The organism is Microbulbifer agarilyticus S89, assembly GCF_000220505.1.
GTDB classification, from domain to species: Bacteria; Pseudomonadota; Gammaproteobacteria; order Pseudomonadales; family Cellvibrionaceae; genus Microbulbifer; species Microbulbifer agarilyticus_B.
The window spans coordinates 173014-227850 of sequence record NZ_AFPJ01000036.1 but is presented as its reverse complement, the minus strand read 5'-3'; the positions used below and the strand labels follow the sequence as shown (position 1 = coordinate 227850).

The window sequence follows — 54837 nt, the reverse complement described above, 5'->3', positions numbered from 1 at the left end:
TGTGCGGGTAAGTCAGTCGCTACTGCTCATTGCCGCTCAGGATCTCAACATCTGCCTTGCTCAGCAAATACTTCTGCACCGCTGCCAACTCTGCACCGCCCTGCATAGAAGACAACTGCTGCATCAACGCATCACGCTGTTCCTTGCTTTGACGGGTGAGATCACCGGAGCGTACAGCGCGCAATTGCACCACAACCACGTCACCACTCGGCAGTGCGAACTGCTTCAAGGTGCGTGCACCGGGGCGCGGCTCCGCCATTGCAAATACCTTGTCCACCACTTCACCACGGGCACCAAAGCCACCACGGCGGGTCTTGTCACTGGTTTCAAGGGTCAGGCTTTCCGCTTCGGCCACGGCCGCCAGACCACCGGTCTCACCCGCCCGGGATTCAATTTCCCGGGCTTTGTTCGCCAGCTGCTCACTCGCCTTGTCGCGCTTCAGACGCTGGACAACCTCAGCTTTTACTTCCTCAAGGGGTTTCACACCTTCAGGCTTGTGCTCGACAACACGCAATACCACCGCTTGGTTTTCGGTGAGATTCAATACGTCTGACGTGTTACCGTCTTCAAGCACTTCCGGGGAAAACGCTGCGTTAACTACCTGGCGCTCACCGACAATACCCGGGCCACCCTGACGGGAGAACAAAGGAGATGTCTGTACACTTACGCCCAACTCTTCTGCCGGTGCCGCCAGCGTCTCAGCGTTGTACGCCAGGTCACCCAGACGGCTCACTGCATCCACAAACTCGCGCTCGGCTTCCGCGTTACGGATGCGTGTTTCAATAGCGGTCTTGCGCTCAGCAAACGTCGGTGGCTCGGCATCGGCAACTTCAATCAGCTTGATGAAATGGGTACCTGCATCGGTTTTCACCGCACCGGACACTTCACCAACCTGCAATTGCGCGAGGGCTTCCTCAAACGCGGGCGGGAATACATCACCAGAAGTGAAACCGACATCACCGCCGTCCTCACTGGACAAGATGTCATCGGAGTACTCTTTTGCCAGCGCCGCAAATTCAGCACCGCCGTCCAGTTTTGACTGAACTTCCGCCACCTTTGCCTGTGCAGCCTCGTCATCTCCCTCGACCAGAATATGCGCCGCATGGCGACGAATACTGGCCTGGAAATTCTTCACTTCCTGATCGTATTGCGCACGCACGTCCTGTTCAGAAATATCGATATTCGCCGCGAACAAGTCCGGCGTCAGCTCGATATACTCAACAGATACCTGCTCGGGGCGCTGGAATGCAGACTGATTTGCATCGTAGTAGGCCTGCACCTCACCGTCCGCAACGGCAACGCCTTCGAGCAGCGGCGCCGCAGGCAGGGTCACGTAATCAAAGTCACGCTCTTCCATCGACACGGCAACGATATTTTCGGCATCGGCCCGGGTGCTGAACGCAGTTTGCGACACACTGTCGATGAACTGCTGCATCACCATTTCCTGCTCCAGCAGCTGGCGGAAAACCGTGGGGCTGTATCCCATACGGCGCAGACCGTCGCGATACACTTGTAAGTCAAACTGACCGTTTACCTGGAAACCAGGCATCTGCGTGATCTCTCTATCTACCGCAGAGACACTCATCGCCATACCGCGATCGAGCGCGGCCTGGCGCATAACCGCACTGTTGACGAGCTGTTGCAGCACCGGGCCACGCAGCTGTTCGTCGGTCAGCAAGTCAGTCGGCACATTGTCGCCATACTGGTTTTCGATCATCGCGCGGCGATTCTGGATCGCACGCTGCAGGTCAAGCTGAGAAATCTTTTCGCCGTTGACCTCTGCCACCTTACTGGCAGAGCCACCGCTGGCACCGGTGAAAAAATCGATCCCACCAATCACCATGATAAATCCGAAAAACGCCGCAACGATAATGGCAGCGGTTCCCTTCAGGTTGTCACGCATGGACTGAAGCATATCCAGCTCCGAATTTAACTCTTGTCTGTATACCACCGGATCAATAGTTATTCTTATTTCAGCACACAGCAATGTTGCAAGTGCTGATCAGGGAGACATCCCGTTGATCCTGATTACGATTTCAATCTTGCAGAAACAAAAAAGGCGCATCCATCTGATACGCCCCTTTGAAGCATTTTTTACAAAGCTTCTTAGTTCACCGCGTCTTTCAAAGCCTTGCCAGCTTTGAAGTTCGGGATTTTAGCGGCAGCGATTTCGATCGGATCGCCGGTACGCGGGTTGCGACCAGTACGCGCAGCACGCTCTTTCACAGCGAAGGTACCAAAGCCAACCAGAGCAACCTGATCGCCTTTTTTCAGAGCGTCGGTAATGCTGTCTACCATGGCGTCCAGAGCGCGGCCAGCAGCTGCCTTAGGAATGTCAGCAGACGCGGCAATGGCTTCAATCAGTTCGGACTTATTCACGCTATATCCCTCTATTCTTTTCTAGGTCTAAATGGTCTATGAAACTAGATTCTGAATCTGGAAGTAGTTCCCAGAGTTCAATTCCAGGTGTGTTCGTCAGGTCTGTTGCATCCCTGAATAACAAGGTGCAAGCAAGTATTTTTTCGCAGTGGATTTACCAATCGACTGCGGTTCCCCCGTAGCACAACAAGCCACGTTTTATACCAACTGCCTGTTGGTGGGTCAAGGAACCATGCGGCTTTGCGGGCAGTTTGCCATTTTTCAGCCACACTTGTTCAGTCAACGGCCGGCAAGCTTAAATTTTAACCACCAGCAATGGCCAGCGGCGTACTCTAAGCGACTTGATACCATCGTTTCAACGGTTTTCTGTGCAAACTTAACCACCTGAATACGAAAAGACCTGCCGCCTCCACATCGACGACAGGTCTCAGAGTCAATTTCAGGTCAGGCTAATAAACGGTAGGGCACCACCGGCAATCAGTGCGTCTGAACAGAGCGCTGGGAGCGCTCATCCGCTTTTTTCTGTAACGCGGAATACTCTTCATCGCTCAGTGCGTTGGGCGAAGACTCCAGCGCATACTCAAACACCTGATCAATCCACTTCACCGGCTTAATCACCAGGTCCTGTTGAATATTGTCAGGTATATCCTTGAGGTCACGCTCGTTGTCCGCCGGGATTAACACGGTTTTGATACCCCCACGGTGCGCAGCCAGAAGTTTCTCTTTCAGGCCGCCGATGCGCAGCACTTCGCCACGCAGGGTAATTTCACCGGTCATTGCCACATCGGCACGAACAGGGATATTGGTGAGCACCGATGCCAGCGCCGTGCACATCGCGATACCCGCAGACGGTCCATCTTTGGGCGTGGCGCCCTCAGGAACGTGGATATGAATGTCACGTGTTTCATGGAAGTCCGGGGCAATACCGAGTGATTGGGCACGCGCGCGCACGACGGTCAGCGCTGCCTGGATCGACTCCTGCATCACATCGCCGAGGGAACCGGTCTTGATCACACGCCCTTTACCAGGAACCGCAGAAGACTCAATGGTGAGCAGCTCACCGCCCACTTCGGTCCAGGCAAGTCCAGTCACCTGACCGATCTTGTTTTCCTCTTCCGCGCGCCCGTAATCAAACTTGCGTACACCCAACAGGTCTTCCAGCTGATCCTGCTTAATTACCACCTTGTTGGTGGTGGATTTACGCACATGCTCGGTAACCACTTTGCGGCAAATTTTTGCCATCTCGCGATCTAAACCACGCACACCCGCCTCGCGCGTGTAGTAGCGAACCACGTCGCGCACCACCTCATCGGTAATTTCCAATTCCTCAGGTCTCAAACCCGCGTTTTTACGCTGCTTGGGAATCAGGTAGCGCTGGGCAATATTCAACTTCTCATCTTCGGTGTATCCGGGAATCCGAATCACTTCCATACGATCCAATAAAGGACCAGGAATATTCATCGAGTTCGAGGTGCACACGAACATCACATCGGAGAGGTCGTAGTCCACCTCCAGGTAATGATCATTGAAAGACTTGTTCTGCTCCGGGTCCAACACCTCGAGCAAGGCAGAAGCCGGATCGCCGCGGTGATCCATACCCATCTTGTCGATTTCATCCAGCAGGAACAGTGGGTTCTTCACCCCAACCTTGGAAATTTTCTGCACCAACTTACCGGGCAGCGAGCCAATATAGGTGCGACGATGCCCGCGGATCTCCGCTTCATCACGCACACCACCCAGGGCCATGCGCACATACTTGCGGTTTGTTGCGCGTGCGATGGATTCACCGAGTGAGGTCTTACCCACCCCGGGCGGCCCGACCAAACACAGAATCGGCCCCTTCACCTTTTTCACGCGCTTCTGCACGGCAAGGTACTCCAGGATACGCTCTTTCACTTCTTCAAGGCCGTAGTGATCCTTGTTCAGGATTTCTTCCGCCTTGATCAGATCATGACGTACCCGGCTGGCCTTTTTCCACGGCACGCTCAACATCCAGTCGATATAGCTGCGCAACACGGACGCTTCCGCAGACATGGGCGACATCATTTTCAGTTTGCCCAGTTCCGCACGGGTTTTCTTCTCTGCTTCAGCGGACATGCCGGATTCGGCAATTTTCTTCTCGAGCTCTTCAATTTCGTTGGGCTCTTCGGTGATCTCGCCCAACTCCTTTTGAATCGCCTTCATCTGTTCGTTCAGATAGTACTCGCGCTGGCTCTTTTCCATCTGCTTTTTCACGCGACCGCGAATGCGCTTCTCTACCTGAATCAGGTCGATCTCTGAATCCATCAATCCCAGCAAATGCTCGAGACGCTGTTTGACGCTGATGGTTTCCAGCAACTCCTGTTTCTGCGCCAGGTCCAGCGACATGTGTGCAGCGATCGTATCGGCCAGGCGGCCCGGCTCATCAATGCCGGACAGCGAGGTCATCACCTCGTTGGGCACCTTTTTACTGACGCTGACGTATTGCTCGAACTGCGACATGGCAGAGCGCACCAGCGCCTCTGCTTCCGCCTCGGAAAGCTCTTCCGACTCTATTGGGGATACAGTGGCACGGTAGTGCCCCTCGCCTTCCTGAATTTCTTCTACCTTCACTCGATGGCCACCCTCCACCAGCACCTTGACGGTACCATCGGGTAGCTTGAGTAATTGCAGTACGCTTGCCACGGTGCCGACGCGATACACATCATCCGCGCCAGGATCGTCTTCCGACGCCTGTCGCTGCGCCACGAGCAGCACCTGCTTGTCGCTGCGCATTGCGTCTTCCAGCGCATCAATGGATTTCTCGCGACCAACAAACAGCGGGATCACCATATGCGGGTAAACCACGACATCGCGCAGTGGCAGCAGGGGGTATTCGTTCAAGGTCTCGGATGGCTGGTCCATATAACTCCTCTCGGCCTTCAAGCGGCCTGCGCCGCCAGATTGGCAGCTTCACCGTACATGCTGCGTCGCCTCCAGTGCGGACGCGCGATACGACTAGCGCCAGTTCAACAGCTAAGGTGGGGGCGTCGCCCAGAATAACAAGCCCACCCCGTCGTACGCAGCAAAATTAGTTTAATTTCGCCGTCCTGATGATGGTTGCACAAAACCCAAGTTCTCCATGACGCCTCAGACATAGAACAAATACTATCCAAACGGCGAAAAACTAGCCGCGAAAAGCATCTCTAAACCCAGCGGGCAACCACGTGAATCAGGCGCCAAATGCCAGGCACAAAAAAAGCCCCAAACTGGGGCTTTTTTGTGGCGCAAGGCCGTGTGCTCAGGGTGGCGCAATCACTCTTCCGGTGCGGCCTTCTGGGCTTCCACCTGCTCATATACCAGCAGCGGGGCCGACTCGCCTTTGATCACCGCTTCGTCAATTACGACTTTCGCGACATTATCCATGGACGGGATGTCATACATGGTTTCCAGCAACACCGACTCCATGATCGAGCGCAAACCACGCGCACCGGTCTTCCGCTCCATGGCTTTGGTCGCTACGGCGTCGAGCGCATCCGGACGGAAGTCCAGCTCAACACCTTCCATGTCGAACAGCTTACCGTATTGCTTGGTCAGCGCATTGCGCGGCTCGGTCAGAATTTGCACAAGTGCAGCCCGGTTGAGCTCCTCGAGTGTCGCGGTCACCGGCAGGCGACCAACAAACTCCGGGATCAACCCGTAGCGCACCAAGTCTTCCGGCTCCAGATCCAACAACACCTCACCAAAGTTGCTGTTGCTGTCTTTGGATTTGACCTCTGCAGAGAAGCCGATACCGCCTTTCTCTGAGCGATCGCGGATGACCTTGTCCAAACCGGCGAAGGCACCACCACAGATAAACAGGATATTGGAGGTGTCTACCTGCAGGAACTCCTGTTGCGGATGCTTGCGGCCGCCCTGAGGCGGTACCGAGGCAACCGTACCTTCAATCAGCTTCAGCAAAGCTTGCTGTACGCCCTCACCGGAAACGTCCCGGGTGATGGAGGGGTTGTCTGATTTACGGGAAATCTTGTCAATTTCATCGATGTAGACAATGCCCTGCTGTGCCTTTTCTACATCGTAATCACATTTCTGCAGCAGCTTCTGAATGATGTTCTCGACATCTTCGCCCACGTAACCGGCTTCGGTCAGGGTGGTGGCGTCCGCGATGGTAAACGGCACATTCAGCAGGCGGGCAAGGGTTTCCGCCAACAGGGTCTTACCACTACCGGTAGGGCCGACCAGCAGGATGTTGGACTTACCCAGTTCAACATCATCCTTGCCTTTCACGCCCTTGCCAGTGCGCAGACGCTTGTAATGGTTGTATACCGCGACTGCCAGTACCTTCTTGGCACGCGCCTGACCAATCACGTACTGGTCAAGAATCTCGGTGATTTCCTGAGGAGTAGGCAGTCGGGAATCGTCGCCTTCGACGGACTCCTGCACTTCCTCGCGAATGATATCGGTGCAGAGCTCAACGCACTCGTCACAGATGTATACAGAAGGACCAGCAATCAGCTTGCGTACTTCTTGCTGGCTCTTGCCACAGAAGGAACAGTAAAGGAGTTTGCCGTTATCTTCTCCGCTGTTCTTATCAGTCATCTAAGTACTCCGTGCTCTGACAGCCAGCCAAAATGCGGTGGCAAAAGGGGTTCGTAATCAAGATGCGGTCTTTTGGCAGGTTTTTCAAGCTTTTTTGTTCTCTCCCGGGATCGGGGCTGCGCAACACACCGCAGTAACTGCGCGAAGCGCACAGCCGCTGCGGAACATCACTCCCCTACCCGGGATGTTTTTGGGGAATAAGTGCGCGCCAGTTGGCGTATCGGTATTACTTGGCTAAGCCCTGGCGGTGCGCCAACACTTCGTCCACCAATCCGTACTCCTTGGCTTCGTCCGCACTGAGGAAACGATCGCGATCCGTGTCACGCTCAATTTCCGCCACGGTGCGGCCGGTATGATGCGCCATAAGTTCGTTCAGGCGCGCGCGAATTTTGAGAATTTCCTGGGCATGGATATGAATATCAGAAGCCTGCCCCTGCGCGCCGCCACTTGGCTGGTGGATCATCACACGCGAATTTGGTGTGGCGTATCGCTTCCCTTCTGCGCCCGCGGTCAGCAGGAATGCACCCATACTGCACGCCTGACCGATACACATGGTGCTCACATCGGGCTTGATGAATTGCATGGTGTCGTAAATCGACATGCCCGCGGTTACCGACCCACCTGGCGAATTAATATACAGGTGAATGTCTTTATCGGGATTTTCGGCTTCCAGGAACAGCAGCTGGGCCACAACCAGGTTGGCCATATGGTCTTCTACCGGTCCCACCAGAAAGATCACGCGCTCTTTCAGCAGACGGGAGTAAATATCAAACGAACGCTCACCTCTGGCGGTCTGCTCTACCACCATCGGCACCAGGCCACCGGTGGCAAAAATGTCTTGAGAACTACTAGGACGGTCAATATATGCCATGGATACGATGCTTCCTTTTTCGGCGTATTAGGCGGGTCAGAACGCATGTGCTCAAAAAAAGCACACTTCTGAAAAATTTGTTCAACCTGAGCTTAACTGCTCGGCGGCGATAATGCCAGATTGACTCTCAGCATCTCTCATAAACAAAAACGGCCACCCGAAGGTGGCCGCTTTCAACGAGATACGCGTGTAAATCAAGCTTGCTTTTGCGGCTTGATCACGTCGTCGTAGCTGCTTTCAACTTCGCTGACTTTCGCCTTGTCCAGGACGAAATCAACAACCTGATCTTCCAGCACGACAGACTCAACACCAGCCAGCAGCTCGCGGTTATTGAAGTAGTACTCAACCACTTCTTCCGGCTGCTGGTAGGTGGACGCCAGCTCTTCTACTTTTGCCTTCACGCGATCCGCGTCAACAGACAGTTTGTTTTCCTTGACGATTTCGCCAACCACTAGACCCAGCACAACACGGCGCTTGGCCTGATCTTCAAACATGGTGTCCGGCAGCATTTTTGCAGCGTCTTCCGGCTTGATCTGACCACCGAACTGCTGAACCATCTGGCCGCGTAGGGTCTGAACTTCGCCAGCAACCAGCGCTGCGGGGATCTCTACCTCATGCTTCTCGAACAGCTGGTCCATGACCTGAGTCTTGACCTTGTTCAGCGCAGCGTTCTTCAGCTCACGCTCCATGTTACCGCGCACTTCTTCGCGGAACTTCTCTTCACCGCCTTCGGCAACACCGTAGCCAGCAAAGAATTCATCATTCAGTTCAGGCAGCTCAGGCTTTTCAGAAGCAGTCACCTTGATGGTGAACACTGCATCGGCACCTTTCAGGTTTTCTGCCTGGTAGTCTTCCGGGAAGGTCACTTCCACTTCTTTTTCTTCGCCCGGCTTCATGCCCAGGATGCCGTCTTCGAAGCCCGGGATCATGCTACCGGAACCCAGAACCAGCTGCTGACCTTCAGCCTTGCCACCTTCGAACTCTTCGCCATCTTTACGACCAACGAAGTCGATGGTAACGCGGTCACCTTTTTGCGCCTTGCGCTTGGTTTCTTTCCAACCGGACTGCTGCTTGCGCAGTACGTCGATCATGTTGTCGACGTCGCTATCAGTCACTTCAGCGGTCGGGCGCTCAACAGCGATTTCAGCCAGGTCGGTCAGAGCAACTTCCGGGTATACCTCGAAGGTTGCAACGTACTCCAGGTTTTCACCCGGAGTTACATTTTTCGCTTCAATGCTCGGCTGGCCGGCAGGCTTCACCTGCTCTTTCTGAACCGCGTCGTAGAAAGAACGGCTCATTACTTCACCCAGCACTTCTTGACGAACACCGGCACCAAAACGCTGACGCACAACCTTCATCGGCACCTTGCCTTTACGGAAGCCGTTGATGCGTACGGTCTTTGCCGCTTGCTGAAGGCGCTTATCAACTTCCTTATCCACCACTTCTGCCGGCAAATTTACCGTTAAGCGACGCTCCAGACCGGAAGTTGTTTCGATGGAAACCTGCATGTTAATCCTCGTGAGACTCTTCTCTTCACAGAATGCCGGGCTACGGAAATGTCTAACCAGCACCAGCGCTTAGCGTTGCGCCGAATCTTATCCGGCCGCCAAATACAAACAGCCCGTGCCACCGCCTTTACCCAGCGAAACGCGAAATACATCGGCGCTGCGGGCAACGAATGAACACGGACTGCGAAATATTTAATTGGTGGGGACGGGGAGACTTGAACTCCCACACCTTGCGGCACCAGAACCTAAATCTGGCGTGTCTACCAATTCCACCACGTCCCCAAACCCAAACTCGCGGATAACTCTTTGATTTTCCTGCATTTTTGAGGAAAAACAGGTTAGCCGTCCAGCGAGGGGAGCAGATTGTGCCACAGAGGACACAGGGCTTCAATAAGTGCGTTAAAAACAAATGGGGCGCCCATTGGCGCCCCATCTTTGGCACAGAAGCCGGAGCGGCTTATACCCGCTCTACGATGGTGGTAATACCCTGACCCAGACCAATACACATGGTCGAAACGCCCAGGTCACCGCCTTCATTTTGCATTACGGACAGCAGGGTGCCGGTGATACGCACACCGGAACAACCGAACGGGTGGCCCAGTGCAATAGCACCACCGTACAGGTTGACCTTCTCGTCCATTTTATCCAGCAGGTTGAGGTCCTTCAGCACCGGCAACGCCTGAGCGGCAAATGCCTCATTCAGCTCGACCTTGTCGATATCGTCGATGGTCAGGCCTGCGCGCTTCAGTGCATTCTGCGTCGACGGTACCGGGCCGTAACCCATGATGGACGGATCCACACCCGCCAGAGCCATCTCACGTACCTTAGCGACCGGAGTCATACCCAGTGCCTGGGCGCGCTCTGCGGACATCACCAGCATCACGGATGCACCGTCGGTGATCTGCGAGGAAGTACCCGCGGTTACCTGGCCGTGCTTGGGATCAAACGCCGGCTTTAGCTGCGCCAGACCTTCCACGGTGGTTTCCGGGCGAATGGTCTGGTCGGTCTCTACCAGAATCGGCACGCCGTCGGCGTCGTGGCCTTCAATCGCGATAATCTCACGGTTGAACTTGCCCTCTTCGGTCGCCTTGGCAGCGTGCTGGTGAGAACGCGCACCGAACTCGTCCATCTGCTGACGCTGGATACCGTGCATCATGGCCAGGTATTCCGCGGTCATGCCCATGGAGCCTGCCGCCTTTGCCATATGGCGACCCAGCATCGGGTTCGGGCTGACGTGCTCCATCATGTTCAGGTGACCCATGTGCTCGACACCGCCGACCACATACACATCACCCACGCCCGCCTGGATATTGGCAGCGGCGGTGTGCAGGGAAGACATGGAAGAGCCACACAGGCGGTTCACGGTTTGCGCCGGAACGGTGTGGGGCAGGCCAGCCGCCAGCGCGATAAAACGCGCTACGTTGAAGCCCTGCTCATCACGCTGCATGACACAGCCCCAGATCAGGTCATCAATCTCTTTCGGGTCCAGCTTTTCGTTGCGCTGCAGAAATTTCTTCAGCAGCTCCGCAGACATGTCGTCTGCGCGCACATTGCGGTAAACGCCATTTTTGGATCGACCCATGGCGGTACGCGCATAGTCGACGATTACGGCATCTCTAGGATTCAGACTCATGGATACTCTCCTTACTTGTTGCCGTAGTAGGTTTTACCGCTGGCAGCCATTTCACGCATACCCGCGGTCGGCTCATACAGCGCGCCCAGGTCGCTGTACTTCTCGGCGATCTTCACGAAGTTGTCCAGGCCGATGCTGTCCAGCCAAGCGAATACACCACCGCGGAACGGCGGGAAGCCGATGCCGTAGATGAGCGCCATATCCGCTTCTGCCGGAGAATCCACGATGCCCTCTTCCAGGCAGCGCGCCAGCTCGGTCGCCATCGGCACCATCATACGCTCGATGATTTCGTCGTTTTCGAACTCGCGACGATCGGCCACGTGCGGCTTCAGCAGCTCGTAGGACTCTTCGGTAGCGACTTTCTTCGGACGGCCCTTCTTGTCTTGCTCGTAGACATAGAAGCCTTTGCCATTCTTCTGGCCGTAACGCCCTGCTTCGTACATTACGTCGGACGCTGCGGTAAAGGTTTTACCCATACGCTCCGGGAAACCTTCCGCCATTACCTGCTCGGCGTGTACACCGGTGTCGATGCCGACCACGTCCATCAGGTAAGCCGGGCCCATCGGCCAGCCCCAGCGCTCCATCACCTTGTCCACCTGCTGGAAGTCGGCGCCATCGCGCACCAGCATGGCGAAACCAGCGAAGTACGGGAACAGTACACGGTTTACCAGGAATCCTGGGCAGTCGCGTACCACGATCGCCTTCTTGCCCATCTTGTTGGCGTAAGCCACAACGCGGGCAATTGCGTTTTCAGAAGTTTTCTCACCGCGAATCACTTCTACCAGCGGCATCTTGTGCACCGGGTTGAAGAAGTGCATACCCAGGAAGTTTTCCGGACGCGACAGCGGCGCAGCCAGGCTGTCGATCGAAATGGTAGAGGTGTTGGAAGCGATTACGGTGTCGCTCGAAACCTTGCCTTCCACCTCGGTCAGAACCGCGTGCTTGACCTTGGGGTTTTCCACCACCGCTTCAACTACCACGTCGATGTCGTCGAAACCGTCGTAGCTCAGGGTCGGCTCGATGCGGTTCAGCACCTCACCCATCTTGCTCGCAGTCATGCGGCCGCGCTCAACCAGCTTCGACAGCAGCTTGTTGGCCTCGTTCAGGCCCAGGTCGATGCCGTCCTGGTTAATGTCCTTCATCTTGATCGGCGTGCCCTTGTAGGCAGACTGGTAGGCGATACCGCCACCCATGATGCCCGCGCCCAGTACGGCAGCGCGCTCGATCTTCTTATCCGCTTTCTTTTCCCAACCTTTGGCAACCTTGCCAACCAGCTGGTCTTTCAGGAACAGGCCCACCAGGGATTTCGCAGTTTCGGTCTGCGCGCTGGCAATAAACTGCTCCTGCTCGATTTTCAGAGCCGCATCGCGGTCAAGCTTGTAGCCCTGTTCGATGGAGGTCACTGCATTGACCGGAGACGGGTAGTTGCGACCCGCCTGCTGGCCGACAAACGCTTTGGTGGTAAAGAACGCCATCAGCGCTTCGGTATCATTCAGCGGAATCGGTGACTTCTTGATTTCACGACGCTTCTGATAGTCCAGTTCACCAGCCGCTACCCGCTCCAGCAATTTCAGTGCGGCGCCGCGCAGCTTGTCAGCCGGAACCACCGCATCAACCGCGTGTGCAGTCAGAGCCGCATCCGGGCGCTGCTCTTTACCGGCAGCAATCCACTCGGCTGCAACGTCAACACCAACCACGCGAGGCAAACGCACGGTGCCGCCCCAACCCGGGATCAGGCCCAGCTTCACTTCGGGCAGGCCGACCTTGGCCTGGTCACCCATTACGCGGAAGTCACAACCCAGGCAGACTTCGAAGCCGCCGCCGAGCGCGAAGCCATTGATGGCAACCACGGTCGGGAACGGGAGATCTTCCAGTCGGTTGATGTTGTCGTTGTTCTTGTTCATCAGCTCGGCGATGCCTTCCGGGCCTGCGGAAAAAGCTCCGCCAAACTCGGTAATGTCTGCACCGACGATAAATACATTCTTGCCACTGGTGAGCAGCAGGCCTTTGATATCGCCCGCTTTTTCAATCGCGTCCAGAGCGTCGGAGAATTCCGATACGGTGAGTCGATTGAACTTATTGACGGACTCGCCTTCCAGATCGAATTTCAGTTCCGCGATGCCGTTGTCCAGCATCTGAACGGATAGCGCTTTGCCACTAAATAACATTATTGACCTCATTGATTGGTGACCCGGTGTCATTGCCGACAATGTACCGGTCCGGGGGTCGGGTTGTGCAAGACTGAGATTGGACTCGCTGCAGACAGCGTGCGATACCAGTGTTGCCACTTCATGACGCATTGTCCGAAATCAGTCGACGCGCCAAGTATAGCCAGATTCAAACGTGTGTTTGAATACCATTTCTGCCATATCTACTGTCCGGTTTAGTGCAAACATTGTGGTGAGACCGGAGTTTTGATCAAAATCTGACCCATTCGCTCATAAAGTCAGGAATTTGTTTCACGAACAGACAGTCCACGGACAGCCGGCATCTGCGACACGAAGCATAGCGGGAAAAGCGTGTGGAGAGAGTGCGCCGGCGCAGCAAGGAAACGATATCGGCGACACATGGAGCCGCCGGCTACCGGCTCATCGCACAGGCGGATGAGCAACATACGAGAGTCACACCATATCTGCGAAGGGGTTTTCTGACTCCAGAGAAATTGCGCCAGCACCATCCGGCAACTTGAGGCTGAAGGCATCCAGCTCGATGGCCGATTCATCGATCAGCCCCTCACCGAACCGGTAGATCGCGTCCAGGTCTCCGCGACTGGCGCGCGCGTCGTACGCCGCGGCCCGCTCGGCCACCGCTTCATTGCGTTTCTGGTAGGCAGTGAACGCAGCGCTGCCGTGGCGCTTGGCGAGCATACTCTCGGTAATATGGGGTGCCAGCACACTGGCGGTCGCATTGTTACCGCCAAACCCTTTGGAGTTGAGGAAGGCCACATCCAGGGATTGCGGGTCGCGCTCCACGTGCTCCAGCGACAGGGAGAGATTGTCGTGATGCACATCGTCAGCCACCCGCTCGATGGTGGTAATACCGGGCAGAATGCCGCGATGGAACATACCCAGGCTGGTAATCAACTGATCGCCACTGGCCGCCGCGACGGTGTGCCCCACAAAAGCTTTCACCGCACATACCGGCCAGGCTTCAATACCAAAGGCGCCGGCGAGACGGTCAAAGATGGCCGACTCCGTAACCCGGTTCTGCGGTGTGCTGGAGCCGTGCGCCTGGACAAAGCTGCGCTGGCGCAGGCTTTCTTCACCAAGAATGGCACGCGCCTCGGCCATTGCACGGGCAACGGTGAGGTAATTACCCGGGCCCGGTGCAGAGATGGACTTCTTGGCCCCATCCGCATTCACGAAAACGTTGGCCACCGCACCGTGAATGGGCGCACCCAGCTCGAGCGCGAGCTCATCGTCCATCAACACCGCCCACTGGCTCCCCTCGCCGAGCGTAAAGCCACAGTTATCGCCAAACGGGCGACTGGCACGCCGGAAGTCGATATCACCATCAAAAATCTTGCGCAGCCCGTCCAGGTTCGCCAGCGCACCCATGGTGGTGTATCCATCCACCACTTCCGGCACCAGAGGCGCCTCGGCCGCACCCACCACCGCCACGCGCGCACGGCCGCAGCGAATATCTTCCACTGCCGCGCGCAGATTGTAGAGATAAGTGGCGCAGGCACCGGCCACGGCGCCGGTGGTGCCGACACTGCCCAGGACATAGGCGTTTACAAAATCCGCGGGCATGCTGGTAAGTCCCAACGCCAACTGCTTTGAACTCACGCGCCCACCACGCAACCGCGACTGCAGCAGGCCACCATTGCCATTGGGGTCCAGCTGACTCATGGCAGAACTTGCATACACGGAGATCTTATCCGGGCCCGCCTTCGCCGCAACCGCATCCCAGTCAATGCCCAGGGACTGCACCGCGTCCGACGCACCGAGAATTGCCAGCTGCAGGCCGCGCGGGTGGAAACGAGAATTGTACTGCTGGCCTGGCTCAAAGCCCGTGGGCAACTGGCCAGCAGAAGCAACAGAGATTTCGCGGTGACTATCGAGCATGACCGACAAGGCGCCGGCATGCACCCGCACACGACCGCTATCCAGCGGCTCTACCTGCCAGTCAGCGGGCAGCGGGCTCGGCAGCTGTCGCGCCGACATTTCGAAAGTAAATCCGCCCGCATTCGAGAGCGCAGCCGGCTGGTGAAAGTGACACTGGCGATAGTCGTAGAAACGCGACTCCAGCTCCCGCACCAGCGTGCCCTGCAATACCTGCTGCTCCAGCGCGGCACTCAACGGCCCCTGAGCATCGTCTCCGGTGCGCAACCCCATCAGGGCAGCGAGGTCAGACAGGACATCGATTCGCTCTTCCGAGGCGAGGCTATCCAGCACCATGCGCTTGTAGCCACGGTGAAACGAACTGCGACCCGCGGGGTTGAACCCTCCAAACGCAGTGATAACAGGTAGGCGCTGCATCCTGACCTCCAGCCTAGTATGGAAATGCGAAACGAAATTACCCGGCAAATTCGGATGGGCGCCAGTTTAGGGGCTGGTGATTCGGCCTCGTTATGGGCATACTGGCCAGCAATTTTGACCATCTGGCCATGTTCGATAGCGGCATTTTCTGCCGGGCAGCGGCCAGCAAACCGGTATCTATGTGGCAAACTTACCCGACTGCCGCCATCTGTCGCGAACGGGCCAGAAATTGCACACATAAGGTCATATTTGAGAGTTACCCATGCCCACCGTCACTTTTGTTTTGATTGATCAGATGCTTTCCACCGGCACCATATTGCCTCTGGAAATGTTGAGGGGTGCCGAGAGCCGCGCCCGGGCGGAAAAGGAATTGGTATCGTTGAACCTGATCACCACCAGCGTCGATGGCGCGCCGGTGAAATCCCGCTCCGGGTTCAACCTGGCACCGGATATGCCACTCGATCAGGTACCCGACAGCGACATCATCTACCTGCCGGCACTCTGGCGTAACCCGCGCCCGGCGCTCAAACGCAACACCGCGCTACTGGCGTGGCTGCGTGATCAGGCAGCGAAAGGTGCGGTTATCAGCGCGGTGGGCACCGGCGTGTGCTTTCTTGCTGAGGCCGGATTACTGGATGACAAACCCGCGACCACCCACTGGCACTATTTTGAGCGCTTTGCTTCGGACTACCCGAGAGTGAAGCTAAAGCGGCAGTATTTTATTACTCAGGCGGACCGACTGTTCTGCGCCGCCAGCGTGAACGCACTTGCTGACGTCACCGTGCACCTGATTCGCCAGCTGTTCGGCCCATCTATTGCCAGCCACGTCGAGCGCAATTTTTCACACGAGATTCGCAGACCATTTGAAGAGATTGCTTACTCGGAAGGCGCGGTACATCTGCATCCAGACGAAGAGATTGTGCAGGCACAAACCTGGCTAAAACAGCACTGCAGCGACGACGTAAAGCTCAGTGAAGTGGCCAAACATTTCGATATGAGCGTGCGCTCTTTTAATCGCCGTTTCAAACTGGCCACTGGGCAAACGCCACTGCAATACCTGCAGAACGTTCGCATTGATATGGCACGCGAACTGCTGCAATCCAGCAACCTATCGGTGAACGAAATTGCAGAAAAAGTGGGCTATCAGGATATGGGGCATTTTACTGCCCTGTTCAAGAAGTTTCTCTCAACGACACCCAGCGAGTATCGCACCACCGTGCGGGCAAAATTGTTCCGGGTAAATACCTGAGTCAGTCGCGTCGCTGTAAAAAAATAACATCGGCGCCGACAATCTCTAGTTCGGCATTAAGTTTGCGTGCCAGCCACGAAAAGGTGGGCACGCTGAAAAAGACAATATGCGTTGGATCGCGGATATAGTGCCAGCTGGCAAAGCGCTCCTGCGAAGCAACAAGTTTGGTCATTAGCGCCAGCACACCGCCACGATTCAGTCGCTGCCACAAGGAGGTAATCACCTCCCCCGGCTCACTCAAGTGCTCAACCACTTCGGTGCTGACAACAAAATCATAAGACTGCTCGAGCACAGCACTTTCTGGATGGTAGTAAAGATCGTAAGTCGCAGTAGGATGCCCGTTGCTGCTCAACATGTTCGCCAGCAACGGCGCGGGACCACATCCGAAATCCAGACCATGTGCTCCCGCGGGCAACCTTGCCAGCAACGGATCCGCACATCGGCTCAAGAATTTTTCATAACCGGGATCCTGCAGATGATTTTCATGCAGGTCGTAATAGGCCTTTTCTTCAGTGGCCGATAAATGAAACCGACGAGGGACGTACACCAGCGCGCACTCGCCACACTGGTAGTAGGCGCGCTGCTTATCCTGGTGATACAGAAATGGCTGTGCCGCCCGATGGCGACACAGGGGGCAAGGCTCAACCGGCTCTTGCGGGGATTGATGCAGTGCGGGCTCGATCACTTTATACGAGCCGTTTTTCGCAGATCACTTGATAAAGCCGGACCAAAGTGGGGGCGCGTCAGGCTGCCTGCCCACTCTTGCCCTCAACCTCAATTGCCGCACTTTCTGCCGCGGCTTTTTGTTCCGAGGTTTTGGATTGCAGCAAGTTTCCAGTAGAAATTTCTATCTTGCGCGGCTTCATAGCTTCCGGAATTTCTCGCACCAGCTCAATGTGCAGCAGGCCGTTGCCAAGCTGTGCATCAACCACGCGTACATGATCCGCCAGCTGGAAGCGACGCTCAAAATTACGCGCGGCAATACCGCGGTGCAGGAAGTTGCGCTGGCTATCATCGGCCGGCTTTTTACCGCTGACGGTCAGGCGATTTTGCTCGACTTGAATATCAAGTTCAGACTGATCGAAACCAGCGACGGCCATGGAAATTCGGTAAGCATCCTCCCCGGTCAACTCAATGTTGTATGGGGGATATGCGGGCTGGTTCTGCTCGGTTGCGGTCATGGAATCCAGCAGGCTGGCCATACGATCAAAACCGATAGCGGAACGATACAGGGGGGAAAGATCTAAATTACGCATTGTCATATCCTCAATTCAGAGCAATAGATATAGAATGTGCTCGTACCAGTGCTCTACACGCGAGAGCTGTACCAAGCGTTTGTTTGCCGCGACGTGCGCCCACGCATAAAGCAAAGCTTTATATTTGCAACGCGCCTTAACCGCGGCAGCTGGTGGAGACACCTCTGTCGAGCCTGCCTCCTGAAAATAGATATTGGGCCGAAGCAAACAGCTTCAAGGATAAAAATAAAAAAATTATGAAAAATAGCGCACCCCAAGACAACCTGCGGGATAGCGGGCAGAGCGCAGAACCATTGCGCCTGTTTATTGGCATCGCACCGGATAAAAATACCCAGCGTTTTTTAGATGGTATTTGCGCGGCCAGAGAGCAACAGGGAATGCCGCGAAAACTGCGCTGGATCAGCCACACCAATCGCCACCTCACCCTGGCATTCCTTGGGGACACAGACCCGGCCCACCTGGACACGATCGAGGTACGACTAAAAGACATCGCCCGACACACTGCGCCGCTCGATGGCCGAATTGTCAGTACCCACCCTTTCCCCAAACCCCGCGCGCGAATGTTTGCCGCCGAGTTATTGCCTTCGCAACGCCTGCTTGACCTGCATCAGGCATGCCAGGCGCTGATGCGTGCGATTGGCAAAACGCCAGAAAAAAAGGCCTTTCGCCCACACTTCACTCTGGCGCGCAGCCCGGGAGGCTTTTCCAGCCAGCTGCCGGAGCCTACGGACCATATCTGCCACCTGAGCGACATCACGCTCTATCACAGCTTGCTCGCGCCCGGCGGCAGCCAGTACCAACCATTGCTGACACTGCCGCTGGCAGGTGCATCCGCCCCCGCGGGCAGCAACTGATTCCCAAGACGCAAAAAAAGCCCGCCCTCGAGCGTCACGAGGGCGGGCTTTTTTGCGTGCGAAATCCGCTACAGACTAACTAGTCAAGCTCAGACAGCAGGTACTCCGGATACATCACCAGTCGCGGGCGTGACAGGCGACGCGCATCGAAGATAAACACGTAGCGCTCGCCGTTATCGTCGGCGGGTATCGTGCGGCGGAATCGCCAGGAATTGACCTTGTACGTCTGGCGACCGGCCACCACCGGCAAAATTACCCGGTACTGATCCTGCCCGAGGAACTCAAAATCAACAGCACCCTCACCCTTGGGTTTCAGGGTCAAATTGCGGAACGTATGCTTTCCGGTTTCACCCTCTGCAAGCTCACTCAGCAGCTTGTCGAGCCGAGCGCGCTCACCGCGCACATATTCCAGCATCTCGGGGTCCACCTCACGGGCGCCGGTAGCCTCCGTCGATCCGCCCGCCGCAGCCGCATTGGCATTGATCGCCACCGTCGCTGTATCGCCGGTTGCGGCCAGGGTCGGCTCGGGAACCTCTGGCGCAGAAATTACCACTGCCGCCTTCTGCGGCTTGGGTGCAGGCTTGTTGGCTGCGGCCCTGGCTTTCTCCGCTTTGGCCGCCTTCGCCTCGCTCAACATTTCCTTGACTAATGAGTCTACCAGCGATTGCTGCGCCTCCAGGCGCGACTTGCCACCAGCGACCGATTCACGTACATCAGCCAGGCGGGTTTCCAACTCAACGTAATTGGACTCGATAAACTCCACACGACGGTTGCGGCTATCAACGCCACGTTCCGCCATATTCAGCGCGTGTCGGGCTTTTTTCAGCGCGCGCTCGGTATCACTGCTCGCAGCACCCTTGTGCTCGCGCTCAGCGGTTTTTACCGCCACCAGCGACTCTTGATAGTTCTTGCGTGCGGCGCTAAGCGACTTTTGCGCACGTTCTAGCTTGTACTCATACGATACAATTTCGTTCTCAATATCTTCCAATTCAACCAGTCGGTTTTCCTGAACTTGCTCCATACGGGCAAGCCTGTTCTGCTCCACGGTCAACGACGACGCTGCCTGCAGCTCCACACTCCAGCCGACTACCCCCAACAAGCCCGCAAAAAGCAGCGAGCGGCCACGGTTTACCACCATTGTCAGAATCCATTGTTTGATTTTTTACTTCTTGAGCGCACCTGGGGACGTACCCCCTCACCCAGATATCTTGGATGCCCGCACGATCCTGGAGCTCATCAGAGGCCCCATGGAAACCACGAACAGGCTGAGATTTGGCATTCTACACCGACAGGAGCCGCCACGCTGAGACGCACCCCTTCACTCTGAGAACACACACCTTCAGAACCCATGCGCGCAGTAAACGACTACGCATGCGCCAATTTACCCCAGCCGATTTTTCGCAGCAATGACCATGCCAACAAGATTACTGGGCTTAGAGTGACCTGTGCTGCAATTCACGGTTTTCCGCGCCTGCCGGTCTTTTGCCAAAAAGTTCCAAAAGTACTAACAATTTTTCATGACATTTTCTTGATCGGGGTGCTTGATTTTTTTTCTCAGAATCGCATTATGACTACAGGGAGTTGATCCCGACCGGATTGAAAACCGACCCGAGCGCAAAACCTTATTTGGCTGCGGTGGCAGCCGTTAACTCGCGACCTCTGGTGATTCGATTTTCAAGCCTGTCACTCTCTCCCTACAGGGCGCCCTACCTTCTTTTAGCAAACCGCACATCGCGGCCTGCATGGACCCTTTATAACCGGAGGTATGTGCCCATGAAATCAGCGCCTTACGATAACATTGTATTCCGCGACATCGATAAATCTGCATCTCTTGCGGATACCGTATCCAAAAAGCTAAACAAGCTGGAACGTTATTGTGGCGACATCATACGAAGCCGTGTGGTCCTCGAAGCCCCCCATCAACACAAGCACAAAGGCAAGCAATACAAAGCTTCCGTCGAACTAGCTGTGAGCGGAAATCCGGTGACGATTTCCAACGAAAGTGACTCTATTCATCGCGCCGTTAACGGAGCCTTCGATTCCGCAGAGCGCTGCCTGAAAGAGCGCGGCGGCCGTCGCAAATCCCGTCGATACCAGACCGCCGTTGTCGACAGCGAGATCGAATAAGCAGATTTTTTGATTTGCATCCGCAATCTGGATAAGTCACAGAGGCCAATTTAAAAAAAGAGCGGGGAAGTAACACTTCCCCGCTCTTTTTGTTTGCACACAACCGAGTGAAAAAAGCTGCGGCTATTCTGCAACCGGCGTGCGCATTGTGACGAACTCTTCCGCCGCAGTCGGATGAATCCCGATGGTCTGGTCAAACACGGTCTTGGTTGCACCGGCCTTCATTGCCACCGCAATCCCCTGAATGATCTCACCCGCATCTGGGCCCACCATATGGGCGCCAATCACGCGGTCATTGCTGGTATCGACCACGAGCTTCATCAGCGTGCGTTCGTCGCGACCGCTCACCGAATGTCGCATGGCACGGAAGTCCGAGCGGTATATCTCAACCGTAACCCCTGCCTGGCGCGCCTCTTCTTCACTCAACCCGACAGTCCCAATGTTCGGCTGACAAAAAACGGCCGTAGGAATGTTGTTGTAATCGATCTCCGCTGTCTTACCCGTCTGCCAGTGCTTCACCAGCGCCATGGCTTCGGCCAACGCCACCGGAGTCAGCTCTGGACCTCCAGTTACATCGCCCAGTGCATAGATCGACGTTACACTGCTCCGAAAATTATCATCGATACCGATAGTGCCATCCTTTTGCAGCACCACACCCAACTCTTCCAGCCCGAGCCCCCGGGTATTCGGCTTGCGTCCGGTGGCATACAGAACCGCATCGACTTCCAGCACGCCACCGTCGCTATCCTGAACACGCAGACTGCCATCGGGCGCCTTTTCAATTGAAGCAACCTGATGGTTGAAATGCAGTTGCACCGATTTCTTGACGATTTCATCGCGGACAAAATGGCGTACGTCGTTATCGAACCCTCGCAGAAACAGATCGCGGCGATAGGACAGATGGGTCTCCGCCCCCAGCCCGGCAAAAATGCCGGCGAACTCGACCGCGATATAACCGCCGCCGACCACGAGCACGCGCTGCGGGAATTCCTCCATAGAAAACACTTCATTGGAGGTGATGACATGCTCACTGCCGGGAAATTCAGGCACAAATGGCCAACCGCCGGTAGCAACCAGCACCCGCTCGGCGGAGTATTGCGTATCACCGACCGTCACCTGCTGGCGGCCAGTCAGCTTGCCACGACCATCAATGACGGTGACCCCGGCGTTGCTGAGAAGCTTGCGATAGATACCATTTAAGCGCGTGATTTCCTTCGCGTTGTTATCGCGGAGGGTTGGCCAGGTGAACTGCGCCCCCGTCTGCCCCTGCCAACCAAACGCCGTCGCATCGTCAAACGCTTCGCTGTAGCTGCTCGCGTAGACAAAGAGTTTCTTGGGCACACAGCCTACATTGACGCAGGTACCACCCATATAGCGGTCTTCCACCACCGCCACGCGCATTCCGGTTGCTGCGGCCATTCTTGCCGCGCGCACGCCGCCAGAACCCGCACCAATCACGAAAAGATCGAAATCAAACTCAGACAAAACCTGCTCCTTTTGACGAAAAAATAGCCGCCACCTCAACCCAATTTCCCGTTGAAAATGCCGACTGGTTCCGCAATCTACGCATAACTGACAATCGGAACTTAAAAGCCGTTGACATAGCACTGTCGTTTAGATACTTATGTGATGTTTATCACAATAACAAGCCTGATAGCGAAAACAACAGCAAGGCACTTAAAAATGAAAACGTCAGATTTCGCAACAACACACCTGAGTGAAACCTCCCAGCAAGCCACGTCCACAGTGTCCAAACTGCGTAATTTCGTTGCTCTATGCGGCGCGATGGCAGTGAGTATATTGCTGACCTCCGGCAACGCAACCGCCAAAACTCACCCATCTTATTTGACCCAAAGCTATTGCGATGGCCTGGTGGATCAATTTGTTGACTACGGCATGCGCAGTCTCGGGAAGTATGTAAACGAAAACTTCAATCTCGAGTACAAAGGCGGTATTCGCAACACCATCAATTTCCTGAAGCAGCGCTCAGAGTGGCTGTCGGAATGCGATGACTTCCTGAACGATACGGCGAACACTTCGGTGTTCCACAACGAAAAAAATACCCAAGAGATCTTTGCTGCAATGGATGCGCTGGCGAAGGAATTACAACTAGTGCGGGAAGGTGTGGAGTTTCCGGATGAAACCGGTGTAAACAACCCATTGCCGTTTATCAAAAGCCGCTACGAAACCCTCGCGACTTTGATGGATCAACATCACACCAGAATCCTGATGAAAAAACAGTTTCAGTAAGCTGCACAGCTATCCTGACTCGCGACTGACCGGGGGAGCGGCTGCTTCTCGCGCCCCCGTGTTACTCGCTCCCCCGCTTGCGCTCGGTGTTACTTCCCTCGCGCGCAACTGGCTCTTTCTCTGATGTGCCTGCCATCTCGGCCTCCGGCCAATTGACCCGCTCGCGTCCCAATAAACGCTCCTTCAGGCTCGCCGCAATGCGCCGCGTCAGCGCACCCAACCGGGGACGCTGCTTCTCCGAGAAGGGTATCGGGCGGCAACTGTGTACCGCAGCGAGACCAATGCGGGCCATAAACAGGCTGGCGCCCATGCCCTGCCCGAGCCGCGCAGATACCGTGCTCAACATACTATCGCCCACCAGCTCCGGCCACAGCTCACTCACCGCGTACTCGCTGGCACCACTATACGCCACAAGCGCGAGTATTTTCTTGAATAGGCGCCAGCGCACCACTACTGACGGGCGCACGCCGTAAATCTGCGCCACATCGTCGATCATGCGCATGGACTGCCGCAAGGCCACCAACACATCCAACGTGGTGAACGGGCTCAGCCCCACCAGTGCGCCAGTGGTGGTGGCGTGTCGAACGATGCGCCGCAAGGCCTCCTGGTCCAGCGCTTCAAAAAAATTGAGCTCCAGATGGCGCAATAACTCACTATTGTCGTAATAGTCCGGCGTTTCTTCCTGCACGCGGGCAAGTAGCGCCCCTTGCGGTTTTCCGTCAAACAGCTCTCGCAACTGGCGATTCAGTGGCTCAACGGCATCAGTGGCGCGACTGTCGCGCACCTCAGCCGCCAACTCCTGTGTTTTTTGCAGTTTGCGCAGGGGCCGTCCAGCGCGAAAGTATTCCCACACGGCACTTACCATCGTTAATACGAGTGCCCCGATAATCAGCCCCGCCAGCACACCAAAACCCCAGTGCATATCGGCCGCCCAGTAGAAGAACTGGCGCAGCTCCCAAAATATCGCACCAAACGTCAGCGCTAGCGCGGCAGCCAGCGCAGGCTTCCACAAGCGCAGGCGGAAAACGGGCAGGCGCAATTCGGAAAATGCGATGGTATTGGGGAGGGATTCGCCGGTGGTGATGGAACGCGGCAGCTGATCGGCCTCTTCCGACAAGGATTCGACACGGGTACTCGCGCGGTCGTGTACGGTATTCTCTTCCGCCTGCAAGTTTTCTATGCGGGTTTGCCGGCGTGGCTCCTGGCTGGAACGTTTGGCATTGGCCCCTGCCGCGTCTTTGTTATCCGCTGAGTCCATTACACCTTGTCTCCCAGCAATAAGTTCAACAATGCATCAATGCGGATATGCGGCAGATAGCCCTCTCGCGCGATGCCCACCGGCGGGCGCAACTGTGGCGGCAGCCCACCCTGATAGTGTTGCCAGCCGTTTTCTTGCGGCAGGTGGGCGAGTATTTCCGCATTTTCAAAGCCGAGGTAATCACCATCCATTCCATGCCCCACCAGCATACGGCGACCGTTCCTCACCTGCTCCGTGGAACAACGGACGGCCGCGATCGCCTCACAATATAGCGGCAACCCGCGGTGACGGGCCCCGGAGAACACTTGCTGCAGTTGCTGCCCCAGCAACTGGCGCAATGCATCGTGGTCCGCCGCCAGCACCTGATCTACCTTGGTCGCGGCAAACACCAGTCGGTCGATACGCGGGCGCCACAGCTTGCGCAGCAGACCACTGCTACCGTAGCGGAAGGTATCGGCGATGTGTCCAAATGCCAGGCGCATATCTTCCAGTGCTTCCTCACCCGCAAACAGGGTTCCGATGAGGTCGACCAAGACTAGCTGGCGATCAAGATGCCGAAAATGACTCTCTACGAAGGGCGCGACACTCTGCTCGACGTAATCGCGATAGCGTGCCTCCAGCACCCGGTACACACTGTCCTCGGGCAACGCGTCCAGTTCGGCGACACTCTGGTGCCCCAGGGTCAGCAACGGGAAGAAGCCATACTCATCATTGTCGAGTAGCGCCCTTCCCGGCTGCAGGTAGCTGAGCCGCGCACTACCGCGACAGTCCCGCAGAAATTGTCGGTAATTCTGCCACAGGCTATCCAGCGCACTCGGATCCAGGCGGTCTGCAGGATTCAATTGCGCCAGACGGGCCATCAGCTCCGGCGCCAGGTTGCGGCGCACCTGCCCGTCCAGCAAATCGCGCTGGTGGCGGCACCAGGTGGCAAAATCCATGCGCAACAAGGGGAGATCCATCAGCCACTCACCGGGGTAGTCGCGAAACTCGAGGATCACCCGCTGCTGGTAGTTGCGCCCCAGGCGCCGTCCTTGCAGCTGCAAATGCAGCTCCAGTGCGGAAAGATCGCGCGTGGATTCCGGCCAGCGTGGCGGCGTGGCGGTCAGCGCACCGAGACAGCGTTCATATTCAAACAGCGGTAACCCGGCGTCCACCGCAGGGTGCAACTCAGCCCCCAGTAAACGACCATTCAGCGCCGGCGCAAAGCCGGGGAGCTGGGCCCGATCGGGGTTGCTCAATTGATAGATAAGACTGGTGATTAAGGTGGACTTACCGGCACCACTGAGGCCAGTGATACCGATACACAGGCGCTTGTCGAGCAGACGCTCGGCGGCCCAATGGGATTTATCCAGCGCCTCTTTGCCGAGCTGGCGCAGCTGCTTCTTCAAACCGCGCAGGCGGCTTCGTCCCGCGCGGCCATCCTGATCTGAACTCACTAAAACTCCGTTTTTTAGCGGAAAGCTGGGGTCAATCTACCAGAGCGACATCTCCGGAGCCCATTACCGAGAAGGAATCGCTGGCAGGGCGTTTCAATACAATGTCGCCGGACCCCATGACCGAACCGCCGGCCCTGGTGGCCTGTAACTGGCGCCCCATGAAGTCACCGGACCCCATTACCGTGATATTCACGCTGGCCACCTTGCCGCCGACCACTACATCACCGGACCCCTTGATCTGGGCATTCATGGTCTCACCGATAAAATTGTCCATCCGCACGTCGCCAGAGCCGGTCACCGCCGCCTGCCCCTCAACCGCGAGGATCGTGCCGAGGATCACGTCACCCGAACCGGTAACACTGGCGTTCAGTGATTCCGCAGCGACTTTTTCCACGCGAATCAGGCCTGAGCCAGTCACGCGCAAATCCAGGGCGGCGCTCTCCAGCGTATCTGCCAGTGCCTCACCGGACCCGGTCACGCGTATCGCAGACAGTTCCGGCAAGGTCACGCGGAACTCAACGTTCGGCTCACTGCTGACAGTCACCACCCCAAACAGGCTTTTGCGATCCGGCTCCACGGACAGCGACAGGGTATCGCCACTGACCTCGGCCTTGGCGTATTCGAGGTCTTTTTGCTCACCGTGCGCTGTCACCGAGAATTCCGCCCCCTGTGTCACCTTGAGGTTAGAGCCACCCTTTAGGGCAATCGCTGAAAACCCTTTTACTGAGAAGGTCTTGGCCTCTTCCGCCTGGCTAAACGCCGTGCAGAGGGCTAACAACGGCGCCAGAATGGCGACCGAAATGAAGCGGGACAGAAGTGGCGATCGATTACGCATGGTCTGTGTACCTGTAGTCATAGCTCATTTGCATTTGGGGCAGCCGAAATTGGCCACCACCTTGGTTCATTACCGGTATGACGTCGCTACCTCTAGGTTTGGATGCAGCAAGGCCAAATTCACCGAAACGGAGCTATTCCATGCCATTCTCGAAGCCGAGATCCGCCAGTGCTTGGCGAATCTTGGCAGCCTCCTCGGCCAGCGCCTCCGGCTCGGCCTGCTGCTGCAGCGCAAAGTCCAGATCGGCAATTTCGTTGATCGGTACCAGGTGGTAGTGGGTATGTGGCACCTCGATACCCGCCACCATGACCCCGACACGGCGCGGGCGGTAAACCTGCTTCTGCGCCTTGGCCACCTTGCTCGCCACATCCATCAGGTGCGCACAAGTTTCCGCGGGGACATCATCCCAGTGATCAATCTCCGCTACCGGAACCACCAGGCAGTGGCCCGGCTTGATAGGAGCAATGGTCATAAAGGCCACCACCGAGTCGTCGCGCCAGACAAAATGCCCCGGGAGGTCGCCGTTAATAATTTGGGTAAAGATGCTCGCCATCAGAATTTCCTTCTCGATTAGTTTGGCCGTGATTACTTTGGCCTTGCGCGTTTATCGCTGATTTTACCAGTGCCGCTTGCCCTGTCACCAGCTTGCCCTACTGCAGGCCAATTCGGCGTCACGCCCCGCTTAACTCGCAAGAGCTAACCCAGAGGAAATCCCCCGTCACAATTGCCTTAAAAACAGGCACTTGTGGTATAGCCCGCCCCAAAATTGCGCTTGATTACACGCGGCCTACAACACCCGTGGAAGAGTGTGACAATTTGTTTCCGGTTTGTTGGCAGGGGTATTTCCATCCCGTAACCTTGCCGCCCATATCGAAACAGGCAGTCCCAAATCCACCGGCAGCGAGATTTCCCACGTCGATTTGCGGGAGAGACTTTTGCCGAGGCGGATCCATAAAGCGGCATCAACAAGATTATCGGGACGCCCACAAAAACTCAGAATGTTCGTCTCACAGGGGGAGCTCATCCATGTCTCAGGTATTATCTGCGCAAGCACTCAGTCCTGCCGGTTTATATCCGCTCGGCAACCCGGCGCAATGCAATCACGGCCAGGTGTGCGAATGCGCACCGGAAGCCGCGGACGGTAGCCTGCTCAGCATGATGGGTGGGCGGGAATTTGTCACCCGGCTAGTCACCGATTTTTACCAGGCAATCGGCAAGTTCATGGCCGCAGAAGACGTCGCGGATCATCACAAGCAACTGAGTCGCCAGACTCAATTCTTGTGCCATGCGCTGGCGGAGCAGGCGGAACCCTTGCACAGCGGCCGTGCGCAGTTTCTTGCCCAGGGCCTGAACCCAGATCTGTTTGCTGCACTGCTCGAGTACTTTGAAGGCCACTTGCTCGAACTCGGCTACCCGGCGGCATTCAGTGGCCAACTGGCGCGCACAGCGGGCGACCTTTATGCTCACTGCCAATATTCCCTCAACCCTACACCGCGCACTGCCGCCATCTGAGGTGCGCTGCCGGCTATAACGGCACCACTTGCGCATCAGCCGGCAAGGCTCCGCTTCACTTCACGCCCCCGCATTTCAATGACCAGCCGTCCACCAATCGGCGGCTCGGTTGCGGGCGCAGCAGCCCGCCCATACAATGCACGCTCATAAAGCCTGTTGCGCCGTTTGCGTACAGACCAGCAAGCGGAACGCGCTATAACTCACGCTCAATACACAAGAGACTGCCAATGAAAATTGCTAACCACAGCGTTGTGGAGATCAACTACACCCTGAAAGATGCCGAAGGCACTGTGATCGACACTTCTGAAGGTGGCCAGCCGCTCAAATACCTGCAAGGTGTGGGCAATATCATCCCCGGACTGGAGCAGGAAATGCTGGACAAGAGTGCCGGCGACAAGTTCAAGGTGGTAGTCGCGCCGGAAGAAGGCTACGGCCCACAAAACCCGGAACTGATCCAGACCATGCCAAAGAGTGCCTTTGGTGGCGTTGATGAGCTGAAAGTTGGTATGGCTTTCCGCGCGCAGAGCACCGATGGCCACCCGATCGAGGTGGAAATCATCGATATCGACGGCGACCAGGTCACCATCAACGGCAACCACCCGCTGGCGGGTGTTGAGCTGCACTTTGACATCGAGGTGGTTTCCGTACGCGAAGCCACTCCGGAAGAAATCGACCACGGCCACGTGCACTGATTCGCTTCCACACTTCGGCAGGGCGGCCCCTTCGCCCTGCCATGCTCCTCCCCTTCCCTGATCGAGCCCTTTGAGCTGGGGCGCCCGCGAGTGAAGTAACACTGGAACCTCTATGCCTGAAAAGAACTTGAGTGACGCCTACCTGCAACGTTTTGGCGGAATTGCGAGACTCTACGGCAACGACGCCCTGCACGCCCTGTACCAAGCCCATGTGATCGTTATTGGCATTGGTGGTGTGGGTAGCTGGACCGCCGAGGCACTTGTACGCAGTGGCGTGGGCAAAATTACCCTGATCGACCTGGACGATATTTGCATTACCAATACCAATCGCCAGATCCACGCTCAGGTAGGCAGCATCGGCGAAATTAAGGTCGAGGTCATGGCGGAGCGACTGCGCCAGATCAACCCGGAAGTCGACGTGGTTACCCACGAGGATTTTATCGCCAACGACAACTTTGCCGAATTTCTGGCACCGGAAAAAGAAACTATTGATGTGGTGATTGATGCGTTTGACAACGCACGAGTCAAAGCCGCGCTCATTGCCTATTGCAAAGCGCGCAAGCTGCGCCTCATTACCGTAGGCTCCGCCGGCGGCAAGAAAAACCCAGCGGCAATCACCTGCGCCGACCTTGGCCGAACCGTCAGCGATCCGATGCTGGCGAAGGTGCGCCAACACCTGTACCGCTTTCACAATTTCCAAAAGTCCAGCAAACGCCAGTTTGGTGTGGATGCCATCTATTCCAGCGAACCTATGGTGTACCCGCAGCCCGATGGACAGGTTTGCCAGCAAAAAAGCACCATGCAAAATGGGGTAAAACTGGATTGCAGTGGCGGCTTCGGCGCGGCCACAATGGTCACGGGCACATTTGGATTTGTTGCCGCAAGCAAAGCGATTGAACGCATTGTGCAGCGCGCTACCGCCCAGAGCTAGCGCACACAGGCCTCCCGATCAGGCGCGCATCAATTCGAATGCGCGCTCCACCAGAGCTCGAAAGCCATTGCCGCGGGACTCACTCAGTTGTTGCGACAAACCTAATTCATCAAAAATCTGGTGCAACTGGGAGGGCGCTACCGCATCGTCCGACACGCCATCAATCTGCGACAGCATCAACGCGCCCAATCCTTTTACAATCCGGCTATCGCTGTCGATGGCGAAGCGATGCACACCCGCCTCCCGGCGGTGCACCAGCCAGGCGCTGGATTCACAGCCCTGTACCAAATGTTCCGTGGTACGAATGTGATCTTTGCGAGAAATTACCTTCGCCCAACGCATAAGGGTGCGATAACGATCTTGCCAATTCTGTTGCGTGCGCAGTGCGTCCAGATCCAACTTGGACAGGTCATCAGGTTGCCAGGAGTACGCCTCAGCAGAATCTTTGCCGGAATCGGCGGCAACCGGCGGCACAGTGGTGTCATCCAGCTGCAGCACTAATTCTTCAACACCAGCCACCAGGCGATCAATATCCTCCCGCGAGTTATAGGCCACCAGCGATGCACGCACCGTGGCGGTATGGCCCGCGGCATGCAACAGCGGCTGGGCGCAGTGATGCCCGACGCGCACCGCGATATCCCGCCCATCCAGCCACTGTGCGATATCAATCGCCGCGCAGCGGGGGTGCACAAAACTGGCAATGCCCAGATTGTTGCGCGGACCGCTTAACAGTTCTAATTCAGGTATCTGGGACAGTCGGTCGTGCAGGTAGGCAAGCAGGGTGTGCTCGTACTGCGCCATTCCCTGTCGGTCCTGCTTGCCGAGGAATTCCAAACAGGCGCCCAGTCCGGCGATTGCCGCCAGTGATGAGGTGCCCGCTTCAAACCGGTGCGGCAGATCGGCGTAATCACTGGCGAGCAGATCAACACTGGTAATCATCTCACCCCCGCCCTGCCAGGGCGGCAGGTCGCGCAACAGCTCCTCACGTCCGTAAACCAGGCCGATGCCCGTGGGGCCGTAAAACTTGTGCGCAGAGCACACAAAGAAATCGCAACCAATGGCCGCCACATCCACCACATCGTGCGCTGCCAGTTGCGAGCCATCCACGATCCATCGCAGATCGCGTTGTGACGATGTTGCAGCTGAAGATGTTGCAGCAATGGTCGCGCGCAAGGTCGCGAGGTCGGTGCGAAAGCCGAGCGCATTGGAGCCGCCAGTGATGGATACAACTCGCGTGCGCGGCGACAACACCTCTGTGATCCGCTCAATTTGCGGCACGCCGTTGGCATCCGGCACAAAGCGCAGCACCAAACCATACTGGACCGCCAGCATTTGCCAAGGCACAAGATTGGCGTGGTGCTCGGCGGTTGACAAAACAATCTCATCGCCGGCGACCAGACCACGGCACAAGCTATTGGCCAGCAAATTCAGGCCTTCGGTAGCACCGCGGGTAAAAACAACTTCTCGTGGTGACTGCGCACCCAGAAAGCGCGCACTTGCTGCCCGGACCTGCTCCACCATCTCGGTGGCCCGCCGGGCCAGGCGGTGGCTCGAGCGATGGGTATTGGCATTGCTATGCAGGTAAAAATCGCGGATTGCATCAATGACGCAAGCGGGCTTCTGCGTGGTCGCCGCATTATCCAGATAAACCAGCCCCCGGTTTTCCTCCTGGGAAAACAATGGGAACTGCTGCTTAAATTCTTGCGAGGAAAAAGTCATTGTCGGTTCACAGTCCAAAAAGCGCGCGCGTATTTTCCCCAGTCTGTTCGATAACCAGCTGCGGAGAAATACCGCGAAGCTCTGCCAGGGTCTGCGCAATTTGTGGCAAATATTCCGGGCTGTTGCGCTCCCCCTGACGGCCTGCCAGAGGCATGTCCGGCGCGTCGGACTCCAGCACCAGATGTTCCAGTGGAATATCTCTCAGGGCCTTGCGGGTTTTCGCTGCGCGCTCATAGGTAATGGTGCCGCCCGCCCCCAGGTAGAATCCCAGGCGCACATATTCCTCGGCGATCTCCCGGCTGCCGGAAAAAGCATGGATCACCCCACCCTGTTCCAGGGAAAACTTTTTTAGTGTCCGCAATACATCCGCATGCGCCCGCACACTGTGCACAATCACCGGTAAGGAAAGTGCCCGCGCAGCTTCCAGTTGCGCCTCAAATACCGACAACTGTTGCTCCAGAGGTGTCTCGATATTGGCGTCCAGACCGCACTCGCCCACGGCGACACAGCGCGACACTGCACCACTGCGCTGTCGTTCATGCTCGACCCGCTCAACGACGGCGCGACGTACATCGGCAGGCGCAATCGCCAGCTCTTTTACCCACCAGGGATGCACACCGACCGCGCCGTACCAGGCGGGCTCGGAGTGCACAAGGGCAAACAACTGTCGCCACTGCGGAATACTGACACCAGGGATCACCAGGGATTGCACCCCCGCCTGCCGGCAGCGCGACCAGACCTGAGTGCGGTCCGCGCTGAACGCTTCAAAATCGAAATGGCAGTGGCTGTCGATAAGCGCCATGCATGACCCCGCCTGAGCGCAGCCCTTCATGGGGAGTGCGCAGCTAGAAAAGGTGAATTGTAGGTCGGGTGCCACGCAAAAGCGACGCTGGCGTTTCGCCGGCACTGATGCCGCCGCGAAGATCAGACTCGCCGGACACACGCTCCCAGGATTGCCGTATGGGCGTCACACGGCGATAATCCGGCTGGCTCCCACTCATCCCACTCCACTGCTCTATTCCGGTGCCGAGTCCACTGCCGAGGTTTACGTTGGAAATTTTGCTGTCCATCGCGCTGTTCGTATTCTCCACCAGTATTACGCCGGGGCCGAACAACCTGATGATCATGTCTTCGGGCCTGAACTACGGTGTCGAGCGGTCATTGCCGCACATGCTCGGTATCTGTATCGGGTTCCCGGCCATGATTATGGCGATCGGCTTTGGTTTGGGGACCTTGTTTAAGCAGTTTCCGTTCCTGCATGAAGTGGTGCGCTGGGCGGGCATTACCTACCTGCTGTATCTGGCCTGGAAAATCGCCAGCACCCGGGATGTGGGGGCAACGCCCCGGCAAAAGCCGTTTTCATTCCTGCAGGCAGTCGCGTTTCAGTGGGTGAACCCGAAAGGATGGATAATGGCGGTGGGCGCACTCGCGGCCTTTACCACCCCCAATGGCGAGATACTGCTCGAGGCAGGCCGCATTGCACTGGCATTTATCCTGATTGGAGGCCCGTGCATCGGTATCTGGCTAATGTTTGGCGTCGGTTTGAAACGGATTCTCACCGAGCCGAAACATTTGCGGGCCTTTAATATGACAATGGGGCTGCTGTTGGCAGCTAGCGTGATACCCATGCTAACTACCGAGTTCTCCTGAGTAGATCGAAAGCCAGTCCAGGATCTTTGCAGAATCAGCCCTGCGACAACTCGGACTGGCGCGCCAGCTTGCGCCCCTCCTCCAGCTCCACACGAAAGTTCTTCACCATTTGCCGCAGGAACAGGCGCGGGGCCAACTTATACAGGTAGGCACCGAACAGCGACTTGTCGCGCGGGAACAGGCGCTCCTTGCCCGCAGCCAGTGCATCGAGAATACGCCCCGCCATCCAGTCGGCACTGCGCACCTGTCCCACCGTACTCTGGGCATGCCGGGCACGCCCGCCATCACCCGAGAGTGCATTGGCATCAATATTGGTCGCCACAAAGCTGGGATAGACCATCAGCACAGTCACGCCGTCCTCGCGCACTTCCTCACGAAAAGTCTCGAAGTACTGGTGCAGGGCACTCTTCGCTGCACAGTAGCCCGCGCGACCGAGAACCGGCATCCAACCCGCCATAGAACTGATGTTCAGCACACAACCGCCAGCGGCAGTGAGCGGCGCAAGCAACCCCTGGGCCAGCTCCACGGGCGCGTGATAGTCCACCGCCATCACCCGGCGAATAACCGCGTTACTGGTTTGCGCAGAAAGGCTGCGGTGGGTAATACCCGCGTTATTAATCAGCAGATCCACCTGAGGATAGGCATCGTGCAACGTCTCACACAGCTGGGCAACGGATGCCTCCGCCGACAGATCCGCCACGTACACATCGATACTCACCAGCGGCTGCACCAGTTCCGCGGCGCGCCGACGCAGGGCATCCTCATTCACATCCACCAACACCAGGCGCAAGGCAACCGAGGCAGATTGCGCGCGCTGTGCCAGCTCCTGCACCATGGCCCACCCGAGACCACCCGCTGCCCCGGTGACGACCGCAACGCGCTGTCTATTCACGCGTTTGGCAAATAAGTCTTTCATACTACTGTCCTGTGATTTGTTGCCGCTAGCTGTGTGCTATCGCTCGTCGATAAATCAGAACAGTGCGTGATGCGGGCACTGTTGAGATCCACTTTCCGGCCCAGAGCATGCTCGGCAAAAAAGGCAAACGCCTCCGCGGATGTTTTCTGTGGCTGATAGCCAAGCTCTGACTTCAGGCGCGTGTTGAGCAGCACCGGTCGATATTGCAAAAAGCGCACCTGCGCGGGATGCGCATCCCCCAGACGCAGGCCAAAACTGAGCGCCAGCAGCGTCTTCAACAACCACACCGGAGGACGACGCAGGGGCTTATGCAGCAGCCGTGCAATTTCTGCCGGCGTCAGGGCACCGTCGCCCGCCAGGTTATAGATACCGTCCGCATCGCGGGTAACGCCGTATTCGATCGCGCCCACGACATCCTGGTCCCAGATGAACACGAAAGGAGAATTGTGTGCACCGGGATCGAGAATGCTGCGCCCGGAAAACAGCGCGCTGATTTTGCTATTTGTGGTGGCGCCAACGATGGAACACGGGCGAAATATCAACTGCTTGAGCTGGGGATGACGCTGGCGATATTCAGCAAGCATTTCTTCAATCAGGCGCTTGTGATCGGAATAGGCAAATTCCCGGTTTCCCCGCAGAACATCGCTCTCCCGCAGCCATGCAGGGTTATCCGCATGATAGCCATAGGCAGCACCGCTGCTGGTGAGGGTAAAGTGTGCAACGCCCGCACGCACGCACGCGTCCAGCACATTGCGCGTTCCCTCAACATCGATTTGATATTCTCGCGCACGATTGCGCCCGGCAGACATCACCGAAGCCAGATGCACCACATGGGTAATGCGCTCAGCCCGTAACACCTCCACCAGCGACGCGTCGCAGATATCCAGATTAAAGATCGGGAAACAGGCCTCTCGATGCGCAACATCCACACCCACTACGGACATATTCCTGCTCAGGGACTCTCCCAAGAGATGCCCGACATAACCGGCAGCGCCGGTAATTAACACCCGTTTCTCAGTCATGCTTTGCTCTTATTTTGTAGGAATCGGGGCGGCGTCGAGGCTCACTGCCGTGTCAAAACTTTTGTAATCTTTACGCAGATCCGCCGTGTGCCCGGCCATTGCATTCAGATAGGTATCCTTGTGCACGTAGTACGCCATGCGCTCTAGTTTGAGGTACTGCATCCCACCATCCGCACGCTGCCCAGCCTGCGCTTGTTTTACCGATTTCAACTCGCGCGCCGACTTGGCTCCCTCCGCCAGCTGGCGAATGTACAGCGCGACCATTTCCGCCTGACGGTTGCGCCCTTCCCAGCCGAGGCCCGCAGCCTCCACCATGCCCATCAAAAACAGGTTGTCGTATTCCGGGTGGAACACGTTGAGGTACAGGCGCGGTGCAAAAGATTCCCAGTTCAAATGCTCGCGGTCGATAAACGGGTAATGCAGCTTGTAGCCGGTAGCCATCACGATCATGTCGTAGTCCGCGGCTGCCCCATCGACGAAGGTGACTCTGCTTCCCTCCACTGCCGCGATATCCTTACGCACATGGATGTCGCCGTGGCCAATGTGATGCAGGATCAGGGAATTGATCACCGGATGGGATTCGAACATCTTGTAGTCGGGCTTGGGCAGACCGTACTGCTCCGGCGTTCCCAACATGAGCCTGGAGATGGCTGCGCTAATCCGCTGCTGGATAAAGCGCGGCAGCTTGATCTTGCCGCCCAGCGCGTCGGTCGCCTTGCCACCGATAAATTTCGGCAGGAAGTAATAGCCGCGGCGCAGGCTGATATCCACGTCTTTTGCACGATGCGCTGCGTCCACCGCAATATCCGCACCGCTGTTGCCACAGCCAACCAGCAACACGCGCTTGCCCTCGAAAATGGCGGGGTCGCGATAATCGGCGGAGTGCAGCAGTTCACCAGTGAATTCGCCGGGCAGATTCGGCATATTCGGGTGATGCAGGGTACCGTTGGCAATCAACAGCCCGCCGAACACCCGGGTCTGCTCATGGCCCTGGCAGCGCGTGGTAATGTGCCAGTCGTCGCCGTCCCGCTCACAGCGCACCACTTCGGTTTCAAACTCGTAATGGCGATACAGGTCGAACTCGCGTGCGTAGGCCTGAAAGTACTCTTTCATCTCGCGGTGATGGGGGAACAGCGCGACATCATCGCCCATCGGAAACTCCGCGAACTCGGTCATGCGCTTGGAAGAGATCAGGTGGGCCGATTCATACATGGTGCTGGTGGGGCTGTCGATGTCCCACAAACCGCCCACATCGCTGTGGATCTCGAACCCCACACAGGGAATACCGTGCTTGATCAGGTTACGGACGCTGCAGAGCCCCATTGGGCCCGCGCCAATCACTGCATAGGGTTTCATTATTCTTTTCTCACTTGCTAGATAGACCGCTGGAAGCTCTCTCTGGTGCCCCACACCCGGGGACGGAGATTCCGTTATTGATTGAAAGTGAATATAACGTGACAACCGGATTGGCCGTCGTCATAATCGGGCACTCTCTGGTTAATTTCGGACAGTCATTTTGAACACCGCAGATACTAGAACCGTCACATTAAGCTATACACGCGCGATTCTTAGCGCGCTGGGACAACTGAACCTGTCACTACCAGAAAGCGCGCAGGCTCTGCTGGCCGCCATTAACGAGGAAGAGCGGGTTCCCATGCAGGTGCAGGAAGAGATCTGGCTCGCCGTGCAGGAGGCCCACCCGGACCCGCTGCTCGGCGTCCGCCTGGGCCAGGCCATGCAGGGCAGCCAGATGGGACTGGTGGGCTACCTGCTGATGACCCAAAAGAACCTCGGTGCCGCCGTCGATCAACTGCTGGTTTACCATCCCCTACTGGGCGAAGGCGGCCAGTTCGAATTGCGCCGCAGCAGCTATTACGTGGATGTCTGCTACCACCCCAACTATCTGCGTTGCGCCCGCCTGCGCGTGGAAACCGTACTCTCCACCCTGCTCTCACAGGCACGGGCGATGACCGGCCGAGAGTTCCAACCGCAAAGTGTTCAGTTTGCCTACCCGACGCCCTCGCTCGCGGTGCAGCAGCAGTACCAGCAAGTGCTGCAGGCACCCGTGCAGTTCAATGCCGAGGTCTCCGGTATCCGACTGCGCACCCAGGACCTTGAGATTCCCCTGGTCGCCGCCGACCGACAGGTAATGGCCCGCCTCAAACCGGAAGCGGACGCCCTGCTGAAAGCCCTGACCAGCAAAAGCCTGCAACTGCGCGTGGCACACTTGCTACAACAGGAACCGCAGCTCAGCCGCGAACAGGTCGCCGCCCGGCTGTGCATCAGCCCCCGGCACCTGGGAAGAAAACTGCTCGAGGAGAACGCCAGCTTCCGCGCCATCCAGGACGAAGTGCGCAGCCACTACGCCTGCCAGTGGTTGCGTGAGGGACAGAAGACCAACGTCGATATCGCAGCAGCGCTGGGCTACTGTGACGAGAGCGCATTCGGCAAGGCCTTCCGACGCTGGACGGGACTTTCACCGAAGAATTTTAAAGCTCAGGAATAAGGCCTAGGAATAAAGCCCGCGAATAAGGCTCAGGAATAAGACCAAGAGAAAGACACAAAGCGCAGAGTCACGGCTGCGGCCTCAGGCCGACGGGATCTCGAGGTGACGGGAGAAAAATTGTTGCAGGGACGGCAACAGCGGCGCCAGCGACTTGTAGCGCCCCTCCGCCGGAGACATCTGGGCAACTGCCGACGCCAACGCGCCAAGGCCATCCTCAAGCGCCAGCAGATCTTCCAGCGGGTTGATCATTACGCGAATAGTAAAGACCACCGCGCCGGTGTTGGGCAGTCGACGCAGTGACTGGCGCTCGATGCGCAGGTATAGCGACCTCACCGATTCCGCTCCCACTTCCTCGTCCAGCCCTGGCGCCATGCCTCCGCGCTGTAACAACAGGGGTGAATCCACCACCGACCAGTTACTGCGCCACACGGAATACTCGGGCTTCAGGTGATCGAAGAAGCGTGCCATCTGCGCGGCCAACTTATCGCGAAAGCCGGGTACCGGTGCATGAATCTGATTCAGCGGCCTGCCGATCTTCTCTTCCAGGCGCCAGTAACTGGGCGCTGCCAGATAGGCCGCTACCAGCCGATAACCATCCTCTCCCGGCAGCAGCAGGCAAACGTCGTCGGCAATCCAGCGGCCAGCATCGCGTAACGGGGTGCCAGAGCTCAGCACCGACGTGACACCCGGCCAATGCAAATCCCCGCAAGCGCCCCGCCAGGCGAGCGTACCCGTAGCGGTGGCAACATAGCCCGAGTGCTCCTGTATAAGATGCCGGAACAGCAGCTCCGCGAATTCACGCTGGGCAGGTATGGACTCCGGCAACTGTGCATACACCTGCTCACCCAGCCGGTGATAGGCAGCGGTCTTGTTATTCAGGTAATGCGGCAACTGCGAACAGGGAGTAATCCAGGCGCGGGGCTCCAGCTTGTTCAGCCCCATATGGACAATATCGGGGACTTTGAGAAACGGCAGGCAAGCAGAGGGCTCGGCAAAATCCTGAGCGTAGCGACGCGCCAGGATTTCGCGCGGAACTGCACCGGTCGGAGCGGTGACCGGGACAGCATTACGGCAAGTCATTATCGCCACAGGCTGATGCCCGTTCGCGACAACATGCTTACCACACAGGAAAACAGCTTAGTGCGCTGCGGCGAACTGCTCACTGCGAGCCTGCTGCAGTGCTGCCAGATCACGCACCCAAACCACGTCCGCAACCCCGACCTGCTGACCGGTGTAGTGACGGATCGCTGCACCCACCTTGGCCAGGTCGTCGCTATTGGCAGCGTCATCGCCGGTTTCCAGCGGCAGCTCCACCCAGGCCTGGCCGTTTTGGTCAATTACCGGCTTGCCCAAATCCTCTGCACCAGCAGCATCCAGCTGGCTGTCATCGGCAGCGCTAACGTGACGATCGATGGCCGAGGAGCCACCGGCGGGCAGGTAGATAGTGCCGTTAGTGAAATCCACCGCGAAGGCCACAACCCCTGGCAGAATACCGAACAACAGCGCCGCACCATCCAGAATCACCACCACCGGATCCACGCGGCCGCCACTCTGGCCCTTACGCTCCGGGTACAGGAAGTATCCGCAGGCGGTCAGGTTCATCACCATGGTTAGCAGGCAGAATGCGGCCAGGCCGCGCTTTATGGATCGGTTCATCGTTTTGTCCTCTGATAGATACCGGCAAATCTACATCCGGCGGAACTGCGCATAAACTGCGCAAAACAGTGGGCGCAAGAATACCCGATTTGATGAACCCGCTGAAAGTGGCGTCGATTCACTCTTTGTGCACTAAGTCGCAGGCATAACGAGGCATCATCGGTATTCTGGGCATGAAGTTTTGCAACATCATACACTGCGGCATTTGTTGACCGCCTGTTTCGGCACATATACCCGGTACACCTGCCGGCACATTGGAGAGCTCACATGACGCACTTTGCGCGCACCTTTCTTCGCCCATTGGCACAACTGGTCGTGGCGGCCCAGATTGTACTGATCACCGCCTGTGCAGCCCCCGGCCAGACCGGCGACGACCAGCGTCGCCATATTCAGCAAACTGAACGCCAGGTCCTGGATGAGCTCTACAGCATACAGCCCGAATTACGCAGCGAGTTGGCGCAGGCACCGGGCTATGCGGTGTTTAGCAACGTCAACGTAAACCTGCTGCTTGCCAGCGCCTCAACCGGTTACGGCGTCGCGGTAAACAACAGCGGCAAGCGCACCTATATGAAGATGGGCGAAGTCGGGGTCGGCCTCGGCTTCGGGGTAAAGGATTTCCGTGCGCTGTTTGTATTTGACTCCCCTGAAGTCATGGACCGTTTTGTGGAAAGCGGCTGGTCTTTCGGCGGTCATGCCGATGCTGCTGCCAAGGCGCAGGACAAAGGCGCTGCAGTCGGAGGCGAAGTGGTGGTAGACGGCATGCGGGTATATCAGCTGACCGAAAGCGGCATTGCTCTGCAGGCCACCCTCAAGGGCACCAAATACTGGAAAGATCGCGCACTGAATTAATTCGATCGATTTGGCGGGGCTCGCATCCAGGTAGCCTGTATATGTTGCCCAACCAGCAAAAAGATAACCGAATCCGCGCCAAGTTGATCACTTAAGCAGCACCAAGCACCGGTCACTGCCTAAACTTTAAACAGCACCTGCTGAGGGATGTCAGGGAGCAGTACAACATTTCTGATGGCGCGCTTGTGGTTCGCGCCGAGCTTAGACCAGGGCAGTGAGAAGTCGTCTTCGGTCCGACGCCAGAAATTTCAGGGAGCAGTAGTCTCAGCAGGTGCCGCCAGGGAATGGCAGAGGCGCGGCGTTCGCAAGAGCGTCGCGCCTTTTTAATTTTCGCGCCCTGCCAAGCCCTTCTGGCGCTACATTCCCGTCAGGTTTACCACACCATTTCGATATTTTATGCTCGACAACCAGGCCTCGGCAGAGGTTTTTCCCAAGTTGTAATGAACACCCTGATCCTCGGCGCCAAAGCGGTATCCTTCAGCCCTCTGGATCCACAGCCAAACCCTGCATGCACCTGCATTCAGGGCAAGGTCAGAACAAAATCACTATGGAGCTTTTCCATGCACATCAGTAGCGCTTTTGACAGCGGCAACATCAAAGTCATCGACAAAAATAGCGACCCGATTGAGCTCGCCATCCGCATCGACAATGAGTCTGACTTCTACCAATGGTTCCACTTTCGCCTTGAGGGGGATATTGGCAAAAAGTATGCGCTGCGCATCAACAACGCCGGCAAGGCCGCCTACCCGGAAGGATGGGAAAACTACCGCGTGTGCGCCTCTTACGATCGCCATCACTGGTTCCGACTCGATGCTCAATACGATGGCAAGGTACTCGACTTTACCGTTGAGCTGGATCAGCCCGCCATCTACCTGGCCTACTTCGCACCCTACTCCTGGGAGCGCCACCTCGACCTGCTTGCATGGGTACAGGCCGATGATCGCGTGCAGGTAGAAACCCTCGGGCTCACCCTTGATGGGCGCGACATGACCCTGCTGACCATTGGGGATGCCGAAAAAGCAAGCAACAAAGTATGGATGATTGCCCGTCAGCACCCCGGCGAAACCATGGCCGAATGGTTTGTGGAGGGTTTCCTGGAAACACTGCTGGATGAGGCCAACCCCGCCGCGTTGCAGCTGCTGCAGGACACGGTTTTTTACGTTGTGCCGAATATGAATCCGGACGGCAGCGTACGCGGCCACCTGCGCACAAATGCAGCTGGTGCCAACCTCAACCGTGAGTGGCAATCGCCCAGCATGGAAAAGAGTCCTGAGGTTTTCCTGGTGCGCGAGCGCATGCTCGCAACGGGCGGCGACATTTTTCTCGACATTCATGGTGACGAAGCGCTGCCGTTCAATTTTGTCGCCGGCTGCGAAGGGGTACCAAGCTACGACGAAAAACATGCGGCACTGGAGTCACTGTTTAAAGACTCCTTTGTTAAGGCCAGCCCCGACTTCCAAACCGCGCAAGGCTACCCGCTGGATAAACCGGGTGAAGCCAACATGACCGTTGGCACTAACTGGTGTGGCCATCAGTTCCGCACCCTGGCGCTGACCCTGGAGATGCCGTTTAAGGACAATGACGACCTGCCCGACCCCGTCGAGGGTTGGTCTCCGGCGCGCAGCCGACAACTCGCGCGCGATATATTTACGCCGATTCGTGAAACTCTCGCGTTTATGAAAGGCAACAAATAACAAAACCCTCAATAACATCGATAACAACGCAGACCTGAAAAGGAAACACGATGCAGAACCCGTTACCCTTGCAGCGACTCGCCCTACCCCTTGCGCTGTCCAGCCTGATTGCACTGGGCGCTTGCAGCAAACAGGAGGCGCCGAGCGCCACTGATGATGCACCTCAAACCGTGCAGAGCAGCACCACTGAATCCGCAGCGCCCGCCGAAGCGAGTGAGCAGCTGGCAGCGGAAGCCGCCAGCGCCCCGACACTCAGTGCGCAAGAGCAAACCGAAATCTCTGAGCTCGCACAAGACCTGCATACCCACGTAGCGGTCCTTGCCTCCGACGAATTTGAAGGCCGCGCCCCAGCGAGCAAAGGCGAGGAGTTGACCATCAACTACCTGGCAACGGAGTTCGAAAAACTGGGCCTCAAACCCTGTGCCATCGACAGTGACGGCAACCCCAGCTGGTTCCAGAAGGTGCCGGTGGTGGAAATGAACATCGAAAGTACACCGCTAATGATCAAAGGCGAGAACTTTGAGAAGTCACTCGCCCCGCTCACCGATATGGTCGCCTTTACCCAACACCAAACCCCAGAGAGCCAACTGAAAGACAGCCCACTGGTCTTTGTTGGCTACGGTATCGTGGCCCCGGAAAACGACTGGAATGATTACGCGGGCCTGGATATGAAAGGCAAAACCGCGGTAATCCTGGTTAACGACCCAGGCTACGCAACCCAGGACAAGAACCTGTTTAACGGCAATGCCATGACCTATTACGGTCGCTGGAGCTACAAGTTCGAAGAAGCGGCTCGCCAGGGTGCAGCTGGCGCTATCGTGATCCACGAAACCGGCGCTGCAGGCTACCCATGGGAAGTGGTGAGTGGCAGCTGGTCCGGCGCCCAGATCAGCCTGGCCGCAGATGACAAAAATGCAGACCGGGTTGCGGTAGAGTCGTGGATTACCGACGACGCGGCCAAGGCTCTGTTCACCGCTGCCGGCCTCGATTTTGACGCAGAGATGGCCGCCGCCAAGCAGCGTGGTTTCCAGGCCAAGCCGATGAATTTAACCGCCAGCGTAGACCTGAAAAAGGAATTGCGTACTTCCGACTCGCGCAACGTCGTTGCCAAAGTCGAGGGCAGCAAATACCCGGATGAAGCCATTATTTACACCGCCCACTGGGATCATCTGGGGGTAAATGAGAACTCCGAGGGCCACGACCATATTTTCAATGGCGCAGTAGACAATGCCACCGGTACCGCCGGCTTGCTGGCAATGGCCCATCAGGTCACCAAGCAGCCGCAACCCCCAGAGCGCTCCATGGTGTTCGTCGCGGTAACTGCCGAAGAATCTGGCCTGCTCGGCTCCAAATTCTATGCTGCAAACCCGGTTGTGCCGCTGGAAAAAACCGTTGCCGGTATTAACTTCGATGCGATGGGTGTACTCGGCCCGATGCGCGACGTAGTTGTGATGGGCTACGGGAGTAGCGAGCTGGAGAAGATGCTGGAGAAAGCCGCGGCGAAACAAGCGCGTTACCTGGCCCCGGAAGAACATCCTGAACGCGGTTACTTCTACCGCTCCGATCACTTCAGCCTGGCAAAGAAAGGCGTACCGATGCTGTACTTTACTTCCGGTACCGACAGCTTCGAGCACGGCCGCAAGTGGGCGCAGCAAAAAGGTAAAGATTACCTGGCAAATGCTTACCACAAGCCCGGCGATGAATACGATGCGGAGTGGAACCTGGAAGGTGCCGCACTGGATCTGGCGCTCGGACTGGACCTCGGCCTGGAACTTGCCAACAGCCGCGACTGGCCAAACTGGTATGAAGGGAACGAGTTTCGTGCGGCCCGGGATGCCAGCAGCGATACCCGCAAATAAACGATTCGGATAGCAATTCCGAAAACAAAAAAGCCCGCGAAATTCGCGGGCTTTTTTTATGGCTGCGATCAGCGACAGCAGCCATGATTCGAACGGCTAGTACTTAAGCGGTTACCGCCTCAGTCTTTTTCAGTTCTTCGTCACGCAGCTCACGACGCAGAATCTTGCCGACATTGGTTTTCGGCAGGTCTTCGCGGAACTCGATGTTTCTGGGCACCTTGTAGGCGGTCATGTTTTCACGACAATAGGCGACGACTTCTTCCGCTGTCAGAGAGGCATCTGCCTTCACGACAAACAGCTTCACCGCTTCGCCACTGCGCTCATCAGGAATACCTACCGCCGCAGCCTCGGTCACCTTCGGGTGTGCGCTGACGATATCTTCAATCTCATTCGGGTACACATTGAAGCCAGAAACAATGATCATGTCTTTCTTACGGTCAACAATCTTGATGTAACCGTCGTCCTGAATAACTGCCATATCTCCAGTTTTCAGCCACCCCTCGGAGTCAATGGTCTCCGCGGTCGCTTCCGGACGCTCCCAGTATCCTTTCATTACCTGGGGACCGCGCACGCACAGCTCACCGGGCGTATTGTTCGGCAGGTCATTGCCATTGTCGTCAATGACTTTGACTTCGGTACTCGGAACCGCGACACCCACGGTACCCAGCTGCACGGCTTCCGCCGGGTTGAAACAAACAACCGGGGACGTTTCGGTCATGCCATAACCTTCGGTGACCACACAACCGGTCACCTGCTCCCACTTCTCAGCGGTTGCACGGGTCAGGGCCATACCACCGGAACAGGTGGTGTGCAGTTTGCTGAAGTCCAGATCGGCAAAACCCGGGTCGCGCATCAGGCCATTAAACAAGGTGTTCAGGCCACAGAAACCGGTAAAACGAATACCCTTCAGGGTCTTCACAAAGCCCGGGATGTCTCGCGGATTCGGAATCAGCAGCGAGTGGTTACCGGTGGTAAACAGACACATGCAGTGAATGGTGAAGGCGTAAATGTGGTACAGGGGCAGAGGTGCGACATAGTACTCCTCACCCTCTTTCATGGAGTCGCCCAGTGCTTCGCGCACCTGCTCCATGTTGGCAACCAGATTGCGGTTGGTCAGCATTGCGCCCTTGGCAACGCCGGTAGTACCGCCGGTGTACTGAAGCACAGCCAGGTCGTCCGGTGTGCGGGACACGTCTTGATGCGGGGCCTTGGCACCGGCGGCCATGGCATCACGGAAGTTCACCTGGTTCGCGAAATGGAAGTTCGGAACCATCTTCTTAACGTGCTTGGCAACGGTATTGATCAGTACGCGCTTCAGTGGCGGATGCAGATCGGCAATTTCAGATACGATCACCTGCTCAACAGAGGTTTCCGCAACTACCGCCGCGGCGGTATCGGCGATATTTGCCAGAACCACCAGCGCCTTGGCACCGGAATCATTGAGTTGATGCTTGATTTCACGCTGGGTGTACAGCGGGTTGGTGTTCACCACCACCAGGCCGGCGCGCAAGGCACCGAAAACCACTACCGGGTACTGCAAAACGTTCGGCAGCTGAACCGCAATGCGATCGCCCGGTTTCAGGTTGGTGTGATTCTGGAGGTAGGAGGTAAATTGGGCGCTGAGGCGATCGATGTCGCCAATGGTCAGCGTCTGCCCGAGGCAGGTAAATGCGGGCCGGTCTGCAAATTTGGCCGTAGCATCGGTAAACACTTCAAGAATGCTGCGTTCAATGTCCAACTTGTATCTCCCAATTCTGTTGTTTTTGTGATTTCGCCCGCAGGACGCGACCCGGACCCCGACAGGAGGCCGGTAGCAACAGGACTAACGGATTATCGGCGAGTTCACGGAACGATGGTACCTGAAGGATATTCCATGTCCGTTTATAGACGAATTCCGCGGTTCTGGTCTGACCGGGCAAATAATTATTGTAAATTTTGTTCGTTATCTGGTGGATGTAACTGTGATAGGCAAAACAGACGCCGGACTTTCATCGCTTGATCGGCGTTCACCTGCCTCTAAATTATTTTTACGCCAACACCCTGTGTGTCGGGCAGTATCTGGATCTTTAAAAAACCAAGGCCTCAGTGTACCGCAAATAGGTCCGCAAGGGCCGCGGCCAACTCTCGATTCCCAGTGTAGCGAATGTCGCCAAGCAGAAATGCGTGCCGCGCACTTAGCCTGCCGCCAATAATGTCTTGCAGCGTATCGTAAGACATTTCCAGGTCCAGATCCGAGGACGCCGCCAAGCCTTCGATCTGCTGCGCCTCGATGGCTACACAGTCACTTCCATCCAGGCTGTCACGCCCGGAATCCCGCTGTACCTGCAAATAGAAATCACTGCCATCCGGCAATCGAAACTGTACTCGAGTGCTATGAGGCAGACAAGTAAGCTGCCGCAAACGCTCGAGAATGTGCGCCGGTAATTGCATCGTTACTCCGGTTTCGCAAGACCTGCACCCCACCGCCGTTGGTAAAGCCCAGATCCAAAAACACCGCCGCTGTTACCAGCGGCGGTGTTCGTAGGTCATGAGGCTCAGAATACGAAGTGTTCCGCATCCAGGCTCATGAGGTTGTCTGCGCCACTCTGCATAGCGGCGGCATGGGTCGCGGTACGCGGCAGGATGCGGTCGAAGTAGAAACGCGCAGTTGCCACCTTGGAGCGGTAGAAGTCCTCTTCGCTGGTGCCCGCAGCCAGTTTTTCATTGGCTACTTTCGCCGCCAGCGCCCACAGGTAAGCCTGCACCGCATAACCGGAGTACATCAGGTAATCCACGGAGGCGGCACCAACTTCGTCCGGGTTTTCCATGGCTTTAACACCAACGTTCATGGTCAGGTCGCCCCACTCCTTGTTCAGTTCCTGGAGCTTGGTGACGAAAGGCGCCAGCGCTTCGTTGTCCAGTTCTGCCTGGCAGAACTTGTGCACGATCTTGGTGAAGTTGCGCAGCAGTTCGCCCTGGGTCATCAGAACCTTACGGCCCAGCAGGTCCAGTGCCTGAATACCGGTGGTGCCTTCGTAGATGGTGGAGATACGGCTGTCGCGCACGTTCTGCTCCATGCCCCACTCGGCGATATAGCCGTGGCCACCGAAGCACTGCAGACCCAAGTTGGCAGACTCGTAACCGGTCTCGGTCAGGAACGCCTTGGCAATTGGCGTCAGGAACGCCAGCAAATCGTCAGCGGCTTTGCGCTCTTCTTCGGTCTCGGCGGCGTTGCTGAGGTCCACCTGCTTGGCACACAGCAGTACCAGCATACGACCACCTTCAGCGAAGGCTTTCTGGGTCAGCAGCATGCGGCGCACGTCCGGGTGCACGATGATCGGGTCAGCCGCGCCTTCCGGGTTTTTCGGGCCGCTCAGGGAGCGCATCTGCAGGCGGTCTTTGGCGTAGGCCAGAGACTTCTGGAAGCCAGCTTCCGCGTGCGCAACACCTTGCAGGGCGGTACCCAAGCGCGCGGTATTCATAAAGGTGAACATGCAGTTCAGGCCTTTGTTGGGCGGGCCGATCAGGAAGCCTTTCGCGCCGTCGAAGTTCAGTACCGCGGTCGCGTTGCCGTGGATACCCATCTTGTGCTCAAGAGAACCACAGGCCACACCGTTGCGCTCACCGACGGAACCATCAGCGTTCGGCAGGAACTTGGGAACGATGAACAGGGAAATACCCTTGGTGCCCGCAGGTGCGTCAGGCAGACGCGCCAGAACAATATGCACGATGTTCTCGGCCATGTCGTGCTCACCGGCAGAGATAAAGATTTTGGTGCCGGTAATGGCGTAAGAACCGTCGTCGTTTGGCTCGGCCTTGGAGCGCAGGATACCCAGGTCGGTACCACAGTGCGGCTCGGTCAGACACATGGTGCCGGTCCAGGTGCCTTCTACCAGCTTGGTCAGGTAGGTTTGCTTCTGCTCGTCGGTACCGTGCGCATCCAGCGTGTTCATGGCGCCGTGAGACAGGCCCGGGTACATGCCCCAAGACCAGTTGGCGGTGCCAACCATTTCGCTCAGGATGGTGCCCAGAGAGTGCGGCAGGCCCTGACCACCGTGTTCAACGTCGTGTGGCATGGACGGCCAGCCCGCTTCAACGAACTGCTGGTAGGCTTCTTTAAAGCCGTCGGGGGTGGTGACTTCGCCGTCTTTCCAGGTACAGCCCTGCTGGTCACCGCTCTGGTTGATTGGCGCCAGAACGTTCTCACAGAACTTGGCACCTTCCTCCAGGATCGCATCCACTACGTCCGGGCTCGCATCTTCGTAGCCCAGAGCCGCATAGTGCTGATCCCAGTTCAGCAGTTCACGCATAGAGAAACGCATGTCACGCAGCGGAATTTTGATCTCGCTCATCCTGAATACCCTCGTTAACGATTTTTACACTCGAATTTTCGCGTCCATATAGCAAGTTCTAACAAGCGGATGACGCGTCGGGAAGCTCGGCACTAAGCCGTGACTCAACTATTGGTTTTATTCATATTAGTAGCAAATAACCAATAGCCACTATGGCGAAAAGTGTCCAAAGCACTAACAAATTACGGCGACAAAATTGATAGAAACAGCCTGACGCACGAGTCAAATTATTTGCAGGGGACGGGAAGAAATGGCGCTCCGGTCACTTAACGCAGCGCTGACTCACTAGCCACAAACCCTCAAAACAAAGGAGAAAACGCTCGTTCATTGGGAGGAACCGACGGCCCGGCAACCGGCCGTCGACAGTGGAGGTCAGCCTTCGACAATCGAGGTCCGAGGACTCTTGCGATATTCACCTGGGGTGACACCGGTCCACTTTTTGAAGGCCCGGAAAAATGCGCTGGCCTCATCGAACCCGAGCATTTCCGCAATCTGCGTGTTGGAAAGATCGGGACAGCTCAGATAATGGAAAGCTGCCTCCATTCGACACTCGTCCTTCAACTTTTGATAGGAGGTGTTTTCCTGCTGCAATTTCCTGCGCAGGGTGGTGACCGACATATTCAGACGCTCGGCAACCGCTTCCGCCGGCGGCATGGATTCGCTTACGTCGCGATTCAAAATGGTTTTTACTTTGGTCTTGATGCTGTTTGCGTTGCCATCACTAATTACCAGGTGATACGGCGCAGTGCGAATAAAATCTTCCACCGTCTGTGGACTCTGCACCACCGGATAATCGAGATAACGGCTTTCATATTCCAGCGCATTACCCGGCTGATCGAACAGCAGCTCACCTGCCTCGCTCTGCGCGAGGGTCTGAAATTCTTCAGGGCAAGGAAACGAGAAGTGCAACTTGGCCAGTGGAATTTCGCGCCCCACCAACCAGCAGTAAAAACGGTGCCACACTGCCAGCGTGGTACGGATAACACTTGGGGACGTATCCGCAATCAGGGTCTCGAATTCGCCCGGCTGCAGCGAGCTGATCCCCTCAATCACAACCTTGTCCCGGTCGCCTTCCTGTGACAGTACCGGTTTTACCCGAAAACCGCGGCAGATCTCCATAAACTCTGCACTGAGCGTTATGGCCTGGCGCACCGTCGCACAGTTCACCACCGTCAGACACAGTAGGCGAAAGGAACCCGAACGCACGCGGCCACCGCTGAGCATACCGAACCATTCGTCCTGTGCCAGCCACATCACCCGCTGGTACAAACGACCGTAAGTTACCGCCGAAAAAGCGGCAGTATCTTCCAGGTCACGCTCGGAAATACCGACTGCAGCCAGCAGCTCTGCGCGATCGCACCCGCGATTCGCAGCCTCTTCCAGCAGGCGTTGGACATAGGCAATGGGAATGCGAATGTCATCGCCCTGAGAGTGGCCCGTTCCGGCAACCAATGATTGTGAATCGCTACCCATGCCTTACTCGCGATCAGCGATCGTCGTGGTGACGATTCTTGGAATTACGGTTGCGCAGCCAGTTCAGCAGCGCACCGAATCCGAGCGCCACCGCAACGATCACGGCGAGGAAAATCAACATCAGCACCAGGTAGCTGAGCAGATCCTCTACCGGCAGATCCCAGCTCCACACGGCTGCGGCGATAAAGGCCAAACAGGCGAGAACGCTGGTGACAAACGAACGGCGGCGTTTTCTAGCCATAACAAACTACTTTCACTCAGACATGGATGATTGGTCAAAGAAGAACGCCACACTACCCTTTCGGCTGCAGGCGCCCTGCGCGACACAATCGACAGCGCCGACCTTTATACTATAGCGATAGGGTGCACACACTATCGAGCGGTACAGGCGAGAGATTCGACAGCCCGGCCACCGCCGCGCCCTTGTCAGGCAGGGAGTTAGGCTGGACCGTCCGCCAACAGGCCATTGCGCCGAATTCTTCTTCTGGTACGCATGGCAGGCCCGGCCAGATCTGTCGACGGCGCCGAATCCTGCAACATTGGCCTACCCCTGTCAACGCAGGGCGTGTGTAAGTTTGCAGTCCAACATTGCCCGCGGGCAGATTTATCGCCCACTCGAAAGGCTCGTCGAAGGCTATGCACAAACGACTTCTATTCCGCGCAGAGGACAGGGAAGCTCTGCGGCGGCTGGGTATCTGGGTTGAATGGATGATGCTGATCGCAGGTTCTATCTTGCTTGGCGTGCTGGTTTTTGCGTGAATTATCCTTAACCCGCTCTCCACCTAGTCCCCGCTCACGATACCGCCGCCACTCAAGCGGGAGGGATCCAGCAGCACCTCCAGCTCCGCGCGCGAAAGTTCCGTCATCTCCTCGGCCACGTCCAGTATCGGGCGGTTCGTTTGGTAAGCCTGCTTGGCGATCTCCGCAGCCTTGGCGTATCCAATCACAGGATTGAGTGCGGTAACCAGAATCGGGTTGCGCGCCAGCGCTTCCTGCATGCGCGCTCGATTCACGGTAAAGCCAGATATCGCCTTATCGGCGAGCAAGCGCGAGGCGCTTGCCGCAAGCTGGATACTCTCCAGTAAACAAAACGCAATAACCGGCAACATCACGTTCAACTGAAAATTGCCGCTTTGGCCGGCAATCGTGACAGTGGTGTCATTTCCGATAACTTTCGCCGCAACCATCGCGGTGGACTCGGCAATGACCGGGTTTACTTTGCCCGGCATAATACTGCTACCCGGCTGTAACGTGGGCAGGGCAATCTCACCGAACCCCGCGAGCGGCCCGCTGTTCATCCAGCGCAAGTCGTTGGCGATTTTCATCAATGCAACTGCCAACGTTTTTACCTGGCCCGACACTTCAACCGCGGTATCTTGGCTGGCAATCGCCGCAAACGGATTTTCCGCAGGCCGCGGTGCAATGCCACAGTCGGCGCCTAACCTGAGTGCAAACTCTTGCGCAAACTCATTGTGCGCATTCAGGCCCGTCCCCACGGCCGTCCCCCCCTGGGCCAGAAACTCCAAGCGAGGCAAGGTGCATTCGAGACGCGCGCGGCACTGTTTTATCTGCGCACTCCACGCAGAAATTTCCTGCGATAAGGTTATTGGTACAGCATCCATTAAATGGGTGCGTGCGGTTTTCACCACATCACCCACCTCTTCTGCTTTTTGATCCAGTACGTCACTGAGATGGACCAGTGCAGGCAGCAATGCATTCTGAATCGCAAGCAGCGCTGACAGATGGATGGCCGTTGGAATCACGTCATTACTGCTCTGACACATATTCACGTGATCATTGGCACTGACGGTCTCTCCGCTCGCTTCGCTTGCGAGGTGCGCGAGCACCTCGTTCACATTCATATTTGTGCTGGTGCCGGAACCCGTCTGAAATACATCCACAGGAAACTGTTGCGCGTAGTCTTCGTCGGTGAGGCTGTCACAGGCCTGGATAATTGCCTTGGCCTTTGCACCGTCAAGCAGCCCCAAGTGTGCATTGGTTTGTGCGGCGGCACGCTTGATTGCAACCACCGCCCGCACAAAGGCTACGGGCATCGTGTAGAGACTTACCGGAAAGTTTTCTACGGCGCGCTGAGTCTGCGCGCCATATAGAGCCTGCTGCGGTACTTTGATTTCCCCGAGGCTGTCTTGTTCGATGCGAAATTCAGAATCCGCGTCCGACGGATTTGCCCGCATACTTTTGTTCTGCACCGGAGGCTACCTCCTGAATTCCCCATAAACTCACCCCGGCTCCGCATGCGGACCGGGAAACCAATATAGCTTAGTGTAACCGAGAGGCAGTTAGCAGAGAGATATTTGGCAGAGAGGTATTTGGCAGAGAGGTATCTGGCAGAAAGGAATTTGACAGAGAGGACAAATTTAGAAGAAACGTCCAACAGCGAAGAAAGTGAGCAGACGAAAAACAGTACAGGGCAAGTGCCCTACACGCTGACCTTGCCTTCCTGGGTCCACTCGCAGCGTACCTGCATCTCGCCACAGCCTGGCTCGTGATACAGACCTGCAGCTTCCCAGGTGAAAGAATGGGTTCCGGATAATTCGGTCTCAAGATGCACGGTAGCAGACACCCAGTACATACTGCGCAGCAGCTCTTCGAACTTTTGGATCCAGTGATTCCACTCGTACTCAACCGCGCGATAAGACGCACCGAAATGGATCACATCGGTCTGGTACTGGGACTGTTTGACCTTGATAGTGGGTACCGAAAACATGTCCCGGCACAGGAAGGGCCACTCGTCGGCACTGGGCAATGCGAGCACAGCTTCACGGTTGACGCGACGACGGTCGCTGCCCCCGGTGAGACTGTTGCTGTCTTTAATACAGCCGTAAACGATAGATTCTTGATCGCCCTGAATCACGCTGCGCTAACCCCTACGCTTCCCCACCAGCGGATGCTCCGTCAGGCAGGTCAATTCAATACTTACAGTTCAACAAATCAAGCGCCAACTGTAACGGGGCAACCGGGAGAATTCTACTGTCAGATGCCGCGAAATTTACGACCCGATCGCATTTCCAGCAGATCGATTAAATTTCGACGCCCCACTCCCGCAGCTTTGCCATCAGCCCTTCTTCATCGAGCACTGGCAAGTTCAATTCTTGCGCCTTGTTTAATTTTGAACCAGCACCGGGGCCGGCAACCACCGTATGCGTATTCGCAGAAACGCTACCGGCAACCTTGGCACCCAAACGTTGCAGATAGTCTTTCGCTTCACTGCGCGACAGGGTCTCGAGTTTTCCCGTAAGCACCCAGGTTTGCCCCGCCAGCGGTTGGCTGCCGGATTCCTGGACTTCCGCCTCCCAATGCACGCCGGCCTGCTGCAATGCGGCGACCTCTTCAAGGTTGTGAGACTGCTCAAAAAATTCCGCCACGTAGTGGGCTACCACCGGTCCCACATCCTCTACCTGCTGCAGAGCTTCGCTATCTGCCTGCATCACCTGATCCAGATCACCAAAGTGACGGGCCAAGTTTCGTGCAGTGGCCTCACCCACCTCGCGCACCCCAAGGGCGTACAGGAACTTGGGCAACGTGGTGTCTTTGCTGCGTTCCAGCGCGTCCAGCAAATTCTGCGCGGACTTCTCCCCCATGCGCTCCAGTCCCATCAGAGGCTCCAGAGACAGGTGATACAGGCCGGACACTGAATGCAAAAGTCCTTCGTCGACAAGCTGTTCCACCAGCTTATCGCCCAGGCCATCGATATCCATGGCCTTCCGCGAGGCGAAATGCTTGATCGCCTGTTTGCGCTGCGCGCTACAGATCAAGCCACCGCTGCAACGAGCCACGGCCTCGCCGGGGGTTGCCTCCACCGGCGAGTCGCACACGGGACAGTGGCTGGGAAATTCGATATCGCGTGCATCTTCAGGGCGGCGGCTTTCGACCACAGAAACCACCTGTGGGATCACGTCCCCCGCACGGCGGATAATCACCGTATCGCCAATTTTTACCCCAAGGCGTTCAATTTCATCGCGGTTGTGCAAGGTGGCATTGGAAACCGTAACGCCGCCAACGAATACCGGCTGCAGGCGCGCCACTGGGGTTACCGCACCAGTGCGCCCCACCTGGAATTCCACATCCAGCAACTGGGTCATTTCTTCTTGCGCAGGGAATTTATACGCGGTGGCCCAGCGCGGGGCGCGTGCAACAAAACCCAGGCGCTTCTGCAGGGGAATACTGTTTACCTTAAACACGATACCGTCGATATCGTACGGTAACTCAGTGCGTTTCTCGCCAAGCTTGCGGTGGTAATCAATACACTGCTGAATATTTTCAGCGACGGCCATTTCCGCATTAATGCGAAACCCCCAACTATTGAGTTGCGCGAGAATGTCCGAGTGGCGCTCGGGCAATTCCCCACCCTCGACCAGCCCCACACTGTAGGCGCACATCTCCAGGGGACGCTGCGCGGTGATACGGGAATCCAACTGGCGCAGGCTACCGGCCGCAGCATTACGCGGGTTAACAAACAGCTTTTCTCCCGCCGCCCGCGCCTTTTCATTGAGCGCGTTAAAGCCAGCCTTGGGCATATAAATTTCGCCGCGCACCTCAAGTACTTCTGGCACATCATCCGCAAGCAGTTTGAGCGGAATCGAGTAGATGGTCCGCACATTCTGGGTGATATCTTCACCCACAGTGCCGTCACCCCGGGTCGCCGCGCGCTCAAGTAACCCTTTGCGGTACAGCAAACTGACCGCAATGCCGTCGAGCTTCGGCTCACAGGCGTACTCTATGGGTTGCGCACTGTTGAGTCGCTCGCGGATACGGCGGTCAAAATCTTCCATATCCTCATCACTAAACGCGTTGTCTAGCGACAGCATGGGCATTTCATGGCGAATCTGGGTGAATGCCGCCAGAGGTTGCGCGCCGACACGCTGGGTCGGCGAATCACTGCTAATCAGTTGCGGGTAGGATTGTTCCAGCTGTTGCAGCTCGCGCAGGCAGCGGTCGTACTCCGCATCCGGCAAGTCCGGCGCGTCCAGCACGTAGTATTCGTAGTTTGCGCGATTGAGGATATCGTGCAGCTGCTGAGCGCGCTGCTGGGCTTCCGGGGGAATCGTTTTAGTCATTTTTTATCCGCAAAAAACGGGAGCCGAGGAATTCTCACGCTCCCGTCGTCGTCATTCGGGGTGGCTGTCAGGCCTGCGCGCGCGCCAGAGCCTTGCGACGCTGAAATTCCATCACACGCTGACGGTAGTGTTCCGCGGTCTGCGCGGTAAACACGCTGCGATTCTCGTCTTTGAGTTCGCCGCCTAACTGTTCGGCGATATTTCGCGCAGTGGACAACAGGGTATCGAATGCCTTAAGCGCTTCCACTTCCGCTG

At 56.8% G+C, this 54837-nt stretch carries 45 protein-coding genes and 1 tRNA gene (1 of these 46 only partly in view); 12 read left to right on the top strand and 34 right to left on the bottom strand.

Annotated elements, in window-relative coordinates:
* Nucleotides 1-19 precede the first annotated feature (19 nt).
* The 10 genes from AS89_RS0111910 to AS89_RS0111865 all read right to left on the bottom strand — a co-directional run bounded on the left by AS89_RS0111910 (nucleotide 20) and on the right by AS89_RS0111865 (nucleotide 15429).
* Nucleotides 20-1915: a SurA N-terminal domain-containing protein gene (locus tag AS89_RS0111910; RefSeq protein WP_033230361.1), complete on the bottom strand. Its 1896-nt coding sequence runs from the start codon at nucleotides 1913-1915 to the stop codon at nucleotides 20-22.
* 191 nt (nucleotides 1916-2106) lie between these two features.
* Entirely contained in the window at nucleotides 2107-2379 is a 273-nt protein-coding gene (locus tag AS89_RS0111905) for an HU family DNA-binding protein (protein WP_010132873.1), read from the bottom strand.
* Between the two features lie 477 nt (nucleotides 2380-2856).
* A complete protein-coding gene (gene lon / locus AS89_RS0111900) occupies nucleotides 2857-5262 on the bottom strand; it encodes an endopeptidase La (protein WP_010132872.1) in 2406 nt (801 codons plus the stop codon).
* Between the two features lie 390 nt (nucleotides 5263-5652).
* Nucleotides 5653-6936 carry an ATP-dependent Clp protease ATP-binding subunit ClpX gene (gene clpX / locus AS89_RS0111895; protein WP_010132871.1) on the bottom strand — a complete coding sequence of 428 codons (1284 nt, stop codon included), beginning with the start codon at nucleotides 6934-6936 and terminating at the stop codon, nucleotides 5653-5655.
* Between the two features lie 226 nt (nucleotides 6937-7162).
* The gene (clpP, locus tag AS89_RS0111890; RefSeq protein WP_010132870.1) at nucleotides 7163-7807 is read right to left on the bottom strand and encodes an ATP-dependent Clp endopeptidase proteolytic subunit ClpP; all 645 of its coding nucleotides are present in this window, start codon (nucleotides 7805-7807) and stop codon (nucleotides 7163-7165) included.
* A gap of 194 nt (nucleotides 7808-8001) precedes the next feature.
* Complete coding sequence (gene tig, locus AS89_RS0111885; RefSeq protein WP_010132869.1) at nucleotides 8002-9315, bottom strand: trigger factor; 1314 nt, start codon at nucleotides 9313-9315, stop codon at nucleotides 8002-8004.
* 197 nt (nucleotides 9316-9512) lie between these two features.
* A tRNA-Leu gene (locus AS89_RS0111880) sits at nucleotides 9513-9597 on the bottom strand.
* Between the two features lie 175 nt (nucleotides 9598-9772).
* Nucleotides 9773-10948 (bottom strand): acetyl-CoA C-acyltransferase FadA, encoded by a 1176-nt coding sequence (gene fadA, locus AS89_RS0111875; RefSeq protein WP_010132868.1) that lies wholly within the window; start codon nucleotides 10946-10948, stop codon nucleotides 9773-9775.
* An 11-nt stretch (nucleotides 10949-10959) separates the two neighbouring features.
* On the bottom strand, nucleotides 10960-13116 hold the full coding sequence (gene fadB / locus AS89_RS0111870; protein ID WP_010132867.1) for a fatty acid oxidation complex subunit alpha FadB: 2157 nt from the start codon (nucleotides 13114-13116) through the stop codon (nucleotides 10960-10962).
* A gap of 453 nt (nucleotides 13117-13569) precedes the next feature.
* The gene (locus AS89_RS0111865; RefSeq protein ID WP_010132866.1) at nucleotides 13570-15429 is read right to left on the bottom strand and encodes a beta-ketoacyl synthase N-terminal-like domain-containing protein; all 1860 of its coding nucleotides are present in this window, start codon (nucleotides 15427-15429) and stop codon (nucleotides 13570-13572) included.
* A gap of 262 nt (nucleotides 15430-15691) precedes the next feature.
* On the opposite strand from AS89_RS0111865, the gene AS89_RS0111860 reads away from it, so the two are divergent.
* Entirely contained in the window at nucleotides 15692-16678 is a 987-nt protein-coding gene (locus AS89_RS0111860; protein ID WP_010132865.1) for a GlxA family transcriptional regulator, read from the top strand.
* Nucleotide 16679: 1 nt separating this feature from the next.
* On the opposite strand, the gene AS89_RS0111855 is transcribed toward AS89_RS0111860, so the two are convergent.
* Both AS89_RS0111855 and AS89_RS0111850 read right to left on the bottom strand, forming a co-directional pair.
* Nucleotides 16680-17363 carry a class I SAM-dependent methyltransferase gene (locus AS89_RS0111855; RefSeq protein WP_010132864.1) on the bottom strand — a complete coding sequence of 228 codons (684 nt, stop codon included), beginning with the start codon at nucleotides 17361-17363 and terminating at the stop codon, nucleotides 16680-16682.
* A gap of 58 nt (nucleotides 17364-17421) precedes the next feature.
* Entirely contained in the window at nucleotides 17422-17934 is a 513-nt protein-coding gene (locus AS89_RS0111850; RefSeq protein WP_010132863.1) for an Hsp20 family protein, read from the bottom strand.
* A gap of 236 nt (nucleotides 17935-18170) precedes the next feature.
* Here AS89_RS0111850 and thpR point away from each other — a divergent pair, with 236 nt between their 5' ends.
* Complete coding sequence (thpR, locus tag AS89_RS0111845) at nucleotides 18171-18788, top strand: RNA 2',3'-cyclic phosphodiesterase (protein ID WP_010132861.1); 618 nt, start codon at nucleotides 18171-18173, stop codon at nucleotides 18786-18788.
* Nucleotides 18789-18867: 79 nt separating this feature from the next.
* Here the strand turns inward: thpR and AS89_RS0111840 are convergent, their stop codons facing one another.
* The gene (locus AS89_RS0111840) at nucleotides 18868-19926 is read right to left on the bottom strand and encodes a hypothetical protein (RefSeq protein ID WP_010132860.1); all 1059 of its coding nucleotides are present in this window, start codon (nucleotides 19924-19926) and stop codon (nucleotides 18868-18870) included.
* 635 nt (nucleotides 19927-20561) lie between these two features.
* Here AS89_RS0111840 and AS89_RS0111835 point away from each other — a divergent pair.
* Nucleotides 20562-20915 carry an HPF/RaiA family ribosome-associated protein gene (locus AS89_RS0111835; protein WP_010132859.1) on the top strand — a complete coding sequence of 118 codons (354 nt, stop codon included), beginning with the start codon at nucleotides 20562-20564 and terminating at the stop codon, nucleotides 20913-20915.
* A 123-nt stretch (nucleotides 20916-21038) separates the two neighbouring features.
* On the opposite strand, the gene gorA is transcribed toward AS89_RS0111835, so the two are convergent.
* Nucleotides 21039-22400: a glutathione-disulfide reductase gene (gene gorA / locus AS89_RS0111830; RefSeq protein WP_010132858.1), complete on the bottom strand. Its 1362-nt coding sequence runs from the start codon at nucleotides 22398-22400 to the stop codon at nucleotides 21039-21041.
* Nucleotides 22401-22544: 144 nt separating this feature from the next.
* Between gorA and AS89_RS0111825 the strand changes: the two genes are divergently transcribed.
* Nucleotides 22545-23165 (top strand): hypothetical protein, encoded by a 621-nt coding sequence (locus AS89_RS0111825; RefSeq protein ID WP_237709683.1) that lies wholly within the window; start codon nucleotides 22545-22547, stop codon nucleotides 23163-23165.
* A gap of 61 nt (nucleotides 23166-23226) precedes the next feature.
* Here the strand turns inward: AS89_RS0111825 and AS89_RS0111820 are convergent, their stop codons facing one another.
* From AS89_RS0111820 to AS89_RS0111805, 4 genes are all read right to left on the bottom strand, one after another.
* On the bottom strand, nucleotides 23227-24423 hold the full coding sequence (locus AS89_RS0111820; protein WP_010132856.1) for a TIGR01620 family protein: 1197 nt from the start codon (nucleotides 24421-24423) through the stop codon (nucleotides 23227-23229).
* Nucleotides 24423-25859, bottom strand: coding sequence for a YcjX family protein (locus AS89_RS0111815; protein ID WP_010132855.1), 1437 nt, complete (start codon nucleotides 25857-25859; stop codon nucleotides 24423-24425). The genes AS89_RS0111820 and AS89_RS0111815 overlap by 1 nt, the downstream gene beginning before the upstream one ends.
* Nucleotides 25860-25890: 31 nt before the next feature.
* Nucleotides 25891-26694, bottom strand: coding sequence for a GIN domain-containing protein (locus AS89_RS0111810; RefSeq protein WP_010132853.1), 804 nt, complete (start codon nucleotides 26692-26694; stop codon nucleotides 25891-25893).
* Nucleotides 26695-26827: 133 nt separating this feature from the next.
* Nucleotides 26828-27247, bottom strand: a complete 420-nt coding sequence (locus tag AS89_RS0111805; RefSeq protein ID WP_010132852.1) for an HIT family protein — start codon at nucleotides 27245-27247, stop codon at nucleotides 26828-26830.
* Between the two features lie 473 nt (nucleotides 27248-27720).
* On the opposite strand from AS89_RS0111805, the gene AS89_RS17465 reads away from it, so the two are divergent.
* The 3 genes from AS89_RS17465 (at nucleotide 27721) to tcdA (ending at nucleotide 29829) form a co-directional block, all read left to right on the top strand.
* Entirely contained in the window at nucleotides 27721-28206 is a 486-nt protein-coding gene (locus tag AS89_RS17465) for a hypothetical protein (protein WP_010132851.1), read from the top strand.
* Nucleotides 28207-28433: 227 nt separating this feature from the next.
* Entirely contained in the window at nucleotides 28434-28898 is a 465-nt protein-coding gene (locus AS89_RS0111795; protein WP_010132850.1) for an FKBP-type peptidyl-prolyl cis-trans isomerase, read from the top strand.
* Between the two features lie 112 nt (nucleotides 28899-29010).
* Nucleotides 29011-29829: a tRNA cyclic N6-threonylcarbamoyladenosine(37) synthase TcdA gene (tcdA, locus tag AS89_RS0111790; RefSeq protein WP_010132849.1), complete on the top strand. Its 819-nt coding sequence runs from the start codon at nucleotides 29011-29013 to the stop codon at nucleotides 29827-29829.
* Nucleotides 29830-29847: 18 nt separating this feature from the next.
* Here the strand turns inward: tcdA and AS89_RS0111785 are convergent, their stop codons facing one another.
* Nucleotides 29848-31548: an aminotransferase class V-fold PLP-dependent enzyme gene (locus AS89_RS0111785; protein ID WP_010132848.1), complete on the bottom strand. Its 1701-nt coding sequence runs from the start codon at nucleotides 31546-31548 to the stop codon at nucleotides 29848-29850.
* 7 nt (nucleotides 31549-31555) lie between these two features.
* The gene (locus AS89_RS0111780) at nucleotides 31556-32350 is read right to left on the bottom strand and encodes a TatD family hydrolase (protein ID WP_010132847.1); all 795 of its coding nucleotides are present in this window, start codon (nucleotides 32348-32350) and stop codon (nucleotides 31556-31558) included.
* A gap of 248 nt (nucleotides 32351-32598) precedes the next feature.
* Between AS89_RS0111780 and AS89_RS0111775 the strand changes: the two genes are divergently transcribed.
* Nucleotides 32599-33198, top strand: a complete 600-nt coding sequence (locus AS89_RS0111775; protein ID WP_010132846.1) for a LysE family translocator — start codon at nucleotides 32599-32601, stop codon at nucleotides 33196-33198.
* A gap of 34 nt (nucleotides 33199-33232) precedes the next feature.
* Here the strand turns inward: AS89_RS0111775 and AS89_RS0111770 are convergent, their stop codons facing one another.
* The 3 genes from AS89_RS0111770 to AS89_RS0111760 are packed head-to-tail and all read right to left on the bottom strand — an operon-like array spanning nucleotide 33233 to nucleotide 36492.
* Complete coding sequence (locus tag AS89_RS0111770; RefSeq protein ID WP_010132845.1) at nucleotides 33233-34114, bottom strand: SDR family NAD(P)-dependent oxidoreductase; 882 nt, start codon at nucleotides 34112-34114, stop codon at nucleotides 33233-33235.
* Nucleotides 34111-35136: an SDR family oxidoreductase gene (locus tag AS89_RS17460; protein WP_081475724.1), complete on the bottom strand. Its 1026-nt coding sequence runs from the start codon at nucleotides 35134-35136 to the stop codon at nucleotides 34111-34113. Before AS89_RS17460 ends, AS89_RS0111770 begins: the two co-directional genes overlap by 4 nt.
* A 9-nt stretch (nucleotides 35137-35145) precedes the next feature.
* Nucleotides 35146-36492, bottom strand: coding sequence for a flavin-containing monooxygenase (locus AS89_RS0111760; RefSeq protein WP_010132843.1), 1347 nt, complete (start codon nucleotides 36490-36492; stop codon nucleotides 35146-35148).
* A gap of 160 nt (nucleotides 36493-36652) precedes the next feature.
* Between AS89_RS0111760 and AS89_RS0111755 the strand changes: the two genes are divergently transcribed.
* Entirely contained in the window at nucleotides 36653-37642 is a 990-nt protein-coding gene (locus AS89_RS0111755; protein ID WP_033230358.1) for an AraC family transcriptional regulator, read from the top strand.
* An 81-nt stretch (nucleotides 37643-37723) separates the two neighbouring features.
* On the opposite strand, the gene AS89_RS18225 is transcribed toward AS89_RS0111755, so the two are convergent.
* Together AS89_RS18225 and AS89_RS0111745 are read right to left on the bottom strand one after the other, a co-directional pair.
* Complete coding sequence (locus tag AS89_RS18225; protein ID WP_010132840.1) at nucleotides 37724-38722, bottom strand: heme-dependent oxidative N-demethylase family protein; 999 nt, start codon at nucleotides 38720-38722, stop codon at nucleotides 37724-37726.
* A gap of 57 nt (nucleotides 38723-38779) precedes the next feature.
* Nucleotides 38780-39298, bottom strand: a complete 519-nt coding sequence (locus AS89_RS0111745; protein ID WP_010132839.1) for a hypothetical protein — start codon at nucleotides 39296-39298, stop codon at nucleotides 38780-38782.
* Nucleotides 39299-39565: 267 nt separating this feature from the next.
* On the opposite strand from AS89_RS0111745, the gene AS89_RS0111740 reads away from it, so the two are divergent.
* The 3 genes from AS89_RS0111740 (at nucleotide 39566) to AS89_RS0111730 (ending at nucleotide 43700) form a co-directional block, all read left to right on the top strand.
* A complete protein-coding gene (locus tag AS89_RS0111740) occupies nucleotides 39566-40147 on the top strand; it encodes a hypothetical protein (protein WP_010132838.1) in 582 nt (193 codons plus the stop codon).
* Nucleotides 40148-40707: 560 nt separating this feature from the next.
* Nucleotides 40708-41841 carry a M14 family metallopeptidase gene (locus AS89_RS0111735; protein ID WP_029249977.1) on the top strand — a complete coding sequence of 378 codons (1134 nt, stop codon included), beginning with the start codon at nucleotides 40708-40710 and terminating at the stop codon, nucleotides 41839-41841.
* 50 nt (nucleotides 41842-41891) lie between these two features.
* Nucleotides 41892-43700, top strand: coding sequence for a M28 family metallopeptidase (locus tag AS89_RS0111730; RefSeq protein ID WP_010132836.1), 1809 nt, complete (start codon nucleotides 41892-41894; stop codon nucleotides 43698-43700).
* Between the two features lie 103 nt (nucleotides 43701-43803).
* On the opposite strand, the gene AS89_RS0111725 is transcribed toward AS89_RS0111730, so the two are convergent.
* From AS89_RS0111725 to zipA, 9 genes are all read right to left on the bottom strand, one after another.
* Nucleotides 43804-45438, bottom strand: coding sequence for an AMP-binding protein (locus AS89_RS0111725; RefSeq protein ID WP_010132834.1), 1635 nt, complete (start codon nucleotides 45436-45438; stop codon nucleotides 43804-43806).
* A gap of 344 nt (nucleotides 45439-45782) precedes the next feature.
* Nucleotides 45783-46130, bottom strand: coding sequence for an SCP2 sterol-binding domain-containing protein (locus tag AS89_RS0111720; RefSeq protein WP_138976398.1), 348 nt, complete (start codon nucleotides 46128-46130; stop codon nucleotides 45783-45785).
* A 104-nt stretch (nucleotides 46131-46234) separates the two neighbouring features.
* On the bottom strand, nucleotides 46235-48031 hold the full coding sequence (locus AS89_RS0111715) for an acyl-CoA dehydrogenase C-terminal domain-containing protein (RefSeq protein ID WP_010132832.1): 1797 nt from the start codon (nucleotides 48029-48031) through the stop codon (nucleotides 46235-46237).
* A 372-nt stretch (nucleotides 48032-48403) separates the two neighbouring features.
* The gene (locus tag AS89_RS0111710) at nucleotides 48404-49504 is read right to left on the bottom strand and encodes an AraC family transcriptional regulator (RefSeq protein ID WP_010132831.1); all 1101 of its coding nucleotides are present in this window, start codon (nucleotides 49502-49504) and stop codon (nucleotides 48404-48406) included.
* A 13-nt stretch (nucleotides 49505-49517) separates the two neighbouring features.
* Entirely contained in the window at nucleotides 49518-49745 is a 228-nt protein-coding gene (locus AS89_RS0111705) for a hypothetical protein (protein ID WP_010132830.1), read from the bottom strand.
* Nucleotides 49746-50286: 541 nt separating this feature from the next.
* Complete coding sequence (locus AS89_RS0111695; protein WP_050901691.1) at nucleotides 50287-51699, bottom strand: class II fumarate hydratase; 1413 nt, start codon at nucleotides 51697-51699, stop codon at nucleotides 50287-50289.
* A gap of 245 nt (nucleotides 51700-51944) precedes the next feature.
* A complete protein-coding gene (locus tag AS89_RS0111690) occupies nucleotides 51945-52379 on the bottom strand; it encodes a hypothetical protein (RefSeq protein WP_010132828.1) in 435 nt (144 codons plus the stop codon).
* 166 nt (nucleotides 52380-52545) lie between these two features.
* Nucleotides 52546-54582 carry an NAD-dependent DNA ligase LigA gene (gene ligA, locus AS89_RS0111685; protein ID WP_010132826.1) on the bottom strand — a complete coding sequence of 679 codons (2037 nt, stop codon included), beginning with the start codon at nucleotides 54580-54582 and terminating at the stop codon, nucleotides 52546-52548.
* Between the two features lie 67 nt (nucleotides 54583-54649).
* Nucleotides 54650-54837 carry the final stretch of a cell division protein ZipA gene (gene zipA, locus AS89_RS18220; RefSeq protein ID WP_010132825.1) on the bottom strand. 1282 nt of this gene lie beyond the right edge of the window, so only the last 188 of its 1470 coding nucleotides appear in the window; the start codon falls outside the window, past its right edge; it ends in the stop codon at nucleotides 54650-54652.

Excerpts from the sequence above, each read along its gene's own strand:
- AS89_RS18225 (WP_010132840.1), bottom strand. The coding sequence starts at position 38,722 with ATGACTTGCCGTAATGCTGTCCCGGTCACCGCTCCGACCGGTGCAGTT.
- AS89_RS0111825 (WP_237709683.1), top strand. The coding sequence starts at position 22,545 with ATGTTTATCACAATAACAAGCCTGATAGCGAAAACAACAGCAAGGCAC.
- AS89_RS0111715 (WP_010132832.1), bottom strand. The coding sequence starts at position 48,031 with ATGAGCGAGATCAAAATTCCGCTGCGTGACATGCGTTTCTCTATGCGT.
- AS89_RS0111835 (WP_010132859.1), top strand. The coding sequence starts at position 20,562 with ATGAAATCAGCGCCTTACGATAACATTGTATTCCGCGACATCGATAAA.
- tig (WP_010132869.1), bottom strand. The coding sequence starts at position 9,315 with ATGCAGGTTTCCATCGAAACAACTTCCGGTCTGGAGCGTCGCTTAACG.
- AS89_RS17460 (WP_081475724.1), bottom strand. The coding sequence starts at position 35,136 with ATGACTGAGAAACGGGTGTTAATTACCGGCGCTGCCGGTTATGTCGGG.
- AS89_RS17465 (WP_010132851.1), top strand. The coding sequence starts at position 27,721 with ATGTCTCAGGTATTATCTGCGCAAGCACTCAGTCCTGCCGGTTTATAT.
- clpX (WP_010132871.1), bottom strand. The coding sequence starts at position 6,936 with ATGACTGATAAGAACAGCGGAGAAGATAACGGCAAACTCCTTTACTGT.
- AS89_RS0111735 (WP_029249977.1), top strand. The coding sequence starts at position 40,708 with ATGCACATCAGTAGCGCTTTTGACAGCGGCAACATCAAAGTCATCGAC.
- AS89_RS0111860 (WP_010132865.1), top strand. The coding sequence starts at position 15,692 with ATGCCCACCGTCACTTTTGTTTTGATTGATCAGATGCTTTCCACCGGC.
- AS89_RS0111705 (WP_010132830.1), bottom strand. The coding sequence starts at position 49,745 with ATGGCTAGAAAACGCCGCCGTTCGTTTGTCACCAGCGTTCTCGCCTGT.
- AS89_RS0111910 (WP_033230361.1), bottom strand. The coding sequence starts at position 1,915 with ATGCTTCAGTCCATGCGTGACAACCTGAAGGGAACCGCTGCCATTATC.
- AS89_RS0111850 (WP_010132863.1), bottom strand. The coding sequence starts at position 17,934 with ATGCGTAATTTAGATCTTTCCCCCCTGTATCGTTCCGCTATCGGTTTT.
- AS89_RS0111740 (WP_010132838.1), top strand. The coding sequence starts at position 39,566 with ATGACGCACTTTGCGCGCACCTTTCTTCGCCCATTGGCACAACTGGTC.
- AS89_RS0111720 (WP_138976398.1), bottom strand. The coding sequence starts at position 46,130 with ATGCAATTACCGGCGCACATTCTCGAGCGTTTGCGGCAGCTTACTTGT.
- AS89_RS0111805 (WP_010132852.1), bottom strand. The coding sequence starts at position 27,247 with ATGGCGAGCATCTTTACCCAAATTATTAACGGCGACCTCCCGGGGCAT.
- AS89_RS0111710 (WP_010132831.1), bottom strand. The coding sequence starts at position 49,504 with ATGGGTAGCGATTCACAATCATTGGTTGCCGGAACGGGCCACTCTCAG.
- fadA (WP_010132868.1), bottom strand. The coding sequence starts at position 10,948 with ATGAGTCTGAATCCTAGAGATGCCGTAATCGTCGACTATGCGCGTACC.
- lon (WP_010132872.1), bottom strand. The coding sequence starts at position 5,262 with ATGGACCAGCCATCCGAGACCTTGAACGAATACCCCCTGCTGCCACTG.
- AS89_RS0111745 (WP_010132839.1), bottom strand. The coding sequence starts at position 39,298 with ATGAACCGATCCATAAAGCGCGGCCTGGCCGCATTCTGCCTGCTAACC.
- AS89_RS0111820 (WP_010132856.1), bottom strand. The coding sequence starts at position 24,423 with ATGGACTCAGCGGATAACAAAGACGCGGCAGGGGCCAATGCCAAACGT.
- AS89_RS0111865 (WP_010132866.1), bottom strand. The coding sequence starts at position 15,429 with ATGCAGCGCCTACCTGTTATCACTGCGTTTGGAGGGTTCAACCCCGCG.
- thpR (WP_010132861.1), top strand. The coding sequence starts at position 18,171 with ATGAAAAATAGCGCACCCCAAGACAACCTGCGGGATAGCGGGCAGAGC.
- AS89_RS0111785 (WP_010132848.1), bottom strand. The coding sequence starts at position 31,548 with ATGACTTTTTCCTCGCAAGAATTTAAGCAGCAGTTCCCATTGTTTTCC.
- ligA (WP_010132826.1), bottom strand. The coding sequence starts at position 54,582 with ATGACTAAAACGATTCCCCCGGAAGCCCAGCAGCGCGCTCAGCAGCTG.
- fadB (WP_010132867.1), bottom strand. The coding sequence starts at position 13,116 with ATGTTATTTAGTGGCAAAGCGCTATCCGTTCAGATGCTGGACAACGGC.
- AS89_RS0111760 (WP_010132843.1), bottom strand. The coding sequence starts at position 36,492 with ATGAAACCCTATGCAGTGATTGGCGCGGGCCCAATGGGGCTCTGCAGC.
- AS89_RS0111840 (WP_010132860.1), bottom strand. The coding sequence starts at position 19,926 with ATGGTGGTAAACCGTGGCCGCTCGCTGCTTTTTGCGGGCTTGTTGGGG.
- AS89_RS0111810 (WP_010132853.1), bottom strand. The coding sequence starts at position 26,694 with ATGCGTAATCGATCGCCACTTCTGTCCCGCTTCATTTCGGTCGCCATT.
- AS89_RS0111795 (WP_010132850.1), top strand. The coding sequence starts at position 28,434 with ATGAAAATTGCTAACCACAGCGTTGTGGAGATCAACTACACCCTGAAA.
- clpP (WP_010132870.1), bottom strand. The coding sequence starts at position 7,807 with ATGGCATATATTGACCGTCCTAGTAGTTCTCAAGACATTTTTGCCACC.
- AS89_RS0111730 (WP_010132836.1), top strand. The coding sequence starts at position 41,892 with ATGCAGAACCCGTTACCCTTGCAGCGACTCGCCCTACCCCTTGCGCTG.
- AS89_RS0111770 (WP_010132845.1), bottom strand. The coding sequence starts at position 34,114 with ATGAAAGACTTATTTGCCAAACGCGTGAATAGACAGCGCGTTGCGGTC.
- AS89_RS0111695 (WP_050901691.1), bottom strand. The coding sequence starts at position 51,699 with ATGCGGGCAAATCCGTCGGACGCGGATTCTGAATTTCGCATCGAACAA.
- tcdA (WP_010132849.1), top strand. The coding sequence starts at position 29,011 with ATGCCTGAAAAGAACTTGAGTGACGCCTACCTGCAACGTTTTGGCGGA.
- AS89_RS0111780 (WP_010132847.1), bottom strand. The coding sequence starts at position 32,350 with ATGGCGCTTATCGACAGCCACTGCCATTTCGATTTTGAAGCGTTCAGC.